This window comes from Pseudomonas koreensis, from assembly GCF_036668835.1.
GTDB lineage: Bacteria > Pseudomonadota > Gammaproteobacteria > Pseudomonadales > Pseudomonadaceae > Aquipseudomonas > Aquipseudomonas koreensis_I.
The window spans coordinates 568,991-625,294 of record NZ_JAZEVW010000003.1 but is presented as its reverse complement, the minus strand read 5'-3'; the positions used below and the strand labels follow the sequence as shown (position 1 = coordinate 625,294).

Sequence of the window (56,304 nt, the reverse complement as noted above, 5' to 3'; positions counted from 1 at the left end):
CGCAGGCTCGGCGAAGGTTTGCAACAACTGCGCGAAACCCTGCCGCTGCTGCCGCAGGACCCGTACCTGCTGCTCAACCACAACGGCTGGCAGAGCACGAATGTGCAGGACCATCCCTTGCCGGATACCGAACAGGTTGTCGATGAAATCTGCGCCGCTGCTGAAGGTCTGGATCTCGTCGGTTTTTACGCCGCCGGGCCGATAAGCCGTGGCTTCGCCAGTTCGTCGGGGGCGTTCGGCTGGCATCAGGCGAACAGCTTCAATTTCGATTTCAGCCTGTTCCATGACAACGGCGAAGCGGTGAAGGCCAGCTACGCCGGGCACGACTGGAGCAGCGAAGGTTTCGCCAGACGCTTCGCTCAGGCGCGCGAGCAGCTTGAATTTCTCGGTCGACCGTTACGCACGTTGGCACCGGGGCAATACCGCGCCTATCTGGCACCGGCGGCGCTGGAAGAAATCATGGGCATGCTCAGTTGGGGCGGGTTTTCGGCACAGTCGATTGCCAGTAAAAGCAGCCCGTTGCAGAAGTTGTATGTCGGCGATCAGGCGTTCAGCCCGCTGGTGTCGCTGGAGGAAAAAGTCAGCACCTCGCTGAGCCCGGCGTTTTCCGGTGAAGGTTATCCGCGTAGCGACTTGCGCCTGATTGTCGAGGGCAAGGCTGGCGATCAACTGGTCGGCTCGCGCAGTGCCGCCGAATATGGCCTGGCGGCGAACGGCGCAGGCGGCGGTGAAATGCCCAGTGCGTTGAACATGGCCGCCGGTGACTTGTCGCAGGAACAGATCCTCCAGCAGTTGGGCACCGGGCTGTACATCAGCAACCTGTGGTACCTGAACTACTCGGATCAACCGGCCGCACGCATGACCGGCATGACCCGTTTTGCGACGTTCTGGGTCGAGAACGGCGAGATCCAGGCGCCGGTCAGCACCATGCGTTTCGACGACAGCGCCTACAACCTGCTCGGTTCGCAGCTGGAAGCGTTGACCGCCGAGCGGGAGTTGCTGCTGTCGGCAAGCACCTATAGCCAGCGCAACACCTCGTCATCGCTGTTGCCGGGGGCATTGGTCAGCCGACTGACCCTGACCCTGTAACACCGCAACACCTGTGGGAGCGAGCCTGCTCGCGAAGAGGCCAGATCAGGCAGCATTGACGTCGACTGTGCTGACGCTTTCGCGAGCAGGCTCGCTCCCACACTGACCGCGCTCGACTTTAAATATGCACTGACCACACGAGGTTCCATGCCCAACCGCCCGCCTCTCGACGCCATCACCGCCCGCTGGTTGCCGTGGGTCGTCGCCATTGCGTTTTTCATGCAGTCCCTCGACGGGACCATCCTCAACACCGCCCTGCCAGCGATGGCCCGCGATCTGGCCGAAGACCCGTTGCGCATGCAGGGCGTGATCATTGCCTACATGCTCACCGTGGCCTTGCTGATCCCTGCCTCGGGGTGGATTGCCGACCGTTTCGGCACGAAGAAAATCTTCTTCGGCGCGATCCTGCTGTTCAGCTTCGGCTCGCTGCTTTGCGCCTTGTCCAGCAGCCTGAGCATGCTGATCGGCGCGCGGGTGATTCAAGGCCTCGGCGGTGCGCTGATGCTGCCGGTCGGGCGACTGGTGGTGCTGCGCGCGTACCCGCGTTCGGAACTGGTGCGGATCATGGGTTTCATCACCATTCCCGGCCTGCTCGGCCCGTTGATCGGCCCGACCATGGGCGGCTGGATGGTTGAATACGTGACGTGGCACTGGATCTTCCTGATCAATCTGCCGGTCGGGGTGATCGGTTGTTATGCGGTGTGGAAATTCATTCCCGACCTGCGCGGCACGGAGCGCACGCGCTTCGATAGCTTGGGTTTCCTGCTGTTTGGGGCGGCGATGATCCTGATCACCATCGCCATGGAAGGTCTCGGCGAATTGCACTTGCCGCACCTGCGGGTGATGTTGCTGCTGTTCGCCGGCATGGCCTGTCTGGCGGCGTACTGGTTGCGCGCCGGGCACATCGACAATCCCTTGTTCGCACCGTCGTTGTTCAAGACCCGCACCTTTGCCGTCGGCATTCTCGGCAATCTGTTCGCGCGCCTGGGCAGCGGCGCCCTGCCGTTTCTGGTGCCGTTGTTGCTGCAAGTGGCGCTGGGTTATTCACCCTCGCAAGCGGGGATGAGCATGCTGCCGCTGGCGGCGGCGGCGATGGTCGCCAAATGGGTAGCGCGGCCGCTGATCGAACGCCTCGGTTATCGCATCGTGCTGACCGGCAACACCCTGGCGCTGGGGATCATGCTGGCGAGCATGGCACTGGTCAGCGAGCAGACGCCGTACTGGCTGCTGCTGTGCCTGCTGGCGGTGCTCGGCGCGATCAACTCGTTGCAGTTCACGGCGATGAACACGGTGACGCTGATCGACCTCGATGACGCCAGCGCCAGCAGCGGCAACAGCCTGTTGTCGGTGGTCGCGCAGTTGTCGCTGAGCCTGGGCGTGGCCTGCGCCGGTGCGCTACTCGGCGGATTTACCGCGCAGATCGGCAACGATGGCGTGGACACCGTGCTCGGCGCGTTCCAGCTGACCTTCATCACGGTTGGCATCATGGCGATGCTGGCGGCGACGATTTTCTCGCAACTGTCCAAGGAGGACGGGCGCCGGCCCAAACGTCCGGAACAGCACATCGAACATTGATCGCTGTTCGTCCAGAACTTTCGAAGAAAGTGGCACAGGGCTGCTACACTGCGCGACATTTTGTTTTGCAGGCCCGTCCCGTGACCACCATCGCCACCGCTTTTAATACTCTGCCCCTGTCCGCCGCCATGCTGGCTAACCTCGAATCACTCGGTTATGCCCAGATGACGCCGATCCAGGCGCAGAGCTTGCCGGTGATCCTGAAGGGGATGGACCTGATCGCCCAGGCCAAGACCGGCAGCGGCAAGACCGCCGCGTTCGGCATCGGCCTGCTCAACCCGATCAACCCGCGCTACTTCGGTTGCCAGGCACTGGTGATCTGCCCGACCCGCGAGCTGGCCGACCAGGTCGCCAAGGAAGTCCGTCGTCTGGCCCGCGCCGAAGACAACATCAAGGTCCTGACCCTGTGCGGCGGCGTGTCGTTCGGCCCGCAGATCGCTTCGCTGGAGCACGGCGCGCACATCATCGTCGGCACCCCGGGGCGCATTCAGCAGCACCTGCGCAAGGGTTCGCTGGTGCTTGATGGCCTGAACACGCTGATCCTCGACGAAGCCGACCGCATGCTCGACATGGGTTTCTACGACGCCATCGAAGACATCATCGTCAAGACCCCGGAGCGTCGCCAGACCCTGCTGTTCTCGGCCACGTACCCGGTGGGCATCAAGCAACTGGCATCGAAGTTCATGCGTGATCCGCAAACGGTGAAAGCCGAAGCGTTCCACGATGACACGCAGATCGAGCAGCGCTTCTACGAGATCTCCCCGGAGGACCGCATGAGCGCGGTGACCAAAGTCCTCCACCACTTCCGCCCGGCCTCGTGCGTGGCGTTCTGCTTCACCAAGCAGCAGGTGCAGGAAACCGTCGATCACCTGACCGCCAAGGGCATTTCTGCGGTCGGCCTGCACGGCGATCTGGAGCAGCGTGATCGCGATCAGGTGCTGGCAATGTTCGCCAACCGCAGCACCTCGGTGCTGGTCGCCACCGACGTTGCCGCCCGGGGTCTGGACATCGATGCGCTGGACATGGTGATCAACGTCGAGCTGGCCCGCGATTCGGAAATCCACATTCACCGCGTTGGCCGTACCGGTCGCGCCGGCGAAAAAGGCATTGCCATCAGCCTCGTCGCACCGGGCGAAGCGCACCGCGCGCAAGCCATCGAACAACTGCAGAAATCGCCGCTGAACTGGGACCAGATCGACAACCTCAAGTCCCAGGGCCTGGCACCGCTGCAACCGCCGATGACCACTCTGTGCATCGGCGCCGGGCGCAAAGACAAAGTGCGCCCGGGCGATATTCTGGGTGCGTTGACAGGCGAAGCCGGCATTCCCGGTGCGCAGGTGGGCAAGATTGCGATTTTCGATTTCCAGGCCTACGTCGCCGTGGAACGCACCGTGGCCATGCAGGCCCTGCAGCGTCTGAACGACGGCAAGATCAAAGGCCGTTCGCTGCGCGTGCGTATTTTGTAAACGATCTTCCATTTAACGAAGATCCCCTGTGGGAGCGAGCTTGCTCGCGAATGCAATCTGTCAGTCGACATCACGTTGAATGACACACCGCTTTCGCGAGCAAGCTCGCTCCCACAGTTTGTTTTGTAGCGACCCACCATGAGGACACCGTTTTGCGCTCTACCGAAGTCGTGATCATTGGCGCTGGCGCCGCTGGGTTGATGTGTGCACTGACCGCCGCCGGGCGCGGGCGTCAGGTGTTGCTGCTCGATCACGTGAACAAGGCCGGCAAGAAAATCCTCATGTCGGGCGGTGGCCGCTGTAACTTCACCAATATGTACACCGAGCCAGGCAATTTCCTTTCGCAAAACCCGCATTTCTGCAAATCCGCACTGGCGCGTTACACCCAGTGGGATTTCATCGGCATGGTCGGCAAGCACGGCGTGCCGTACCACGAGAAAAAACTCGGTCAGCTGTTCTGCGATAACAAATCCAGCGACATCCTCGAAATGCTCCTCGACGAGTGCGATCAGGCTGGCGTCGAGTTGCACCTCGACACGTCGATCCAGACCATCGAGAAAGTCGACAGCGGTTACCTGCTCGACACCACGCTGGGCCAGGTGCAGTGCCAGTCGCTGGTGATCGCCACCGGCGGCTTGTCGATCCCGACGCTGGGCGCCACCGGTTTCGGCTATCAGGTAGCGAAACAGTTCGGCCATGAACTGCTGCCGACCCGTGCCGGGCTGGTGCCGTTCACCATCACCGACCAGCTCAAGGAACTGTGCACCGAGCTGTCCGGCACGTCGGTGGATTGTCTGGTCAGCTGCAACGAGCAGAGCTTTCGCGAAAACATCCTGTTCACCCACCGTGGCCTCAGCGGCCCGGCGATTCTGCAGATTTCCTCATTCTGGGAATCCGGCGACACGGTGGAAATCAACCTGCTGCCGGATCACGACGCCGCGAGCTGGCTGCAGCAGCAAGTGGCCGAACGCCCGAACAGCGAGCTGAAAACTTTGCTTGGTGAGATCTTCACCAAGAAGATGGCCAATTTGCTGGCAGACAACTGGTTCGTCTCCAAACCGATGAAACAGTACACCCACGCCGAACTGGCCGAGATCGCCGACAAGCTGGGCAGCTGGAAAGTCGTGCCGGCGGGCACCGAAGGCTATCGCACAGCCGAGGTGACGCTGGGTGGCGTGGATACCCGCGAAGTCTCCTCGAAAACCATGGAATCGCTGAAAAGCCCCGGCCTGTATTTCATCGGCGAAGTGCTGGACGTCACCGGGCATCTGGGCGGGTTCAACTTTCAGTGGGCGTGGGCCTCCGGGTACGCGGCTGCGCAGTACGTCTGATCCAAAGCCAAACACAAAACCCTGTGGGAGCGAGCTTGCTCGCGAAAGCAGTCTTTCAGTCAACATTGCGGTGACTGACACATCGCATTCGCGAGCAAGCTCGCTCCCACAGTGGTTTGTGGTGTAAGTAAAAGGAACACTTTTTGCTGTCAGATGTGCTCGGCGCCATTGCGTCGGCGTCATTACTGGCTCAATTTAGCGGCATCGCCTCGGAAGGCCTTCGCACTTCATGTCCTCAACCTCGTTTCGTCAGTCTTTGCGGCGCCTGTGGGCGCTGGATAAATTCAGTTATAGCGTGCGGGTGTTCATCGCCCTGACCGGCAGCATGGCGCTGTGCTGGTATCAGGATGAAATGGGCCTGTTGATCCCGTTGTTCCTCGGCATCATCGCCAGCGCCCTGGCCGAAACCGACGACAGCTGGCAGGGCCGCCTCAATGCGCTCGCGGTGACGCTGGTGTGTTTCAGCATCGCCGCACTGTCGGTGGAATTGCTGTTTCCCTACCCGATCATTTTCGCCGTGGCTCTGGCGCTGGCCAGTTTCGGTTTGACCATGCTCGGCGCACTCGGCGAGCGTTATGGGGCGATTGCCTCGGCAACGCTGATTCTTTCCGTGTACACCATGATCGGCGTCGATCAGCGCGGCGGCGCAGTCACGGATTTCTGGCATGAGCCGATGCTGCTGGTCGCTGGTGCCGCGTGGTACGGCTTGCTCTCGGTGCTGTGGCAGGCACTGTTTTCCAATCAGCCAGTGCAGCAGAGTCTGGCGCGGTTGTTCCGTGAGCTGGGTTTTTATCTGAAGCTGAAGTCGTCGCTGTTTGAGCCGATTCGGCAGATGGACGTCGAAGCCCGGCGCCTGGAACTGGCGCAGCAGAATGGTCGTGTGGTCGCCGCGCTCAATACGGCCAAGGAAATCATCCTGCACCGGGTCGGCAACGGTCGCCCCGGCTCGAAAGTCAGCCGCTACCTGAAGCTGTACTTTCTCGCGCAGGACATCCACGAGCGCGCCAGCTCTTCGCACTACCCGTACAACGCCCTCGCCGAGGCGTTTTTTCACAGCGACGTGCTGTTTCGCTGCCAGCGTCTGCTGCGCCAGCAAGGCAAGGCCTGTCGCGCCCTGGCCGAATCGATCCAGATGCGCCAGCCCTTCGTTTATGACGCGAGCTTCGCCGAAGCCCTCGGCGATCTGCACGCCTCCCTTGAACACCTGCGCATCCAGAGCAACCCGGCATGGCGCGGGCTGCTCCGTTCGCTGCGCGCACTGGCGGCCAACCTTGGCACCCTCGACCGTCTGCTCAGTGACGCGAGCAACCCGGATGCCCTCGCTGACGCGACCGACAGCAGCCTGCTCGACCGCTCGCCGCGCAATCTCAAAGACGTGTGGATTCGCCTGCGCACACAGCTGACGCCAACCTCGTTGCTGTTCCGCCATGCGCTGCGCCTGCCGTTGGCGCTGAGTATCGGTTACGGCATGGTGCACCTGATTCACCCGTCGCAAGGTTACTGGATCATCCTCACCACGCTGTTCGTCTGCCAGCCGAACTACGGCGCGACGCGGCGCAAACTCGGTCAGCGGATCCTCGGCACAGCGATCGGCCTGACCGTGGCGTGGGCGCTGTTCGACCTCTTCCCCAACCCGCTGGTGCAGTCGTGCTTCGCCATTGCCGCCGGGGTGGTGTTCTTTACCAACCGCACCACGCGCTACACCCTGGCGACAGCGGCGATCACCATCATGGTGCTGTTCTGCTTCAATCAGGTCGGCGATGGCTACGGGCTGTTCCTGCCGCGCCTGTTCGATACCTTGCTCGGCAGCCTGATCGCCGGGCTGGCGGTGTTCCTGTTCCTGCCGGACTGGCAAGGGCGACGCCTGAATAAAGTGCTGGCCAATACGCTGACCTGCAACAGCATCTACCTGCGCCAGATCATGCAGCAATACGCCGCCGGCAAGAGCGACGACCTCGCTTATCGCCTGGCGCGCCGCAACGCGCACAACGCCGACGCGGCGCTGTCAACGACGCTGGCGAACATGCTCATGGAGCCGGGGCATTTTCGTAAGGAAGCGGACGTCGGCTTCCGCTTCCTGGTGCTCTCGCACACCTTGCTGAGTTATCTGTCAGGGCTGGGCGCGCACCGCGAGACGCAATTGCCGGCCGATGTCAGGGAGCATCTGATCGATGGCGCCGGGGTGAAGCTGGCCGCGAGTATCGACGAAATCGCCCAGGGGCTGGCGAGCAAACAGCCGATTGCGATTCAGAGCGATGAGGAAGAAGCGCTGGCCAATGAGCTGGAGCAAATGCCCGATGAAATTGATGAAGGGCAGCGGCTGGTGCAGACACAACTGGCGTTGATCTGCCGGCAACTGGGGCCGTTGCGCACGTTGGCGGCGCACCTGATCAAGGAGGTTTAGCTACAAGCTACAAGCCTGTCCGCTTTTAGCTTGCAGCTTGAGGCTCGAAACTTGAAGCTGCCGTTTACATCCCATGCGCGCGCAGTAGCTTTTCATAGCTCCCATCCGCCTTCATCGCCGCAATCGCCTTGTCGAACCCCGCGATAATCTGTTCATGCTGCGCATTCTTCAGGCTGACCAGTATGTGCAGGCTGTTCTCACTTAGCGGCTTGGGCAGGAATTCCACCGAATTGCGCACCTTGGCTGACTCGCGCGCCAGGTAATACTTGGCCACGTATTCGTCTTCAAGGGTCAACTTGACCCGATCCGCCGCGAGCATGCGCACGCCCATGGCGAAGTTATGCACAGGGACTTTCTGCATCGCCGTATCAGCATCGAATACCGCCGAATAGGCGTAACCGCGCACCACCGCAATCGGATAGGTGTGCAGTTCCTGCAGATTGCTGTAATCGATCGGCGCGTCTTTGCGCTTGAGGAAGCGAATCCGGTTGGTCAGGTATTCGCCGGAGAATTGCCCGTAGCGGGTGCGGTCTTCGTTGTACCAGGCGTTGACCAGCACGTCGTAACGGCCTTCGTCGATGCCGAGCAAGGCCCGCGCCCAAGGCACCTGTTCATAAGTGCTGGCGTACCCGGCCCGGGCCAGCGCCGTGCTGACGATATCGGTGGCGAGCCCGCCGTTGACCAGCGTGTCGTCGGTAAAGGGTGGCCAGTGATCGAATACCAGTCGCAGCTTCTGCGCTGTCGCGTCCTGGCCCAGCAACAGCAGTCCGGTCAAAGCAATGGCTTGAAGCAATCGCGGCATGCTTGAACATCCTCAGCGGGCAACTGCCCGACGTCTTCACGTCAAAAAACCAAGACCCTCTATCGGCAAAACCCAGGCACTAACATTAGCTCATTACAAGCAGTGCACAGCGCTCTTCAGCAGATTACACAAAGTCGGCACGGCTGCGCGAAAGGAATGATGGCATTTTGACCTTTGTCACAGACTCTTACGCCATAAAGACATCTGTGTCGTGTGCGCTTAGTATCGGGCGACACGAACAAGGAATCGGCAAATGACAATCGAGTGGATCTGCAAACATCACAGCGATCTGGGCAAGGAACAGCTGTACGCGCTTCTGAAACTGCGCTCGGAAGTCTTCGTGGTCGAACAGAAATGCGCCTACCCCGATCTCGACGGCCAGGACCTCGACGGCGACACCCACCACCTGATGGGCTGGGAGAACGATCAACTGGTCGCCTATCTGCGCCTGCTGGATCCACAGTCTCAGGGCGGTGACGTGGTGATCGGCCGCGTTGTCACGGCACCGGCCGGTCGCGGCAAAGGGTTGGGGCACAGGATGATGGAGCAGGCGCTGAAACAGGCCGAGAAACATTGGCCGCAGGTGCCGATCTATTTGTCGGCGCAGGCGCACCTGCAGGGATATTACGGCAAGTACGGGTTTGTCGTGGCGGGTGAGGAATATCTCGAGGATGACATTCCACATATCGGCATGCGTCGCGCCTGAACAGCCCTCACCCTAGCCCTCTCCCAGAGGGAGAGGGGACCGACCGGGTTGTCTGCCGCTATCCGCCGACCTGAAAAACTGCGTCGAATGGATTCAAAACAAACTTTCAGGCCGGAGATTTTCTCAAATATCCCCCTATCAGTCCCCTCTCCCTCTGGGAGAGGGTTAGGGTGAGGGGCTCTTAGGGATACTCCAGCACAGCCTTGATCTGCCGCAAATTGCGCTCGATCCAGCCCCGATCAATCGCCCCCCAATCACGAATCCGGTAGCGCCCGGCATGATTGCGCGCGCCCTCTTGCTGCTCGAACTCGCAGACGATATCCAGATCCGCCAGCGCCGCGATCGTATCCTGCGCCGTGCGCCGGGGCATGCCGGTGACTTCGGTCAGCGCCGGCACGCTCGGCGCCAGGCCGCTGTCGATCAGGTACGCCACAAACAGGCGGCGATAGAAACTGCTCTTGGTCTTGCTGACGTCCATTCGCCTCTTCCTGATAGCTGATCAAGCCTGCATGTCGCGCCAGGTCAGGTATACACGCAGATCAAACTCGATCTGGTGATACCCCGGCAGCATGTGCTCGCACAATTTATAGAACGCCTTGTTATGGTCGGACTCCTTGAAGTGCGCCAGTTCGTGCACGACGATCATTTTCAGAAAGTCCGGCGCAGCGTCCTTGAACAACGAGGCGATGCGAATCTCTTTCTTGGCCTTGAGCTTGCCGCCCTGCACCCGCGACACCGTGCTGTGCAGGCCGAGCGCGCGGTGGGTCAGGTCGAGGCGGTTGTCGAACAGCACCTTGTCGATGGCCGGCGCATTGCGCAGGTATTCCTGCTTCAGCTCCAGCGCAAAGCTGTACAACGCCTTGTCGCTCTGCACGTCGTGCCGGCCCGAATAGCGTTGATCGAGGTATTCGCCCAGCCGCCCTTCGGCGATCAACTGGCGCACCTGCTCCTGCAAACGTTCGGGATAGGCCTGGAGGTACTTCAATGCAGTCATGAACGGGTAGCACGGTTGGCAAAAAGGTGCGCCAGTGTAGCGAATTCAACCGGCCAGCGCGCCCCAGTCAAACGGCTCGGCGAAGCTGGCCGCGTCCTCGGCGATCAACGGCCGCGCCACCAGGAAACCCTGCACATACTCGCAGCCATGGGCTTGCAACCACTGATATTGCTCGACGGTTTCCACCCCTTCGGCGATCACCAGCAAACCGTATTGTTTGCACAGACTGATTACCGTACTGACCAGCGAGGCGTCGCGGGGCGAATCAGGCAAACGGGCGATCAAATGGCGATCGAGCTTGAGCGTATCCAGCTCAAGATCGCGCAGATGCGCCAACGAGCAGGGCCCGGAACCGAAATCATCGAGCGCCACGCGCACGCCGAGATTACGCAGCAAGCGCAACTGTTTGCGGGTTTCGTCAGGGTTCTGCATCAAGGCTTCTTCGGTGACCTCGACCTCCAGTTGCCTCGGCTGCAAGGCGTGACGCTCCATCACCTGACGCAACTCGGTAACCAGATTCGGCAGGCTGAACTGGGTGTTGCTCAAACTCACACCCAACACCAGATCATCGGCAAACAGGCTTTCCCAGGCTTTACGCTGCCCGGCGCCGCGATGATAAATCCAGCTGCCGAGGCGACTGATCAGCCGCGCCTCTTCCAGCAGCGGCAGAAACAGCCCCGGCGGAACATCGCCGACGCTTGGGTGCTGCCAGCGCAGCAACGCCTCGAAACCGCGGATCTGGCCGCTGCCGATGGCCACTTGCGGCTGATAGACCAGATTGAAATCACGATTCTCGATGGCGGCGCGCACGCTTTCTTCGAGCATCAGCCGTGAACGCGCACGGCCGTTCATTTCGTGATCGTAGAAGCGATATTGCTGACGCCCGGCGCGCTTGGCTTCGTACATCGCAATATCGGAAGCGCGCAATAAACCGTCGAGGTTCGAGCCGCAGTCCGGGTACGTGGCGATGCCGATGCTCGCGCCCAGGACGATATCCAGACCTTCGATCTGTTGACAGATCGATACACGCTCGATGAGTTTTTCCGCTATCTTCGCCGCCTGCTCGGGAAACTCCAGATCGAGCAGCGCAGTGAACTCATCACCGCCCATGCGCGCCAAAATGTCGAACGGCCGCAGGCAGGCTTTCAATTGTTCGGAAACCCAGCGCAGCACCCGATCGCCGGCATCGTGACCAAGGGAGTCGTTGACCCGTTTGAAGCCGTCGAGATCCAGATACAGCAGCACCCAACTGCTGTCGCTGCGCTCGCCGCGCAACAGCAGGTTTTCCACGGTCTGGTAGAAGCCGCGACGGTTGAGCAGGCCCGTCAGCGGATCGGTCACGGCCTGGAATTCCAGCTGCTGATGCAGGTGGCGCACCACCGACATGTCGAGCACGGTCACCACCATCGCATGCTGCTCGGACGGCAGCGCGGCGCAGGACAACGCAACCGGCACTTGCTGGCCCGGCGCCGTACGCAGCAAGGCATCGTGCAGCCGCAAGGTCTCGCCACGTTTATAGCCGGCATAGAACTCGGAATCAGCCCATACCGGTATGTGCGGCTTCTGCAGGAAATCGAGAAACTCCTTACCTTCCAGTTCCTTCACCGGCGCGTTGAGCAAGCGCGAAATCGCCGGGTTGGCAAAGCGGATCAAACCATCCTCGCCGAGCACCAGAATGCCTTCGGCAGCGTTGTCCAGCACCGAGGCGTTAAATGCCCGCGCTACTTCCAGATCATGACTCAGACGCTGCAACGCACGGCGGTTGCGCTGGTGCTCCAGCAACGCCTGTACCTTGGGCTTGAGGATCTGCGGGTCGAAAGGCTTGAACAGGTAATCCACCGCGCCACTGGCATAGCCCTTGATCACGGCGTCCTGGGATTGCTCGTTGGCGGTGAGGAAGATGATCGGCGTCAGCCGTGTGCGCTGGCTGCCGCGCATCAACCGCGCCACTTCGAAGCCGTCCATGCCCGGCATCTGCACATCCAGCAGCACCAGGTCGACGTCCTGTTCGAGCAGGATATTCAGCGCCTCGAAACCGGAGGCGGCGGTGATCACATACCAATCCTGGCGCTGTAGCAACGCGCGCATGCTGATCAGGTTTTCAGGGTAATCATCAACGATCAAAAGGACAGAGCTGCCTTCACCTGGCTGGGGTTGCGCGCATTCCATGCTGCTTCTCTTTTCGGGACCGTTGCCGGCAAAAACGTAGACGTACTGAGCCTTCACTCTAGACGCGGATCGGTGAAAGCAGAAGCTGTCATCCCGCCATCATCCAAATAATGCTCAACTCAGCCGACTAACGGTCACCGCTACAGCCCCCGAAAACCGGGCGGGATGGCATTTCGACAGGACTTTGACGTCAAGTAATCGCCGGGCGGGCATTAACAAAAAACGCCGCTACGCTTATAAAGACGCCCGAAAACGCACGGGCTAGAGCTTCTGGCACCGACGTTCCGGATGAATTGAGTGGAAGAACCGTCATGATCGATCTCGCAACCTGGAACCTCAGCGTTCCTGTTGGCAGCCCGCCGTACACCGTCGAAACCTCGAAACTGGTGGATGGCTTCAAGGATCAGTACTTCCATTCCGACACCGGCACCTTGTTCTTCTGGTCACCGGTGACCGGCTCGAAAACCGAAAACGCCATCTACCCGCGCACCGAACTGCGCGAAACCTTCAGCAACGGCACCCTGCGCAACTGGTACTACCCGGACGCCGACAACCAGCTGCGCGCGACCCTCACCGTGAACAAAGTGCCGAGCTCCGGCAAGATCGTCATCGGCCAGATCCACGCTTACGAAAGCCAGCGGCCCATGGTCAAACTCGAATATCAGTACAAGACCAAAACCGAAACCGGCAACCTGGTGATCAAAGTGCGCATGCGCCCCGATGACGCCGAAAGCCGCGTTATCACACTCGCTACCGGGATCAAGCTCGACCGCGAATTCAACTACCTCATCCACCTCAGCCCCGGCGGCGCGCTGGGAGTGAGCGCGGCGGGCTATCAGTGGGATTCACAGATCAGCGCGACGTGGCGGGACAAGCCGTTGTACTTCAAGGCTGGGGTGTATGTGCAGGACAACACCGGGTATACGAGTGAGGGTGGGCAGGTGACGTTTTCGAAGCTGGATATTGATCACGATAAATAGCTACCTGGGGCAGATTTCATTCGCTTCACTTGTAGGAGTGAGCCTGCTCGCGATAGCGGTGTGTCATTTAATATTCATGTATCTGAACCAACGCCATCGCGAGCAGGCTCACTCCTACAGGGGATCAGCTGCGTGTCACAGACTGGACCACATTATTTCGATGGCTGAGGTATTGCGAATCCAGTCTGCATGATGATTTTCTGCGTCGCCATCGAGCGATAACGCAAGAGTTACAGGTTGGGTATTCAAGCTCACGCGTCGACGAGAGCGGAGGTCTCGATAGAACCATTCACTCTTAAACATGCATAGAAAAAATATAAAAACTGTCAGATATTACAGCTGACGCCCCGCACTGGTTAAGCCAAGCTATTCAAGCAATAGCTATTTAAGAATTTAATCAAGGATCTACATATATAACTTAATTAGGAGACATACCCAATGTCACACTCAGACATGCTCGGCACCTACAACTCCCGCCCAGATGCGCTTCGACTTGGGATCGCCACGATGGACGAGAAAACCGGGAAATTCACAGGCACATTTATAGCTCCTAACGGTGACAACCTAAATATAAGCGGATGGTTTAATTTCAACGATGAGAAAAAACGCACCGATTTAACATTTAGCACCTCCGCAGCCGAGTGGAAATTCTACGCTAATTATAATTACGACAATCAGAAGTACTTTGAAGAGTGGATCGGTGACGAGTACAGAGACAAAGGCCTAGATGTTACCGGGCATTGGACTTTTTATAAAGATTTGTCAGAACCAAGCAGTGGTACAAACTTTGGATATACCACTGCTGCTAAAAGCCTTTGATAACAAAAAAAAGAGCACAAAGTTATTTAAATCCGATTATGTTCAATGTCTCCTTGAATGACCCTGCTCCAGTGGCGACGGAGCTTGCTCCCGCTGAACCGCGTAGCAAGTCCCGCTTTTTAGGGCCGCTTTGCGCGTCAACAGGAGCAGCTCCCCGCCACAGGTTAAACATCACCAGTCGGACATTTTTAAACGCCGATGTTTAACGACTCCAGCCGTTACTTCCAGATGCCTACAACAGCTTGCGCCGTTGCCTACCACTGCGCCAGAATCCGCCGGCTTGTGCGCTTGGCGGGCTATCGGTAATTTGATTCGCGTCACTGATTTACAGTGATCGGGTTTAGTAGCCCGGGGTTACGCGAAGCGTATGTGCATCCGTTCAGTCAGGTATTTCTACGCCTGCGCTTGATGGTAGCTGTACGCAGGGCGCCTTCGGGTGCGCCGGTCGCGTCTCCCCGGTCTACTAACCTGCGTTCAGCTGCCACCCTCTTCGTTTAGTAGCGATCCGGTGTCGGTTCCTTGCTCGGTGAGTTGGCGGTAAATCAGGCGCTGGATCACGTTGAGTTGAAAGAGTAACAACCGCACAAAAACCGCTTTACGGCGGGTTCTTGATCCAAATGGATTAAATGTTCCGTATACGCGACATTGATCAAACAATGTTTCGGTAGCGCAACATGGACTATGCATTTTTGATCAGCCGCCTCGGCGTGCAAATGCGCGAAAAACGTTTGAATCGAGGCCTGACGCAGGCGCAGCTTGCCGAGCTGGCGGGACTGACACGTTACAAAGTTATCGCGGTGGAGAAAGGTACCCTTTCGGTCGGCATGATCGCTTATGCGCGGCTTTTGGCTGCTCTGGACTGTGAACTCTCGGTTGTTCCAGCAACGATGCCAACCCTTGAAGAGGTTGGTGATTTATTTGAATGAAAACGACCTCTCTTACTTAGCGCAAGAAAATCCCGCCCACAAAAAACCCGCCTCTCGGCGGGTTTCTTTTAAATCAGCTCAACACTCAGGCTCAGTTGACCTTAGCGTTCAACTCACCCTTCAGATAACGCTGGTACATCGCTTCCAGCGAGATCGGTTTGATCTTCGAAGCATTACCGGCGGTACCGAACGCTTCATAACGCGCGATGCACACGTCACGCATTGCAGTCACGGTGGCGCCGAAGAACTTACGTGGATCGAATTCGCTCGGGTTGGTGGCCATCAGGCGACGCATGGCGCCGGTGGACGCCAGGCGCAGGTCGGTGTCGATGTTGACCTTGCGCACGCCGTGCTTGATGCCTTCGACGATTTCTTCAACCGGCACGCCGTAGGTTTCTTTGATGTCGCCGCCGTACTGGTTGATGATCGCCAGCCACTCTTGTGGCACCGAGGACGAACCGTGCATCACCAGGTGGGTGTTCGGGATGCGTTTGTGGATTTCCTTGATGCGGTCGATTGCCAGCACGTCGCCGGTGGGTGGCTTGGTGAACTTGTAGGCGCCGTGGCTGGTGCCGATGGCGATGGCCAGGGCGTCGACCTGAGTGCGCTTGACGAAGTCAGCGGCTTCTTCCGGGTCGGTCAGCATCTGGCTGTGATCCAGAACGCCTTCGGCGCCGATGCCGTCTTCTTCACCGGCCATGCCGGTTTCCAGCGAACCCAGGCAGCCCAGCTCGCCTTCTACCGAAACGCCGCAGGCGTGGGCCATGGCTACGGTTTGTTGGGTAACGCGGACGTTGTAGTCGTAGTCGGTCGGGGTCTTGCCGTCCTCGCCCAGCGAGCCGTCCATCATCACCGAGCTGAAGCCCAGTTGAATCGAACGCTGGCAGACGTCAGGGCTGGTGCCGTGATCCTGGTGCATGCACACCGGAATGTGCGGGAATTCTTCGATCGCCGCCAGGATCAGGTGACGCAGGAAAGGCGCGCCGGCGTATTTGCGGGCGCCGGCCGAAGCCTGAACGATCACCGGGGAGTCAGTCTTGTCAGCGGCTTCCATGATGGCGCGCATCTGCTCAAGGTTGTTGACGTTGAAGGCTGGAACGCCGTAGCCGAATTCGGCTGCGTGGTCCAGCATCTGGCGCATGCTGATAAGTGCCATTGTGTGTGTCTCTCCCGGTTGAGGGTCGTTGATCGTGCCAGCCTGCCGGAGCGGCGGCGGCTATTCAAGTGATTGCAGATCGGGGGTTGAGGCCCGGTCTGGTGATTCGATAAAGCAAATTCTTCGGAACTGCGCAGAACCCTGTGGGAGCGAGCTTGCTCGCGAATGCATTTCAACAGTCAACATTGATGCAAGCTGATCCGCCGCTTTCGCGAGCAAGCTCGCTCCCACAGTTGGATCTGTTTCCACATTGGTCCTGCGGTGTTGCAATTATTCGGCCTTGCAGCCCCGGCCAATCAGGTCATTTGTGGCGACCCAGTACACCAGGCCTTCGTCACCCTTGACGTGAAACGCCAGCATGCCATCGCTGTACAGCGTGCCCGAGGCGCCCGGCTCTTCTTTCAGGCGATAGACCTGATCGCCGCCGCCCAGTCGCACATCGACTTCCTTCTGGCCGGCATCGGCGTAACGCCACAGCACTTTGGCTTGGCTGTCGCAGGTCCAGGTGGTCCAGTTGTCCGCAGGGGCGGATGACTGAAACAGGTTCAACTGCGCGCAACCGCCCAACAATGCCAACGCCGCAATGGCGATCAAGCCTTTCATCCGTGTTCCTCGACTGACGGCGCACGCCGCCAGCCCTGAGTTAAGAGTCAGACCCGTCAAGGACAACCATGTTCCTTGGCCGGGGTTTGCGTCTCGTATTTCTCCAGGCCGTCCGGCCCGGAACGCTTGTTCAGCACCGGATTGGTTTCGGCCTGCCAGTCGGCCTGGTAACAGCCTTTCTGCGGCTCGCTCGGTGCCGGCGTGGCTTCGGCCTTGGGATTGCTCCCGCAGGCTGCCAGCGTAGCGGTCAGCAACAACAGCGCTAACGACTTGACCATGTAAACACTCCTTTGCCTGGCCAAACGGGCGGCCTCAGGCCTTGGCCCGGCTTTCCAGGACTTCAACGGCCGGCAGCACTTTGCCCTCGACGAATTCGAGGAACGCGCCACCACCGGTAGAAATGTAGGAGATCTGTTCAGCCACGCCATATTTATCGATCGCCGCCAACGTGTCGCCACCGCCAGCAATCGAGAACGCCGAGCTTTCGGCGATGGCTTGAGCCAGCACTTTGGTGCCGTTGCCGAACTGGTCGAATTCGAACACGCCGACCGGACCGTTCCACAGAATGGTTTTAGACGATTTCAGCAGTTCGGCGAAGTTGGCCGCGGTTTGCGGGCCGATATCCAGAATCATGTCGTCAGCCGCGACGTCAGCGATCAGTTTGACCGTGGCTTCGGCGGTTTCGGCGAATTCCTTGGCAACCACCACGTCAACCGGCAGCGGCACGCTGACCTTGGCAGCGATGGCGCGCGCGGTGTCGAGCAGATCCGGTTCGTACAGCGATTTGCCTACCGGGTGACCGGCCGCCGCGAGGAAAGTATTGGCGATGCCGCCGCCAACGATCAGTTGATCGCAGATCTGGCTCAGGCTGTTGAGCACGTCGAGTTTTGTCGAGACCTTGGACCCGGCCACGATGGCCGCCATTGGCTTGGCCGGTGCGCCGAGGGCTTTGCCCAGTGCGTCCAGTTCAGCGGCGAGCAACGGGCCAGCGGCTGCGACTTTGGCGAATTTAGCTACGCCGTGGGTCGAACCTTCGGCGCGGTGAGCAGTACCGAAAGCGTCCATCACGAACACGTCGCACAGGGCCGCGTATTGCTGGGCCAGTTCGTCGGCGTTCTTTTTCTCGCCTTTGTTGAAGCGTACGTTTTCGAACAGCACGATGTCGCCGGCCTTGACGTCAACACCGCCCAGGTAATCAGCCACCAGCGGCACTTCGCGGCCCAGGGCCTTGCTCAGGTAGTCGGCGACAGGCTTGAGGCTGTTCTCGGCAGAGAACTCGCCTTCGGTCGGACGGCCCAGGTGCGAGCAGACCATCACGGCCGCGCCTTTTTCCAGGGCCAGCTTGATGGTCGGCAGCGAAGCCAGGATTCGCGCGTCGCTGGTGACCACACCGTCCTTGACTGGGACGTTGAGGTCTTCGCGGATCAATACGCGCTTGCCTTGCAGATCGAGGTCGGACATCTTCAACACGGTCATGGGTCGCACTTCCTACGGTTTTTTTGAAGTTGCTGTTTGCAGATAGTGGTCTGCAACGTCCAGCATTCGGTTGGCAAAACCCCACTCGTTGTCGAACCAGGCCAGGATGTTCACCAGCCTTGGGCCGGAAACACGGGTCTGACTGGCATCGACAATGGCCGAGTGTGGGTCATGGTTGAAATCACAACTGGCGTGCGGCAACTCGGTATAGGCCAAAAGCCCCTTGAGCGGACCGCTGGTGGCGGCGTCGCGCAGGATCCGGTTGATCTCGTTGGCGTCGGTCGCCGTGGCGGTCTGCATCGTGATATCGAGGCAGGACACGTTGACCGTCGGCACGCGTACCGCTTTGGCCTGAATTCGCCCGGCAAGTTCCGGCAGCAGGCGCTCGATACCGCGCGCCAGACCAGTGGACACCGGGATCACCGACTGAAACGCCGAACGGGTGCGGCGCAGGTCTTCGTGATGGTAGGCGTCGATCACTGGCTGATCGTTCATCGCCGAGTGAATGGTGGTGATCGACACGTAATCCAGGCCAATCGCCTTGTCGAGCAGACGCAACAGCGGCACGCCGCAGTTGGTGGTGCAGGACGCGTTGGACACCAGCCGTTCATCACCGGTCAGGCAATCCTGATTGACCCCGTAAACGATAGTGGCGTCGACATCCGCCTCGCTGGCCATCGGCTGCGAGAACAACACGCGTGGCGCGCCAGCATCGAGAAAGCGCTGGCCGTCTTCACGGGTGTTATAGGCACCGGAGCATTCGAGCACCAGATCGACGCCCAGCGACGCCCAATCGATGCCTTCGGGAGTGGCACTGCGCAGGACCTTCACGCAGTCGCCATTAATATGCAGACAATCGCCTTCCACGCGCACTTCGCCGGGAAAACGGCCGTGGGTGGAGTCAAAGCGTGTCAGGTATTCGATGCTGGCCATGTCGGCCAGATCGTTGATCGCGACAATTTCAAACCCGGCTTTCTCGCCTCGCTCGAACAACGCACGCAAAACGCAACGACCAATGCGGCCGTAGCCGTTGAGTGCAACTTTGTAGGGACGCGGTTGAGGCATGGGGTTCTCGATTACCGTGGTGAGTCATGCAGTGCGATGTTGCCCGGGCCACCGCTTTCGCGAGCAAGCTCGCTCCCACATGGGCAGTGTATAACCCTGTGGGAGCGAGCTTGCTCGCGAAGGCGTCAGCTCAGACGACATCTTTTCTGGATCAGTCTTCCAGCAGCTCTTCCGCCTGACCCAGGATGTTTTCCAGGGTGAAGCCGAACTCTTCGAACAGTGCCGAAGCCGGCGCCGATTCGCCGTAGGTGGTCATGCCGATCACGCGGCCTTCCAGACCGACGTACTTGAACCAGAAATCGGCGTGGGCCGCTTCGATGGCGATACGCGCACCCACCTGCAACGGCAGCACCGATTGCTTGTAGCTGGCGTCCTGCGCATCGAACACGCTGGTGCACGGCATCGAAACCACGCGAACCTTGCGGCCCTGCTCGGTCAGTTTGTCGAAGGCCTGAACGGCCAGGCCGACTTCCGAACCGGTGGCGATCAGGATCAGCTCAGGCTCGCCGGCGCAGTCCTTCAACACGTAGCCGCCGCGGCTGATGTCGGCAATCTGGCCGGCATCGCGCTCCTGGTGTTGCAGATTCTGACGCGAGAAGATCAGCGCCGATGGGCCGTCCTTGCGCTCCAGTGCGTTTTTCCACGCGACAGCCGATTCAACAGCATCGGCTGGACGCCAGGTGTCGAGGTTCGGCGTGGTGCGCAGGCTGGTCAGTTGCTCGATCGGCTGGTGTGTCGGGCCGTCTTCGCCCAGACCGATGGAGTCGTGGGTGTAGACGTGGATCACACGCTTCTTCATCAGCGCCGACATGCGCACCGCGTTGCGGGCGTATTCCATGAACATCAGGAAGGTTGCGCCGTACGGCACCAGACCGCCGTGCAGGGTCACACCGTTCATGATCGCGGTCATGCCGAATTCGCGCACGCCGTAGTACATGTAGTTGCCGCTGGCATCTTCAGCGTTGACGCCCTTGCAACCTTTCCACAGGGTCAGGTTGGAACCGGCCAGGTCAGCCGAACCGCCGAGCAGTTCCGGCAGCAGCGGGCCGAACGCGTTCAGGGTGTTCTGGCTGGCTTTACGGCTGGCGATGGTTTCGCCCTTGGCCGCGACTTCGGCAATGTAAGCCGAGGCTTTTTCCGAGAAGTCGGCTGGCAGCTCGCCGCTCAGGCGACGGACCAGCTCGTTGGCTTCGCTCGGGAACGCTGCGGAGTAAGCAGCGAAACGCTGGTCCCACTCGGCTTCGGCGGCGCGGCCTTTTTCCTTGGCGTCCCATTCGGCGTAAATGTCGGCCGGGATTTCGAAAGGACCGTAGTTCCAGTTCAGCGCCTGACGGGTCAGGGCGATTTCCGCGTCACCCAGCGGGGCGCCGTGGCAGTCTTCCTTGCCTTGCTTGTTCGGCGAACCGAAACCGATGGTGGTCTTGCAGCAGATCAGCGTCGGCAGCGGGCTCTTGCGCGCGGTGTCGATGGCAGTCTTGATCTCTTCCGGGTCGTGACCGTCAACGTTGCGGATCACTTGCCAGTTGTAGGCTTCGAAACGCTTTGGCGTGTCGTCGGTGAACCAGCCTTCGACTTCGCCGTCGATGGAGATGCCGTTGTCATCGTAGAAGGCGATCAGCTTGCCCAGACCCAGAGTACCGGCCAGGGACGCGACTTCGTGGGAAATGCCTTCCATCATGCAGCCATCACCGAGGAACACGTAGGTGTGGTGGTCGACAATGTCGTGGCCAGGACGGTTGAACTGCGCACCCAGAACCTTTTCTGCCAAGGCAAAACCGACAGCGTTGGCCAGACCCTGACCCAGCGGGCCGGTGGTGGTTTCAACGCCCGGGGTGTAACCGAATTCCGGGTGGCCAGGGGTGCGGCTGTGCAGTTGACGGAACTGCTTGAGGTCGTCGATCGACAGGTCGTAACCGGTCAGGTGCAGCAGCGAGTAGATCAACATCGAGCCGTGGCCGTTAGACAGCACGAAGCGGTCACGGTCGGCGAACGACGGGTTGCTCGGGTTGTGCTTGAGGTAGTCGCGCCACAGCACTTCGGCGATATCTGCCATACCCATGGGGGCACCGGGATGGCCGCTGTTGGCTTTTTGCACGGCATCCATGCTGAGGGCACGAATGGCGTTGGCACGCTCACGACGGCTAGGCATCGCTGATCTCCTGGGTGTGAATAGATTGAAACGGAAAAAAGGAGGGCATTTTCCCTCACCCATGCGCCTCGGGGCAATGACAGATAGTGATCCGGAGGCGTTTTTCCAATCGATAGCGCCGGTTTCTGCTGGTGAAACCTTTCCGCTGCTGTTTTGTAGAGACCACCGTCCGATGAGAAGTGCCATTTATCGAGCAATATCAAAACTTTTTGATATTGACCTTGCGATGCCCCCTCACCGTCTCTAGACTGCCAGCCCTATGAACCTACGCGTGCCTTCCATTCGCCATGACGATTGCGACGAGCTGGCGGCCCTGTGCAAGGCCGGCGGCGATCCGTTGCGGCTGAATGTCTTGCGCGCGCTGGCCAACGATTCATTCGGCGTGCTGGAGCTGGCGCAGATTTTCGGCATCGGTCAGTCCGGTATGAGCCACCACCTTAAAGTGTTGGCGCAGGCCGATCTGGTGGCGACCCGGCGTGAAGGCAACGCGATTTTCTATCGTCGCGCCCTGCCCCATACCGAATTGCTCGGCGGCAAGCTGCACGCGGCGTTGCTGGAAGAAGTCGACGATCTGGCGCTGCCGGACGACGTGCAAACGCGGATCGAACAGGTCCACGGGCAACGCGCCGCCGCCAGTCAGGATTTTTTCGCCCGGGTTGCGGAGAAGTTTCGCGCCCAGCAGGATTTGATCGCCGGTCTGCCGCAGTACCGCGACAGCGTGCTGGCGCTGCTCGACAAGCTGAACTTCAATGGTGCCGCCACGGCCATCGAAGTCGGCCCCGGCGACGGGGCTTTTCTGCCGGAACTGGCGCGTCGTTTTGCCAGCGTGACTGCGCTGGACAACAGCCCGGCGATGCTCGAACTGGCGCGTCAGGTCTGCGAACGTGAACAGCTGGCTAACGTCAGCCTGCAATTGGCCGATGCATTGAACGGCAGTAGCGTTCAGGCCGATTGCGTGGTGTTGAACATGGTGTTGCACCATTTCGCCGCCCCGGCCGATGCGCTCAGGCACATGGCCGACCTGCTGCAACCGGGCGGTAGCCTGCTCGTGACAGAGTTATGTAGCCACAACCAGAGTTGGGCCAGGGAGGCCTGCGGTGATCTCTGGCTGGGGTTTGAACAGGACGATCTGGCCCGTTGGGCCACCGCTGCGGGACTCGTTCCCGGGGAAAGCCTCTATGTAGGCTTACGTAATGGTTTCCAGATCCAGGTCCGCCATTTTCAGCGACCGGCTGGCGACACTCACCATCGGTAAATTCAGGAAAACATCGAGATGAGCGAATACTCCCTCTTCACCTCCGAGTCCGTGTCCGAAGGGCATCCGGACAAAATCGCCGACCAGATTTCCGATGCGGTGCTGGACGCCATTATTGCCCAGGACAAACACGCCCGCGTGGCCGTGGAGACTCTGGTCAAGACCGGCGTGGCCATCGTTGCCGGTGAAGTGACCACCAGCGCCTGGGTCGACCTGGAGCAGATCGTTCGTGACGTGATTTGCGACATCGGCTACACCAGCTCCGAAGTCGGCTTCGACGGCGCAACCTGCGGCGTGATGAACATCATCGGCAAGCAGTCCCCCGACATCAACCAGGGCGTTGACCGTGCCAAGCCTGAAGATCAGGGCGCCGGCGACCAGGGCCTGATGTTCGGCTACGCCAGCAACGAAACCGACGTTTTGATGCCAGCGCCGATCACCTTTTCGCACCAACTGGTGCAGCGTCAGGCCGAAGCCCGCAAATCGGGCCTGCTGCCTTGGCTGCGTCCGGATGCCAAGTCGCAAGTGACCTGCCGTTACGAAGGCGGCAAGGTGGTGGGTATCGACGCCGTTGTTCTGTCGACCCAGCACAACCCTGAAGTGTCGTACAAAGACCTGCGCGAAGGCGTGATGGAGCTGATCGTCAAGCACGTGCTGCCTGCCGAACTGCTGAGCAAGGACACCCAGTTCCACATCAACCCGACCGGCCAGTTCATCATTGGCGGCCCGGTAGGTGACTGCGGTCTGACCGGTCGCAAGATCATCGTCGACAGCTACGGCGGCATGGCCCGTCACGGCGGTGGCGCGTTCTCCGGCAAGGATCCATCGAAGGTTGACCGTTCGGCTGCCTACGCTGGCCGTTATGTGGCCAAGAACATCGTCGCGGCCGGCCTGGCCGAGCGTTGCGAGATTCAGGTTTCCTACGCCATCGGCGTTGCACAGCCGACCTCGATCTCGCTGAACACCTTCGGCACCGGCAAGATCAGCGATGACAAGATCATCAAACTGGTCCGCGAAGTGTTCGACCTGCGTCCATACGCAATCACCACCATGCTCGACCTGCTGCACCCGATGTACCAGGAAACCGCAGCCTACGGCCACTTCGGCCGCGCGCCGCAGACCAAGACCGTCGGCGAAGACAGCTTCACCACGTTCACCTGGGAAAAAACCGACCGCGCCGACGCCTTGCGTTCTGCTGCCGGCCTGTAAGCCCTTCCCCGGCTACAAAAAAAGCCCCGCACGGTTTGCGCCGTGCGGGGCTTTTTCATGCCGTGAAGTATCTTCACTTGTTCTGCTTGCAAGCCTGAGCTCACCGCGCCGGTTCAGGTCAGCGTACTTCGAAGGGACCGCTCGGTCAGTCCCCTCTCCCTCTGGGAGAGAGCTAGGGCGAGGGGCTTTTTGCCCCATACAGAAACAAGCGGCAAAACACCCACACGCCATCATCAAAATCCCCGCCTACGCTTCAAGCATCACCCCCGAGCAAGGAAGCTCACATGCTGTTCACTCTGCGCCTGCTGTCGATTCTCCTGCTGACACTCATCACCCTCCATGCCCACGCCAACTGCCCAGACTGGCCACCCACCAAAGCTCAACGCGAAATCACCGCCCTGCAAACCCAGATCGACCAATGGGACGATGCCTACCACCGCGAAGGCCGCTCGCTGATCGCCGACGAACTCTACGACCAGTCACGCCTGCGCCTGAAAGCATGGCGACAATGCTTCCTAATACCCTCGCCGCCCGCGCCATTGCGCAGCGCCAGCGGCCCCGTCCAGCATCCCGTCGCCCACACTGGCCTCGACAAGCGTCATCAAGCCGAAGACATCGAACGCTGGCTGCGGTCGCGCAAGAATGTCTGGATTCAACCGAAAATCGACGGCGTAGCGGTCACCCTGATCTATCGCCAAGGGCTGTTGCAGCAAGCCATCAGCCGTGGCGACGGCCTCTCGGGGCAGGACTGGACAACCTCGGCGCGCCAGATCCCCGCGATCCCGCAACGCCTGAGCCAACCGCAAGATCTGCTGGTGCAGGGCGAACTCTATTGGCGTTTGAAAGACCACGTGCAAGCCAACGCCGGCAGCGTCAACGCCCGCGCTACCGTGGCCGGATTGATGGGGCGCAAATCGCTGGATGCGCAACAAGCTGCCGGGATCGGTCTGTTCGTGTGGGACTGGCCGCAGGGCCCCGTGGATTTACCCGATCGAATAACCCTGCTGGCGACACTGGGTTTCGCCATCACAGAACCTTACAGCCACGCGATCAGCGACTTCGCCGAGGCGCAAAAATGGCGCGAGCACTGGTATCGCTCACCGCTGCCGTTTGCCACCGATGGCGTGGTCCTGCGCCAGAGTCAGCGCCCACCTGCCGAGCGCTGGCAGGCTCGCGCACCGTATTGGGCGACCGCCTGGAAATATCCGTTCGCGCAGGCATTGGCTGATGTGCGCAAAGTCAATTTCAAGATCGGGCGCACCGGGCGGATCACCCCGGTGCTGGAACTGACCCCGACGATGCTGGACGACCGCGAGATCAAACGGGTCAGCGTCAGCTCATTGAAGCGCTGGCAGCAGATGGATATCCGCCCCGGCGACCAGGTGGCGATCAGCCTTGCCGGGTTGACGATCCCGCGGCTCGACAGCGTGGTATTACGTGCCACCGAGCGCACAGAGCTATCTGTTCCGAACGCGCAGGACTTTCATGCGCTGAGTTGCTGGCAACCCACCGCCGGCTGCGAAAGCCAGTTTCTCGCGCGTCTGGCCTGGCTCAGTGGCAAGCAAGGGCTGGCGATGGCGCATGTCGGTCGAGGCACCTGGGAGAAACTTTTCGAAACAGGCCGCCTGAACAACCTGCTGGATTGGTTGACCCTCGACGAGCCAGAGCTTGCTAACATCGCCGGCTTCGGCGAACGCAGCAGCGCTCGCCTGATCCACAGTTTTCACAGCGCTCGCCAACAACCTTTTGCGCAGTGGCTCAAAGCCTTGGGCCTGCCGCCGACCGGTCAGGCACAACTGGCTGATACCTGGCAGGCGCTGGCACTACGCGACACCGAACAATGGCAGGCAGAACCCGGTATCGGCCCCGGCCGTGCGGCACAATTGAGCGCCTTCTTTCGCGACCCGCAAGTGTTAGCCTTGAGCGAGACCTTGCAGGCCGCCGGGATCGACGGCTTCTGAACATGCCCTTCCCGCCCGGCGGGAACCCAATGGCCGGCCCGGCGCTCCAACAGCGCAGTGCCCTCCAACCCGACTGTTTATGCACATGGAGCTTTTATGAAATTTCTCGCACCGCTCGCCCTGTTCACCCTGTGCGGCGTACTGGCCGCCCCGGCGATGGCGGAAGAAGAAGGCCCAGGCCTGACCGGTTGCGCTGCCAAGAAGCAGGGCATCATCAACCAGATCGAACAGGCCAAGTCGCGCGGCAACATGGAGCAGCAGGCCGGTCTGGAAACCGCACTGCGCGAAGTCAGTGAACACTGCACCGACGCCGGACTGAAAAAAGAACGCGAGAACAAGGTGCTTGAAGCCAAGCATGAAGTCAGCCAGCGTCAGGCTGACCTCGACAAGGCCATGAAGAAGGGCGATCCGGAAAAAATCAACAAGCGCAAGGAAAAACTGGCCGAATCGCGTAAAGAGCTGCAGGAAGCGCTGGACGAGATCGACAAGTAAGCAATCATGCGGTGAATCTGATGACCTCTTCGCGAGCAAGCTCGCTCCCACATTGGAATACATATCCCATGTGGGAGCGAGCTTGCTCGCGAAGAGGTCAGCTCAAGCGATAGAGATCAATGATCCCGAAACTGCTTATGGCAAGCACTGCAGGCATCTTCGACTTTCTGCACGGCCGGCCCGAGGTTGCTGGCCTTGTACGGCTGAACCTTGCTGGCGATGACCAGTTCACCGGTTGCCGCCTCAAGGTCTCGGGCCATTTGCTGAAACTGTGCCTGCTTCTGCCAGACATCGTCTTTGGCGCTGGTGTGATCTTCTTCGCGAATCTGCGGGAAATGCTGCCACGGCTCATGGGACAAAGCATCGAGCCTGACCGCACCTTGAGTAAATTTCGCCCCGTCGAACGGGATGCGTCCACGCAACATGCCGCCGAGGTCTTCGCTGGTCTTGAGCATCTGTTTGAAGATGGCCTTGCGCTGGCCCAGCGGGGAATTCGGATCGACCCCGCCACAGGCGGACAGGGCCAAACAGGCCAGCAATACAACAGCAATTCGTTTGAGAGTCATGGCGGCTTCAGGTCGCGGAAATCGGCGGCCAGTATCCTCGCGTCACCGTCAAACACCAATAGCCCTATTAAAAATACGGGTTGCTTGAGCGCATGGAGCACTTGGGCGACCGGAACAGGAATCACTCCATGAATCGCCGTTTCCAGGCCTGGCGTCACCCACTGCTTGCCACCCTTCCACTGCTGGCCGCACTCGCTGGCTGCACCGGCGGTGACAGCGACAAGCCAAAAACCCATGCACTGGCCACATATTCGAGCGTCACCTGGGAAGCCCTGCCCGCGGTGTCCGACAGCGATCTGGTCGCCGGTTTCGGCTCGTGGCGCAGCGCCTGCGCCCGACTGAAAGCCGATGCAGTCTGGGGCCCGACCTGCGCAACTGCCGCCAATGTGCCGCAAAGTGCCAGCGACATTCGCGCCTTCCTAAAGCAGAACCTCGATGTGTATGGCTTGCGTGCGGAAAACAACAATCCCAACGGCCTGATCACCGGCTATTACGAACCGGTCTACCCCGGCAGCCTGACGCCCACCGAGACAGCGAACGTGCCGGTGTACGGAGTGCCGGAAGACATGATCATCGTGTCCTTGGACAGCATTTATCCGGAACTCAAAGGCAAGCGCCTGCGCGGCCGGCTCGAAGGGCGGGTGCTCAAGCCATACGACGACGCCGCCACCATCGAATCCAAAGGCGTGAAAGCGCCGGTGGTGGCGTACCTGACCGACCCGATGAACCTGCAATTCCTGCAGATCCAGGGTTCGGGAAGGATTCAGACCGAGGACGGCAAACAGCTGCGCATTGCCTACGCTGATCAGAATGGCCACCCGTACCGGCCGATCGGTCGCTGGCTGGTGGAGCAAGGCGAGCTGAAAAAAGAAGACGTGACCATGAGCGCGATCAGCAACTGGGCGAAGGCCAACCCGACGCGCATTCCGCAACTGCTCGCCAGCAACCCGAGCTACGTGTTCTTCACCCGCAACCCGGACAGTAACGAAGGCCCGCGCGGCTCGCTGAACGTACCGCTGACCGCCGGCTACAGCGCGGCGGTGGATCGCAAGGTGATTCCGCTGGGCAGTCTGTTATGGCTGTCGACCACCAAACCGGACGGCACACCACTGGTGCGCCCGGTCGCGGCACAGGACACCGGCGGCGCGATCGCCGGCGAGGTTCGCGCGGATCTGTTCTGGGGCACCGGTGATGCCGCCGGGCAATTGGCCGGGGACATGAAACAGCAGGGGCAGATCTGGATGCTCTGGCCCAAAGGCGCGCCGTTGCCGCAAGTGCCGCAGGTGGCGGATGCACCGAAGGATAAATCCTGAGATCCATAGCGTCTGACCTATCGCCTTCGCGAGCAGGCTCGCTCCCACATTTGCAATGCATATTCATGTGGGAGCGAGCCTGCTCGCGAAGGGGCCATCAGTAGCGCCGAACAAGTCAGACAGAGACAAAGAAGAACGAAGCAATCAAGCCCATCCCCACAAACCACACCACCGAGCGCAACGCCGCCCAGTCGGCCAGATAGCAAATGATGTAGAGCAGGCGACTGGTGATGAACAGCACCGCCAGCACATTGACCGTTACCAACTGCGCCGTACCGACCAGGTGCGCAACGAGCACCGCGGCGGCAAATGCCGGGGTCACTTCAAAACTGTTCAATTGCGCGGCATGCGCACGTCGCGCCACACCGCCGACGCTGTCGAGAAAATCCCGCGGATCGTAATTGTCCTTCAGCCGGAAACCGCCAGACGCCTTCGCCACGATCGTGCACACGTACGGCAGGAAAATCGCGATCAACACACACCACAGAGCTACCGTCATAACACCATCCTTTTTGATTTTGGAGTTCGCGGGCAGGCAGAACGACATCGCTAGCCCCCAGGGCTAAGAGCCGCCGACGGCCGAAAGGTTCTTGAGGTAGCACATACCGACAAACCACACGGATCACACTGAGCCCGACTGCGTCACCCGCAGGACCAGAGCGTAGCTGACAAGCGGGCATTCCACCCCGGATGCAGCAACGCCGCCAGAGCTGTCGCCCCGCTTGCCGCCCCCTCGGATGTTGAATCAATTAGTCAGATTATTGATTCGCGATGTGTCCATGGCTGTTTATACTGCGCGCGACCACGCCGCATTCAGTTGCGCACAGAAAAATACCAATAATGGCTGCCTGCGCCGCTCTCGCTTGAGATCGGTCGTCGGCCCGCGTATGCCTGATCAAAGCGTCAAGACTATTAACCGAGACCTTGCGCATGCCACTCGCCTTGCTTGCCCTCGCCGTTGCCGCCTTCGGCATCGGCACCACTGAATTCGTGATCATGGGCCTGCTGCCCGATGTCGCCCGCGATCTGGCCGTGAGCATTCCCCATGCCGGCCTGTTGATTACCGGTTATGCGCTGGGCGTGGTGTTCGGCGCACCAATTCTGGCGATCGGCACCGCGAACATGCCGCGTAAAGCGACGTTGCTGGGGATGACGTTGATGTTCATCCTCGGCAACGTGCTGTGCGCCCTGGCGCCAAATTACGCCACGCTGATGGCCGCGCGCGTAGTTACGGCCCTGTGCCACGGTGCGTTCTTCGGCATCGGTTCGGTGGTCGCCGCCGGGCTGGTCGCGCCGAACAAGCGCGCCCAGGCTATCGCCATGATGTTCACCGGTCTGACCCTGGCCAACGTACTCGGCGTTCCGCTGGGCACTGCGCTCGGCCAATACGCCGGTTGGCGCTCGACGTTCTGGGCGGTGTCGGTAATCGGCGTGATCGCCGCACTCGCGCAATGGCTGTGGTTGCCAAAACACATTGCGATGGACAAGGCCAACCTTGCCAGCGAATTCAAAGTGCTCGGCAAGGTCAATGTGCTGCTGGCGCTGGGCATGAGCGTGCTGGCCTCGACCAGTCTGTTCAGTGTGTTCACTTACATTGCGCCGATTCTGCAAGACATCACCGGCGTCAGCCCCCACGGCGTCACGGTGATGTTGCTGCTGTTCGGTGTTGGTTTGACGGGGGGCAGCATGCTCGGCGGACGTCTGGCCGACAGCCGTTTGCTGCCGTCGCTGGTCGGAGTGGCTTTGGCCGTGGTGGTGATTCTGGCGGCGTTCAGCCAGACCAGTCGCTCAGTGGTGCCAGCAGCGATCACGCTGGTGTTGTGGGGGATTTTTGCTTTTGCGCTGTGCCCGATTCTGCAACTGCTGATCATCGATCAGGCCCATGAAGCACCGAACCTCGGCTCGACACTGAACCAGAGCGCTTTCAATCTGGGCAATGCGGCCGGGGCGTGGATTGGCGGGCTGGTGGTGGCCAGTGGCGCGGATCTGGCGGACCTGCCGTGGACCGGGGCGCTGGTCGGTGTGCTGACGGTGCTGGCGGCGCTGTGGTTTATTTATCTGCAACGTCGTCGGGCTGCCGGGGTCAATGTGTCTGGGTGATTGCGGTGTGCCAGATAGCAGCCCTCACCCTAGCCCTCTCCCACAGGGAGAGGGGACTGATCGGGGGATGTTCGATACTCACGCCGACCTGAACGAGCCTCGTCGAATCCATAATCGACCCGGTCGCTCGGATCGATATTCCACGCAAGACACCTCGGTCGGCTCCCTCTCCCTCTGGGAGAGGGCTGGGGTGAGGGGCTGTTGAGCGTGACGCCGAATACGAATGTGCCCTCAGCCAAACCCACCCCATCAAACCCCTGCGTCCAAACTCCGGTCGCGCTCCATTCACTTTTCATCCAAAGGACCCCGGATGCTTGAACTTGTCGCCGCTTTTATCTGTTTGACCACCCTCCTCACCTTCGTCAATTTCCGCTTCATCGGCCTGCCGCCGACCATTGGCGTGATGGTCACCGCCCTGCTGTTTTCGCTGATCCTGCAAGGCCTCAGCGTGCTCGGTTTCCCCGGCCTCGAAGACCGTGTGCAGCAACTGATCGGCCAGATCGACTTCGGCGATCTGTTGATGAACTGGATGCTGTCGTTCCTGCTGTTCGCCGGCGCCCTGCACGTCAATCTGAATGACTTGCGCAGCTACCGCTGGCCCATCGGCCTGCTGGCGACCTTCGGTGTATTGATTGCCACTGCGGTGATCGGCAGCCTCGCCTATTACATTTTTGCCCTGTTCGGCTGGCACGTGAGTTTCCTTTACTGCCTGTTGTTCGGCGCGCTGATCTCACCGACCGATCCGATTGCGGTGCTCGGTGTATTGCGCACCGCCAATGCGTCGAAACCACTGAAAACCACCATCGTCGGCGAATCGCTGTTCAACGATGGCACGGCTGTCGTGGTGTTCACCGTGCTGCTGGGCATCGCACAACTGGGCGAGACCCCGACCATCAGCGCCACGGCGATGCTGTTTGCGCACGAGGCGCTGGGCGGTGTGCTGTTCGGCGGGCTGATCGGTTACCTGGTCTATCGCATGATCAAAAGCGTCGAGCAGCACCAGATCACCGTGATGCTGACCTTGGCACTGGTGATCGGCGGTTCGGCGATGTCCACCGAACTGCACGTCTCGGCGCCGATTGCGATGGTGGTTGCCGGGCTGATCATCGGCAACCTGGGCCGTAACCTGGCGATGAACGACATGACCCGCCGCTACCTCGACGGCTTCTGGGAATTGCTCGATGACATGCTCAACGCGCTGCTCTTTGCGCTGATCGGCATGGAGCTGCTGCTGTTGCCGTTCAACTGGCTGCACATGGCCGCAGCAGGTTTGCTCGCAGTGGCGATTCTGCTGTCGCGCCTGCTCACCGTGGCCCCGGCGATTCTGCTGCTGCGGCGCTGGCGCTCAGTGCCGGCCGGCACTATCCGCATCCTCACCTGGGGCGGTCTGCGCGGCGGCGTCTCGGTAGCGTTGGCGCTGGCCCTGCCGCTGGGCCCGGAGCGCGATTTGCTGCTGAGCATCACCTACATCGTGGTGCTCTCGTCGATCCTTCTTCAGGGCCTGAGCATCGGCAAACTGGTCAAGCACGCGACGCGTAACGAGCCGTCTGTGGCGAGCGAGTCTGCGCACTGACGCATCGCCGCGGCCCACATTGAGTTTCATCATGGCGGGTTGCCGAGTAGATCGAGCAGGTGCCGCATCGCCAACGGGCGGTGCGGCGCCGAGCCGTGCATCACCACCAGCTCCCGTGAGTAAAGGTGTCCCTCCTCCACCGGCAAAACGTACAACCCTTCCAGTGCCGTCCCGGACCATTGCGGTACCAGCGAAACGCCCATACCCTGCGCAACCAGCATCACGATGGTCTCCAGCGCATCCAGTTCACACAGCACTTCGGGCTCGATTGCCTGTTCAGCAAGATATCGCTGAGCAATCTGACCGCCCCAGGAACGCGCGTCGTAACGAATCAAAGGTCCTTCGCGCAGCAACGTATCGAGCGATTTTCCGAAACACGCAGGCGGCGCAACCAGCACCAGCTTCTCGATCCTCAGCACCGTGCAGGCCAAGGCCTTCGGCGGCTGAAATGGCGGCCTCACCAGAATGGCCGCGTCCAGCTCACCATTGAGCAATTTTTCGTAAAGGCTTTTCGAGTCACCCGGCGTGATCCTGAGTTTCAGGTTGGGTGCCGACAGTGTCAGGCGCTCGATCAGGTCTGGCAGTACGCCAGTCAGGGCGGTGGAAATGGCCCCGACTTTCACTTCGCCCGTTAATCCATCCTGGCGCAGGTCATGCTGCAATATCTGCGTCAGCTCAATAATTGCTTTGATCTTCGGCAAAACCATCAGGCATTGATCCGACGGTTGCACCGCATGGGCCGTGCGCAGCAGCAGCGTACAGCCCAGGGTGCGTTCAAGCGTCTGCACACGCTGACTGATTGCCGCCGCCGTACGATTTTCCCGCCGCGCCGCCGCTGCAATCGAGCCGGTTTCAATGACGGCCACCAGACTTCTCAGAAAGCGTACGTCCATAAGTTTTCCTTTCGCTCAGAACAAGGCGAAGCCGTTATGCCTCGCCGTACGGCCTGCTTAACCTGAGTGCTCCTTCACTCAGGGCTACCCCATGAACAGACCTTTTCACGCTGCATACCATGTTTGCGACCTGGACCAGTCGCGGATTTTTTATCGGGATGTGTTGGGCTGCATCGAGGGCCGCAGTACCGAGACATGGGTCGACTTCGATTTTTTCGGCAACCAGATCTCCCTGCATCTGGGCGTTCCGTTTGCCACTACCCGCTCCGGACAAGTAGGCGAGCACAAGGTGTTGATGCCGCACATTGGCGTCGTCCTGCCGCTGGAGGAGTGGCTGGCACTGGCTGAACGCCTGATCCGCCTCGGCACCCTTTTCGAAATTCCACCCGTGATCCGCTTTGCCGGCGAGCCAGGAGAACAACGCACAATGTTTTTCCTCGATCCCAGCGGTAATCCAATCGAAGTCAAAGGCTTCAAGGACTTCAATAACCTCTTCGCGCGCTGATTTCCCCACCAACAAACACAAGAAAAAGGGGCACAACATGAGCAAGAAAAAAACCTCGAGCCTTGTCACCCGCATCATGATCGGGCTGGTCGCCGGGATTGTCGTCGGCATCCTTCTAAACCAGTTTCCGGAGCACAAGGCATGGTTCATCGACAACCTGCTGCAGCCGGCCGGAGATCTGTTTATCCGGCTGATGAAGATGATCGTGGTGCCGCTGGTCTTTGCCTGCATGGTGGTCGGCATTGCTGGCGCCGGCAGCACGAAAGCGCTCGGGCGAGTCGGCATCAAGACGCTGGTCTACTTCTTTACCATCACCAGTATTGCCATCGTCTTCGGGCTGGTCGTCGGTAACATATTTCAACCCGGCGCCGGCGCGGATTTCAGCAGCACCCTGCAAGCACCGGCATCCGCTTTGGCCACTGCCGGGGAAACGCAAAACCTTGGCCGAACGCTGGTCAACATCGTGCCCGATAACATCGTGCTGGCGATGTCCCAGGGCAAACTGCTGTCGGTGCTGTTTTTCGCCATTATGTTCGGCTGCGCCTTGTCAATGCTGCCCGAGCAGCAAAGGGCGCCGTTGATCGCAGTCATGCAAGCCATATCGGACACCATGTTCAAGGTTACGCATCTGGTCATGCACTATTCGCCGATAGGCATCTTCGGCCTGATCGGAGTCACCGTGGCCAGCTTCGGTCTCAGTGCGTTGATGCCGCTGGCCAAGCTGATCGCCATCACTTACCTGGCGGTATTGCTGTTCGCATTCGGCGTACTGGGGCTGGTGGCACGCATCGCCGGCATCGGATTTTTCCACCTGCTCAGGGAAATCCGCAGTGAACTCATACTGGCTTACAGCAGCGCGGCGTCCGCCACGGTGATGCCGCAACTAATTGAAAAAATGCAGCGATATGGCGCGCCGCGCTCAATCACCAGCATGGTCATTCCCTTGGGCTATTCATTCAATCTCGATGGCGCTTCACTGTTTGCAGGGCTGGGTACCCTGTTCATCGCCCAGGCTTACTGCATCGACCTGGGCTGGGCCGATCAAGCCATGCTGGTATTGATCATGGTGCTGACGTCCAAAGGGGCCGCAGGGGTGCCGGGCTTCATGTTCATCATCTTGACCGCGACGCTGACTACTGCAGGATTGCCGGTAGAAGGCGTAGCGATCATTGCTGGCGTCTATCGCCTGATGGACATGCCCGTCACCGCTCTCAATGTGCTGGGCAATGCCTTGGCGCCGTTGGTCATCGCCCGATGGGAGGGCCAACTGAAAGCACCCGACGACGCACCATCTGCGGATCAGCCGACGCTGCAAGCCTGAAGCTATCCGCCTCGGTGATCGGTACCCACCGCGCGTTTATCTGCCGAGCCTGTTTCATCAGGGCTCGGCTTGTCAGCCTGCGGCGCACCGCTTTCGCTGCGAATCTGCGCATGGCTGATCAGCGCGAAGATGAAACTGCCGCCGATGATATTCCCTGCCAGCGTCGGCCCGGCGAACACCATCCAGAAATCACTCCACGGCAGTTCTCCGGCAAACACCAGATACGACACTTCCGCCGATCCGACCACGATGTGGGTGAAGTCGCCTAATGCCATGAAGTAGGTGATGAGGACGATGATCCACATCTTCGCGTTCTCCATGGACGGGATCATCCAGACCATGGTGGCAATCATCCAGCCGGAAATGATGCCCTTGGCGAACATCTGGCTGGCGTGGTTTTCCATGACTTTGCGGCCGATTTCGAGAAAGGCATGGTCAGTCTTGCTGTCGAAGATCGGCAATTCGAGCATGACGTAGGCGACCAGAAGGGTGCCGCAGAGGTTGCCGACCAGCACCACTGTCCACAGACGGATCAGTCGCAGGAAATTCTTCAGCGTCGGCTTGGTCATTACCGGCAACACCGCAGTCAGGGTGTTTTCGGTGAACAGTTGCTGGCGGGCCAGAATCACCGCGAGGAAACCTGCGCAGTAGCCGAAACTGGCGATCACCTTGAACTCGTCACCGTCGGGCAGGCGCGAATTGAGCAGGCCCATGCCCATCAGCGACAACCCCATGGTCAATCCGGCCGCCAACGCCGACCACCAGAGCGCAGCAATGCTGCGCTCCAGTTCCTGATCGCCTTGGGTGCGGATGATCTCGTGCAGAACCGCCGCGCGAGGCGGCTGGCTTTTCTCGACTTCGTGCTGCTCTTTGGCCGAGAGGTCGGGGGTTTTGTCGCTGGTGGGCGTGGTCATGGCGTGGCAACCGTGGGGGGGCGATTTAGCTACGACCGTTGCGCTTCATGGCTGTTCAGTGGCCAGGTGAATCTTCGCAGTCCCGGCATCGCTCCCACAGCGATCACGCTGAACCTGTGGGAGCGAGCCTGCTCGCGAAGGACGCCCCGCCGAAGCTACTGAACGGCCTCGTCATCCTTGAACTGGTCTTTCACATACCGGATCTCGGTCCGCCCATGCGGCGCCGGCAAGCCGTCCTCGCCCAGATTCACAAAGACCATTTTCTCAACGGTCAGAATGCTCTTGCGGGTGATCTTGTTGCGCACCTCGCACGTCAGGGTGATCGAGGTGCGACCGAATTCGGTGGCGGTGATGCCCAGTTCGATGATGTCGCCCTGGCGCGAGGCGCTGACGAAGTTGATTTCGGAAATGTACTTGGTCACCACACGCTGGTTGCCCAACTGGACGATCGCATAGATCGCCGCTTCTTCGTCGATCCAGCGCAGCAGGCTGCCGCCAAACAGGGTGCCGTTGGGGTTGAGGTCTTCGGGTTTTACCCATTTGCGGGTGTGGAAATTCATGGGGGGGGCTCCTGGATCGAGGCGATTGGGCGTTAGGGGTATTGGCCCCCAGCTTCAAGTTTTAAGCTACAAGCTGCAAGTAAAAGCCGATCAGCTTGTCGCTTGCAGCTTGCAACTTGCAGCTCAAAGACAGCTATAATCGCCACCGATTCAAAACGGCTATGCCGTTTTCCCGCCACCTGTCCGAGGGGCGCTGCAGCAGGTTCGACCTGTCAGGCTCGGATGGGGCGTTGACCGGCCACAGGCTGGACACTAAACGCACAACGGCGCCCATTCGCATACATTACGAATGGAGGCTCTTCATGAGCGCTGTTATCACGCCTGCAGATTTTACCGATTACAAAGTCGCCGACATGTCCCTGGCCGCCTGGGGCCGTCGCGAAACCATCATCGCCGAGTCGGAAATGCCGGCCCTGATGGGCCTGCGTCGCAAGTACGCCAGCGAGCAGCCGCTCAAAGGCGCGAAGATCCTTGGCTGCATCCACATGACCATTCAGACCGCCGTGCTGATCGAAACCCTGGTTGCCCTGGGTGCCGAAGTCCGCTGGTCATCGTGCAACATTTTCTCCACCCAGGATCAGGCCGCTGCCGCTATCGCTGCTGCCGGTATCCCGGTGTTCGCCTGGAAAGGCGAAACTGAAGAAGAGTACGAGTGGTGCCTGGAGCAGACCATCCTCAAGGATGGCCAGCCATGGGACGCCAACATGATCCTCGACGACGGCGGCGACCTGACCGAGCTGCTGCACAAGAAATACCCGCAGGTGCTGGACCGCGTTCACGGCGTGACCGAAGAAACCACCACCGGCGTACACCGCCTGCTGGACATGCTGGCCAAGGGCGAGCTGAAAATCCCGGCCATCAACGTCAACGACTCGGTGACCAAGTCCAAGAACGACAACAAGTACGGCTGCCGTCACAGCCTCAACGATGCGATCAAGCGTGGCACCGACCACCTGCTGTCCGGCAAGCAAGCGCTGGTCATCGGTTACGGTGACGTGGGCAAGGGCTCGGCCCAGTCCCTGCGTCAGGAAGGCATGATCGTCAAGGTTTCCGAAGTCGACCCGATCTGCGCCATGCAAGCGTGCATGGACGGTTTCGAACTGGTATCGCCGTTCATCGACGGTATCAACGACGGTTCCGAAGCGAGCATCGACAAAGCGCTGCTGGGCAAGATCGACCTGATCGTGACCACCACCGGTAATGTCAATGTTTGCGACGCGAACATGCTCAAAGCCCTCAAGAAGCGCGCTGTGGTCTGCAACATCGGTCACTTCGACAACGAAATCGACACCGCTTTCATGCGCAAGAACTGGGCATGGGAAGAAGTGAAACCACAGGTGCACAAGGTTCACCGCACCGGTGCCGGCAGCTTCGACCCACAGAACGACGACTACCTGATCCTGCTGGCCGAAGGCCGTCTGGTGAACCTGGGCAACGCCACCGGTCACCCGAGCCGCATCATGGACGGTTCGTTCGCCAACCAGGTTCTGGCGCAGATCTTCCTGTTCGGCCAGAAATACGCCGACCTGTCGCCAGCGCAGAAAGCCGAGCGTCTGACCGTGGAAGTACTGCCGAAGAAACTCGACGAAGAAGTGGCCCTGGAAATGGTTCGCGGCTTCGGCGGCGTGGTCACCCAACTGACCAAGCAACAGGCTGACTATATCGGCGTCACCGTCGAAGGCCCGTTCAAGCCGCACGCCTACCGCTATTAAAAGCAGCTGCGAGCGACAAGCTGCAAGCGGCAAGTAAAAGCGGGTGGTTTACTTGAGGCTTGTAGCTGTCGCTGGCTTCTTCATCGTTATTTCGCAGCCGCTGGTTGCAAGCTCCAGGCACAAGATTTCGGCGCTCCGCCCTCTTGCAGCTTGAAGCTTGCAACTTGCAGCTGGAGGTCCCCTCCATGTCTCAAGACCGTCGCTACAGCTTCGAGTTCTTCCCGACCAAGACCGATGCTGGGCATGAAAAACTGCTCGCCACTGCCCGTCAGTTGGCCACTTACAATCCCGACTTCTTTTCCTGCACCTACGGCGCCGGCGGTTCGACCCGTGACCGCACGCTCAACACCGTGCTGCAGCTGGAAAGCGAAGTCAAAGTACCGGCCGCACCGCATCTGTCGTGCGTCGGCGACAGCAAGGACGACCTGCGCGGGCTGCTGAACGAGTACAAGGCTGCCGGCATCAAGCGCATCGTCGCACTGCGCGGCGACCTGCCATCCGGCATGGGCATGACCAGCGGTGAGCTGCGTCACGCCAATGAACTGGTCGAATTCATTCGTGAAGAGACCGGCGACCATTTCCACATCGAAGTCGCCGCCTACCCGGAGATGCATCCGCAGGCGCGCAACTATGAAGACGATCTCGCCAACTTCGTGCGCAAGGCCCGTGCCGGTGCCGACAGCGCGATCACCCAGTACTTCTTCAACGCCGACAGCTACTTCTACTTCGTCGAGCGTTTGCAGGCACAGGGTGTTGATTTGCCGATCGTGCCCGGGATCATGCCGATCACCAACTACAGCAAACTCGCGCGCTTCTCCGACGCCTGCGGTGCGGAAATTCCGCGCTGGATCCGCAAGCAACTGGAAGCCTACGGCGATGACACGCAAAGCATTCAGCGCTTTGGCGAGCAAGTCGTCAGCGAGATGTGCGAGCGCCTGTTGCAGGGCGGCGCGCCGGGGCTGCACTTCTATTCCATGAACCAGGCCGAGCCTAGCCTGGCGATCTGGAACAACCTGAAGTTACCGCGCTGAAGCAGCTGCAAGCTTCGAGCTGAAAGCTACAAGCAGGATCAAGAGATCGCAGTGTTTGGCAACGCCTTTGTCGGGTTGTCAGGGCTGCGATTTTTTTGTTTGAAGCCGCGAAACAGAGCTTGTGCGGCTGCTTTCTGGCTCTTTCGCGATTCTCGTCGTAATCTCCAGCCATGCCTTTGATCACACAGTTGTTCGCCGTGCTGGTATTTGCTTGCCTGAGCTTCGCTGCTCGGGGCGAGAAGCTGCGTATTGTCACCGAGCCGTGGGCGCCGTACGTGTATGAAGACGGCAGCAAGAAGCTCGGCCTCGACTACGAAACCACGGCCATCGTGTTCCAGCGTCTGGGCATCGAAGTCGAATGGCAGTTCCTGCCGTGGAAGCGCTGCCTGTCGATGCTTGAAACCGGTCAGGCTGACGGCGCGCTGGATATTTTTCACAGCGCCGAGCGCGACAGCACCCTGCTCTATCCGAGTGAGCCACTGTCGGATGTCGAGTTCGTGATGTTCTACGCCAATGACCGGCCGCACCCGTTCAATCGTCTCGAAGAACTCAAAGGCCTGACCATCGGCACCTCGCCCGGCTATCTATACAGCGAAGATTTCAGCCAGTCGGACCAGTTTATTCGCGAACCGGCGCCGACCCATGAAGCCAACTTCGGCAAACTGGTGCGTGGGCGCATCGACCTTCTGATTACCGATCGGCGCGTCGGTCAGCATTTGCTCGATGAATTGAATATACGCAGCCTGATCACCGAAAATCCCACGGTTATTAGTCGCCAGAGCCAGTTTCTGGCCGTTCGGCGCAATGCTGGCATGGATCTGCTGGTGCAGCGATTCGGCGCTGAACTCAAGCGTTTCAAGCGTGAACCGGCCTACGCCGAGCTGAGCGCGCGCTACGGGGCCGCCCCCGTTGGCAGTGTTTTGTTGAACTCGGCGACGGTGAGCGGTAAAACCGTTGAGCAGCAGGAAAGCGGCGCGCGGTGATTGCTCTGTTATACTCCGGCGTTCCCGCCAGGCTCACGCCCGGACGCCCGGAACCGTAACAGGCCTCCCGACCCGCTACAGCGCAGCTTTGCAGCCCGCGCGAGCGCTCCCGACGTGCCTTCGGAACCGCAGCAGGACCGGACGGGATTGCGTCCTCTTAAACGCCATTCGCGCCAGGCAAGACTCCCATTGGGCCAAGCCCTAACTAAAACAGGATTACTCATGTCCTTTGCTTCCCTCGGTCTCTCCGAGGCTTTAGTCCGCGCCATCGAAGATGCGGGCTATACCGAGCCTACTCCGGTGCAACAGCGGGCCATTCCCGCCGTGTTGCAAGGTCGCGACCTGATGGTTGCGGCACAGACAGGTACCGGTAAAACCGGCGGTTTCGCCCTTCCGATCCTGGAGCGGTTGTTTCCCAACGGTCACCCGGACAAATCCCAGCGTCACGGCCCGCGCCAACCGCGCGTCCTGGTCCTGACCCCGACCCGCGAACTCGCGGCCCAGGTCCACGAGAGCTTCAAGATCTACGCCCGTGACCTGAAATTCGTCAGCGCCTGCATCTTTGGCGGCGTCGGCATGAACCCGCAGGTTCAGGCCATGTCCCGCGGTGTCGACGTGCTCGTCGCCTGCCCGGGTCGTCTGCTCGACCTCTGCGGCCAGGGCAGCGTTGATCTGTCCCACGTTGAAATCCTCGTCCTCGACGAAGCCGACCGCATGCTCGACATGGGTTTTGTGCACGACGTGAAGAAAGTTCTCGCGCGCCTGCCGGCCAAACGCCAGAACCTGCTGTTCTCGGCAACCTTCTCCAAGGACATCACCGACCTCGCGGGCAAGCTGCTGCACAACCCGGAACGCATCGAAGTGACGCCGCCGAACACCACGGTCGAGCGCATCGAACAACGCGTATTCCGCCTGCCGGCCAGCCACAAGCGAGCCTTGCTGGCGCATCTGATCACCGCTGGCGCGTGGGAACAGGTACTGGTTTTCACCCGCACCAAGCACGGCGCCAACCGTCTCGCTGAATACCTGGACAAGCATGGCCTGCCGGCTGTGGCGATCCACGGCAACAAGAGCCAGAACGCGCGCACCAAAGCGCTGGCTGATTTCAAGGCCAACCAGGTCCGCATTCTGGTTGCCACTGACATCGCCGCCCGTGGTCTGGACATCGACCAGTTGCCACACGTGGTCAACTTCGAGCTGCCGAACGTCGATGAAGATTACGTGCACCGGATCGGCCGCACGGGCCGTGCCGGTCGTTCGGGCGAAGCGATCTCGCTGGTCGCACCGGACGAAGAAAAACTGCTGAAAAGCATCGAGCGTATGACCAAGCAGAAGATCGCCGACGGCGATCTGATGGGCTTCGATTCGAGCACCATTGAAGCCGAGAAGCCAGAAGTGCGTGAGCGTCCGGACATCCGCAATCCGCGTAACCCTCGCGGCCCGCGCGGCGATGGCCCGAATGGCGGCGGCGGTGGCGGCGGTCGTAAAGACAAGGGCAAGGACAAGGGCAAGGAAAAACCCGCCGGCGAACGTGGCGAGCGCCCTGCCCGTCAGCAGAAGCCGCGTGAAGGGACGCCGAGCCGCGAACAGCGTCCGAGCCAGCCACCACGCGCAGCATCTGATCGTGCGCCGGACGAGTTCCTCGACGACGATATCGATAACTTCGGTAACCGCGTCGACTACGTGCCGAAAGCCCCACCGGCTGGCGGCCGTGGTCGTCGCCCTGGCGCACCGGCTCAAGGCGCAGGTGCCGGCGCACCACGCGGCGGCCAGTCGCAGGGTCGCCAGAACGGCCCGCGCAACAGCAACGGCTCGAGCACTGGCACCCCTCCGGCCAAACGCAGCGGCCCGCGCAACGGTGCACCGCGTGACGGTCAGGGCCGTCGTGACGAGTCTTCGTCGTCATCGCGCAACCGCCGTCCAGCCCGTGACGATCAGCCACGGAGCGAGCCAGCCGTGCAAAATCCGCGCAGCACCGGGCCGAAGATCATGCACAAGGAATCGAAAGCCGACCGCTTTCCGACCCCTGAGCAGCTCGATCAACTGCCAAGCCGCCCGCGTGGCGAAAAACCAGCACTGCTGACCCGCAATCGCTGAGTTGACGCCGCAATAAAAAATGCCCCGAATCGCAAGAGCCGGGGCATTTTTTTGCTGGGGCGAATCCCTGCATCACCACAATCCCCCTGTGGGAGCGAGCTTGCTCGCGAAAGCGTCGGATCAGTCGAGACCTCTGGTGAATGACACACCGCATTCGTCGGATCGCCGCCCGGAGCAAGCTCGCTCCCACAGTGCATATGCGGTGGTCTCAAGTCATGAGACGGGCAATAAAAAACGCCCCCGGCCTTTCGACCGGGGGCGTTTTTGTGTGGCGAGCGAAAGTTATTTAACTTTCACGCCTTCCAGCGAGATATCCAGATCCGCAGTTTGCGAGGTAGGACCTGGGCCCTTGATCCCGAAATCGTTCAGGTTCAGGGTGGTCTTGGCGTTGAAGCCAGCACGCTCGCCGCCCCATGGATCCTTGCCTTCGCCATTGAACGTGGCCTTGAAGGTCACAGGCTTGGTCACGCCGTGCAGGGTCAGGTCGCCGGTCACGTCAGCAGTCTTTTCGCCGGTCGATTTAACGGCGGTGGAGACAAACTTGGCATCCGCAAACTTGCCCACGTCCAGGAAGTCTTTGCTGGCGATGTGCTTGTCACGTTCAGCGTGGTTCGACCACAGGCTGGCGGTTTTCACGTCGACAGCGATCTTGCTGGCTTCAGGCTTGGCCGAATCCCACGAGAACGTACCGTCGAAATCCTTGAAAGTACCGTGGATGAAGCTGTAGCCCAGGTGGCTGATTTTCCAGTCAACGAAGGCGTGCTGACCTTCCTTGTCGATTTTGTAATCCGCTGCCATGGCCTGGGCCGAGAGCAGTGCAGAACCGATTGCCAGAGCGGCCAGAGTCTTTTTCAACATGCTTTCTTTTCCTTTGAGTCGAGGTTGAATTTCAGGCTTTGCGACCGAGCATTCGGGTAAGGGTCGCATCACGATCGATAAAGTGGTGCTTCAATGCTGCCAACGCATGAAGGCCGGAGAAAATTACCAGCGCCCACGCCAGCCAGAGATGAATCACCCCAGCGGTATCTGCCTGATCCGGTAGCCCGGAGAGCAGTGCAGGAACTTCAAACAGGCCAAACACCGGGATCCCGACACCGTCTGCGGTGGAAATCAGGTAACCGGCAATCATCACAGCGAACAGCGCGAGGTACAGAAACCCGTGGCCGAATTTAGCGCCAATGCGAGTCATGCGGCTGTAGCTTTGCAGCGTCGACGGCGGTGGACTGATAAAGCGCCACAGCACCCGCAACACCATCACACCCAGCAACACCAGACCGATACTCTTGTGCAGGTCCGGCGCGTCTTTGCGCCAGGTGCTGTAGTAATCCAGCCCAACCATCCACAAGCCCAGAGCAAACAGCCCGAAGACCGCGAGCGCCACGCCCCAGTGCATGAAGATGCTGACCCAACCATAGCGCGAAGAAGAGTTACGTAGCTGCATTGCCCAAATCCTGTGAGAACTGCGAACCAAGACTAGCGAGTTATCTATCGAATTAAAGCGGAAAATTTCGCTCTGAAATATCGAGAAATACGATCAAGAGTCTGCAAGAGAGGTGTTAAGAAAGGATTAAAGGCGATTTCGACGCGGGGCGCTTGGATGGATGATCGGTGTTGTGTCTTCGGGCAACACCCACAGTAGGCAGACCTGAACATTCGAAGCCGATAAGCATGTACCGCAGATGCGACCTTCAGGCCTGTTCGGCTGGTTGAGAAAGCTGCCAAACGGCACGGAGTTCTTCAAGTGGGATTTTTAACCGCCGTAAACGTGTGGCGTATCAGTTATGCAATACCGCCGGAGGTTGCAGGCAATCGGCACTGTACGGATCAATCTTGCACTCGTGCGCCAGTTCAGAACCGTAACCGCCGGGAAAGAAATGCCCATTGGTGCAGCCGGGAAGAGCCATCAGTAAAAGCATGAGCGTGAGCGTTTTCATCCAGAGTCTCCGGTTTTTCACAGCATAGAGTTGTCGGTCTGGCAGCCGCCATCCCCTCATTCCGAGTGTCTTGTGGGAAGCCTCCGGTACGCCGGTAAGCTGCGTGACCGTACGGCGAAGGATAAAAATCCAGGCAAAAAAAACGCGACCCGAGGGCCGCGTTTTTCATGGGAGCAAAGCCTTACTGCGCTTTGGTCTCGGTGGTTGCCGCAGGCGTGGCTGCTGGCTTGGCCGCTGGCTTCTTCGCCGGTTCAGCCTTTTTTGCTGGCGCTTTGGCCGCGGGCTTTTTCGTTTCGGTTTTCGCAGCAGGCTTCTTCGCAGCAGGCTTGGCCGCGGCTTTCTTCGCCGGCTCGGCTTTCGCCGGGGTAGCTGGCTTCGGTGCTTCCACCGGAGCTGGCGCAGGTGCTGGAGTCGGTGCAGGCGCTGGGGCGACTGGAGCAGGTGCCGGTTCTGGAGCCTTCACCGGTTCTGCTTTCTTCTCATCATCCGAGCCACCGAACAGGTTGCTGAAGAAGTTGCCCTTCTTCGCCGCCACGGCACCCGCCGCGCCTGCCGCTGCGGCGGCTGGCACCACTTTGACCGGTTCAAACGACTTGCCTGCCGCCAGATCTTCAACCTGGCTGGCCGCGCGCTGGCCGGTGCGCAGTGCACCTTCCAGGGTGCCTGGGTACAAGGTGTCGGTGTGTTCGCCAGCGAACGCTACGCGTTGCAGCGGACGTTCCCACAGACGCCAGAACTTGCTGATTTGCCCCGGGCCGTAAGCCAGGTAGGCGCCGCCCATCGACGGGTCGGTGCTGTAGCGGCGGATTTCATAACCGGTGAACGAGCCACGGGCCTGTGGATAAAACGCGTGCAGACGGATCAGCACCTGATCGACCATCTGCTTGTCGCCAAAGGCCTGCATCACGCGGGCATTGTCGCCGGACAGGTTGATCACCACATTGGCGCCACCTTTCAGCGCTGGCTCGATCCAGAGCATGCCCAGACCTGCGTTGCTGTAGATCTCGCCGGACATGCGCGCCTTGCTTTCCCACACTGGCGTCTTGAACTTCAGCATGATCTGGTCGCGCCAGCCGTAGTTGGTGCCTTTGATCGCCGCCAGATGCTGGGCATCCAGCGCCGGCGTCAGGGCAATCTTGTTCAGTGCGCGCAATGGCACCGCGAGCACCACGTAGTCAGCCTGGTAACCGACACCGCCAACCTTGACGGTGACGCCGTCCTTGTCCTGGGTGATGGCCGAGACCGGGGAATTGGTCTTGATGGTCTTGATCTGTTTGACGAACGCCTGCGCCAGCACCTGGCTGCCGCCGACCAGCCGTGAAGCGCGCAGGTCACGGTCGGAAACGCCGCGATAGACGCGGTTCTGCTGGGCGAAGTACAGCAGCGACAGCCGCGAAGGCTCGTCGTAATGGGTGCGAATGTCCTGATTGATCAACTGACGCGCCGTCGCCGGCAGGTTCTGCTTGTCGAGCCAGCTCGACACGGTGATCTGGTCCAGCGCGTGCAGGGTGCTGGTCGCCGCCGGGTTTTGCGGATCGTCGATCGAGCGCGCCAGATCGTCGAGGGTTTTCTGATAGCGCTTCAAGGCATCGGCAGTGGCAGGTTGCTTGGTCGCCAGGTCAGTTGCGGAGAAATAGTCGCCGTCGATCAAGTAACCCGGCGTGCGCACGAATTCCGGTGCCGGGGTGGTGCCGAGCTTGAAGGTCGACACGTACTTGTTCAGCACCGGCTGGGTCTTGTCGTTGCCGATCCACTCGCTGGTGGCCATGCCCGAGCGTCCGCCCAGGCTCGGCTTGGCTTCGAGCAAGGTCACCTGCCAGCCCTTGTTTTGCAGCTCGTAAGCGGCGGTCAAGCCCGACAGGCCGCCGCCAATCACGATTGCAGTTTTATCCTTGGCCAGCGCTGTAACGCTGAACAGCCCCAACATCACCAGCGCACAGGCGCGCAGCCAACCGACAGACATTCAGCGAACTCCGGAAAAACATGTGGGAAAAAGCAGTTTGGCGGGTCAGACGACCCAAAGAACCGCGAAGAATACGTTAGCCATCAAAACGCCGCCAGCGACGTCTATCGGCTCAGACAAAGTAGCTCAATCGACACAATGGGTTGTCCCCGCGCGACGCATTGCATAGGCTTGCGCGATTGTTTGCCCGCGCCTGTCGCGAGCCGCCTCGAGGAGACTGTAAATGGGCCTGAATAACCAGTGGATGCAACGCGATCTCGCGGTGTTGTGGCATCCCTGCACCCAGATGAAAGACCACGAACAATTGCCGCTGATCCCGATCAAGCGCGGCGAAGGCGTCTGGCTCGAAGACTTCGAAGGCAAGCGTTACCTCGACGCGGTCAGCTCGTGGTGGGTCAACGTGTTCGGCCACGCCAACCCGCGGATCAACCAGCGCATCAAGGACCAGGTCGACCAGCTCGAGCACGTGATTCTCGCCGGCTTCAGCCATCAACCGGTGATCGAGCTGTCCGAGCGCCTGGTGAAGATGACGCCGGAAGGTCTGAACCGGGTGTTCTACGCTGACAACGGCTCGTCGTGCATCGAAGTCGCGCTGAAGATGAGCTTCCACTACTGGCTCAATCGCGGCCAACCGAACAAAAAGCGCTTCGTCACCCTGACCAACAGCTACCACGGCGAAACCATGGCGGCGATGGCGGTCGGCGACGTGCCGCTGTTCACCGAGACCTACAAAGCCCTGCTGATGGACACCATCAAGGTGCCGAGCCCGGATTGCTATCTGCGCCCCGACGGCATGAGCTGGGAAGAACACTCGCGCAACCTGTTCGCTGCCATGGAACAAACTCTGGCGGAAAATCATGACAGCGTTGCGGCGGTGATCGTCGAGCCGCTGATTCAGGGCGCCGGCGGCATGCGCATGTATCACCCGGTTTATCTGAAACTGCTGCGCGAAGCCTGCGACCGTTACGGCGTGCACCTGATTCATGACGAAATCGCTGTCGGCTTCGGTCGCACCGGGACGATGTTCGCCTGTGAACAGGCCGGCATCCGTCCGGACTTCCTCTGCCTGTCGAAGGCGCTGACTGGCGGCTACCTGCCGCTCGCGGCATGCCTGACTACCGACGACGTCTACAGCGCGTTCTACGACGATTACCCGACCCTGCGCGCCTTCCTGCATTCGCACAGCTACACCGGCAACCCGCTCGCTTGTGCAGCGGCGCTGGCGACGCTGGATATTTTCGAACAGGACAACGTGATCGCGAACAATCAGGCACTGGCCAAGCGCATGGCCTCGTCGACCGCGCATCTGGTCGATCACCCGAACGTCTGCGAAGTGCGCCAGACCGGCATGGTTCTGGCGATCGAAATGGTCAAGGATAAAGCCAGCAAAGAGGCCTACCCTTGGCAGGAACGCCGTGGCTTGAAGGTGTTCCAGCATGCACTGGAGCGTGGCGCGTTGCTGCGGCCGCTGGGCAGTGTGGTGTATTTCCTGCCGCCGTATGTGATTACCCCGGAGCAGATCGATTTTCTTGCCGAAGTGGCGAGTGAAGGCATTGATATCGCCACGCGTGACAGCGTCAGCGTGGCGGTGCCAAAAGACTTCCACCCCGGCTTCCGTGATCCGGGCTGATTCAGACTTTGTGCTGCCTGCACTGCCGCTTTCGCGAGCAGGCTCGCTCCCACAGGGGAATGCATTTCAAAGGTGGGAGCGAGCCTGCTCGCGAATGCAGTCGACACCAATCCACCTGATTCACATCTTTCCAGAGACCCGAAATGAGACTGTCCCGCTTCTTTATCGACGCCCCGCTGGGCACCGGCGAACACGAACTGCCGGAAGCCCAGGCGCATTACATCAGCCGCGTGCTGCGCATGGCCGAGGGCGATGCGGTGCAGATGTTCGACGGTTCCGGCCATGAGTTTCGCGGATCGCTGGTTGAGGTCGGCAAGAAGCGCGTCGTCGTGCAGATCGATGAACAACTGCCGGGTCAGGTCGAGTCGCCGCTGCACATCCACCTCGGCCAGGGCTTGTCCCGGGGCGAGCGCATGGACTGGGCGATTCAGAAAGCCACCGAATTGGGCGTGAATGAAATCACGCCGATCTTCAGCGACCGCTGCGAAGTCCGTCTCAAGGATGAACGCGCCGACAAACGCCTGCTGCACTGGCGCCAGGTGGCGATCAGCGCCTGCGAACAATGCGGGCGCTCGCGAGTCCCTGTGATTCATCCGCCGGTGCTGTTGGCGGACTGGATCAAGCACACTGAAGCCGAGTTGAAACTGGTTCTGCATCCGGTGGCTGAGCCAATGGTCAGCCATGCCCGACCGGCGACGCTGGCGTTCCTGATCGGCCCGGAAGGTGGCCTGTCCGATGCCGAAGTCGAGCAGGCCAAAGGCAACGGTTTCCACGCCGCCCGCCTCGGCCCGCGCGTGCTGCGCACCGAAACCGCGCCGGTTGTGGCGCTGGCGGTGGCGCAGCAGCTTTGGGGGGATTTCTAGGACGCCATCGCTGGCAAGCCAGCTCCCACAAGAGAGCCTGGGTTCGCACAAATGTTGTGCTCACTGGATATCTACTGTGGGAGCGAGCCTGCTCGCGAAAGCGGTGTATCAGCCGACACCAGCATCGGCTGGACTGACGCCCTCGCGAGCAGGCTCGCTCCCACAAGGGATTGGGGATGATTCGGTTTAGAGGACATAAAACAGAATCGCGACAAAGTGCAGCAAGCTCCCGGCAATCACGAACAGATGCCAGATCCCATGGGCGTGCCGCAGCCGGTGATCGAGGGCAAAAAAGATAATCCCCACCGTATACAAAACCCCGCCCGACGCCAGCCAGGCAAAACCCGCCGTACCCAGCGCCGCGATCAGCGGCTTGACCGCGACCAGCACGATCCAGCCCATCACCGCGTAAATCACGATCGACAGAATCCGTGCCTCGGAGCGCGGTTTGATTTCCTGCAGGATGCCGATCAGCGCCAGCCCCCAGACGATTCCGAACAGCGTCCAGCCCCATGGCCCGCGTAGGGTCACCAGACAAAACGGTGTGTAGCTGCCGGCGATCAGCAGGTAGATCGAAAAATGATCGACCTTCTTCATGATCGCTTTCTTGCGCCCGCGCACGCTGTGGTACACGGTCGATGCGCTGTAGAGCACCAGCAGGGTGAACGCGTAGATCGCCACGCTGACAATCTTCCACGGACTGCCGTCGAGACTGGCGATCACCAGCATCCACACGCCGCCGATAAACGCCGCCACCGCTCCAACCAGGTGGGTCCAGGCGTTGAGTTTTTCCCCGTGATACATGTGTTTCACACCTCGTCTTCATGACCGCAGCGCGCAAGGCTCGGGCCTTGAGCGTAAAAGCGCAATGTTTCTGTTCAACCTCGCCTGCGCGGCACGCGGGAATTGGGCACAATCGGTCGATACCAAAAAGAGTCCGCGCCATGCTGATCGACGAAGAATTGACCCTGAAAAAACTCGAGGTGTTCCTCGCCTTCATGCGCACCGGCAACCTCGCCCGCGCCGCCGCCGAGCTGCAGACCAGCAACGTCAGCGTGCACCGCGCGATTCACTCGCTCGAAAGCGCCCTGCGCTGCCCGCTGTTCAAACACGAAGGGCGCAACCTGACCCCGCTGGAAAGTGCTTATGTGCTGGAAGAACGTGCGCAGAAGCTGATCAACGACGTGGTCGAAAGCGTGCGCCTGACCCGCGAAGCCGCCGGTTTCTCGGCCGAGCGTTTCAAGCTCGGCTCGCTGTATTCGCTGACGGTGAAGACCGTGCCGCAACTGATCATGGGCCTGAAAATCCGCCGCAGCGAACTCAACATCGACCTGATCCTGGGCTCGAACATCGACCTGCTCTACAAGCTGAAGAACATGGAGGTCGACGCGATTCTGGTGTCACTCGACGACAGCATCAACGACCCGGACTGCGAGCAGATTGCGCTGTTCTCCGATGACATATTCCTCGCCACCCCGGCGGATTCGAAGTTCGCCCAGCGCAGTGAAGTCGATCTGGCCGAGGTGCGCGATGAAACCTTCATCACCCTGACCCAGGGCTTCGCCACGCATCAGGATGGCAACCGGGTGTTCAAGCAGGCGGGATTCGAGCCGAAAGTCGCGATGCAGGTGAACGACATTTTCACCCTGTTGAGCATGGTCAGTTCCGGGGTCGGTTATGCGTTGTTGCCGGGGCGGATTGCGGCGGTGTACGAGAATCGGGTGAAGCTGATTCCATTGCAGGAAAAGTATCGGTTGCAGCAGCACATCGGGGTGGTGTTCTTGAAGGCCAAGGAAAGGGACCCGAATCTGCTGGCGTTGCTGGCGGAGTGTCGGATGTATGCCAATCGGCAGACTGGGGTTTAGATCAAGATCAAGATCAAGAGCTACCCCCTCACCCCAGCCCTCTCCCCCAAGGGGGCGAGGGGAAAGGGAGCAGATCGGGGGCTTTTCAGAACCTGAGTTCGACACAGACATTTCAGATCTATGAAACTCCTACATCCACCTCGGTCAGTCCCCTCTCCCTCCGGGCGGTCCGACGTTTCGGGAGGGCTAGGGTGAGGGGCTTCTGGAGGTGACTAGCTAGCCCATCAAGCCTCGCATCGCCAGAAACAACACCGAAGGCCCAAGCAAACACCCAAGGGCCGTATAAAACGCCGCCGTCAGGCAACCATAAGGCACCAGCTTCGGATCTGTCGCCGCCAACCCACCAGCGACGCCACTTGAGGTGCCCATCAAACCGCCGAAAATCACTGCACTGCGCGGGTTGTTCAAGCCGATCATCGGCGCCACGAACGGCGTCATCACCATCACAAGGATCGCCTTGATCAACCCCGCCGCAATCGACAGCGCCATCACCTCGGAACTGGCACCGATTGCCGCGCCCGTCACCGGTCCGACAATGTAGGTCACGGCGCCAGCGCCAATTGTGGTCAGGCTCACCGCATCGGTATACCCGAACGCCATCGCCACACCCACGCCCGCAACAAACGAGGTGCCGACGCCAACGAACAACGCCAGCACGCCGACAAACCCGGCGCGTTTAAGCTCGTCGACACTCACGCCAAACGCTGTGGCGACAATCGCGAAGTCACGCAACATCGCACCGCCAAGCAGTCCGATACCCGACAACAAGGGAATATCCACCACGCCTTTTTGCCCACCGGTCAGCGCGCCGCCGACATACGACAGCAGCAGGCCGAGCAGAATGGCAATCGCCGAGCCGTGCAAGCGGCCCTTGGTGAAGGTGTTGGACATCCAGTAGGACACCCACATGGTCAGGCCGACAATCAAAAAGCCGCTGATCAGGCCGTAGCCGGTGATCACTTTCATCATCGATTCGTACATGGCGCTTACCCCGCAGTCTTGGCTGGAGCAATCGGCGTCTGTTGCTTGTTGCCCATGCGCGTCAGCACCGGCACCAGAGCAAAGGCGATGACCACGGCCAGCGTGCCGGCGAGAATCGCCATCGGCCCGCCCTTCAGCGCGCCGTAGACGTTCTGCTGCGCCGCCATGGCGACCACGATAGGAATGTAGATAGCACTCCAGAACTCCACGCCCTGCTCGGTCTTGCCCTTGAGCCAGCCGCTTTTGTACAGATAACTGCCGAGGCCGATCAGCAGCAGCATCGCAATGCCGACACCGCCGACGTTGGCCGGCACGCCGATCAGCTTGCCGAGCAGTTCACCGACCCAGATACCGACCAGCGTACAAAAGGCGAGAAACGCCACACCGTAAATAATCATTGTTGTAGTCCTCAAAGTGCATCGTCGAATGTTGTTTTTGTTGTTCGAAGCTTGAGTCGCGGCGGTTTAGAGTCGGCGGTTTCCCTCCTCTCGCAACAGCGCTTGCAAGGTGTCGAGGCGGGCACTGTCGAAGGCCGTGACGGTGCCCTGCTCAAATACCCGGCGCGCCAGCCCGGTCAGCACCGCACCGGGCGGCAGTTCGATCTGTAAGCGCACGCCGCGCTCGTAGGCGCTTTGCACGGTGCCGCGCCAGTCCACCACGCGGCACATATTGAAGGCGAGGTCGTCGCGCAGCGCTTCTACCTTGGTCACAGGCCGCGCACGACTGCCACTCAGGTAAGCGATCTTCGGGGTTCTCAGTCCAACCTTCGCAAAGGCTTCGGCGAGGGTTCGCGCCGGTTCGTCCAGCAGGGGACAGTGCGACGGCACACTCACCGCCAGACGTTTCGCCAGACCGGCGCCACGACTTCGCGCCAGTTCGGCCACCGCTTGCATGCCGTCGTCACTGCCAGCGATGACCACCTGATTATCGGCATTGATATTTGCCAGATACACCGGCGAATCCTCGCTGTGCACCTGCGCCAGCAGCGTTTCGACTGTGGATAATTGCAGGCCGATGATCGCGGTCATGCCGTAGCCCTGTGGATAAGCCTGCTGCATCAGCTCACCGCGCAGGCTGACCAGATGCAACGCGTCACTGAAGCTCAAAGCCCCGGCGACCACCGCAGCCGGATAGGCACCGATGGACAGACCGGCGACGTAATCCGCCGCCAGCCCGTCCTGCAGCAGTTGCCGTGAAGCCGCGACACCGGCGATCAACAGGCACAGCTGAACCGCACGCGTCGTGCGCAACGCTTCGGCACAATCCAGCCGCGAGACATCTTCACCGAGCACATCGCTGGCCTCGGTCAACGTTTCCCCAGGCAAGCGCTGGAGCATGCCCACTTGCTGCGCGCCCTGGCCGGGAAACACCAGCAGACTGCTCACGCTGCTTGCTCCTGCGGGTTCCACGGATCAATCACCAGGCAAGCCTGATCAGCTTTTTTCAGCAGCACTCGGGACGAACCGCCAGCCCATTCACGCAGCGCCAAAGCGCCGAATGGCGTCTGCAATTGCATGTCGACCCGGCACACAGCCTGATCGAATAGCGCCACAAGTTTGCATGCCTGATTGCGTGTGATCATCTGCGGCGCACGCAGAATCAGATCGAGATCACTGGCCGTATGCATCGCTTTAAAACCGCTGGCCAGCTCAAAGCCGACACTGCCGCTGACACCCCAGACCCAACCACAGTCATCGAGCCTCGGACGCAATTGCCTGAGCGCCTGCATGACCGGCAGATCACGTGCGCTGTCGACATGACACAACGCTTCAGGACTGACCCGCCGCGCAATCGAATCGACGCGCATGAACGCCGCCAGCCGCTGCTCACGCAGCAACCCGCGCACGCCCACCGCGATCAGTCCTTCATCACTCAGCGCGCGCCGCACCACCACCGGCTGCCCGGCGACCAGCGAAACAACTGCCCAGTGCGGCGCATCCGCCGGCAACTGCGCAGGCGCCATGCCCCAGAGCAGATCATGGGCCAGTGGCATGTTCACCACTGCGCCCTCAACAGCTCGCGTACTTTGCTCGACGCCGCGCGGTTGCTGGCGCCGAGGCGATTACTCAGGTCGGTGCTGGCGATATCGCCGATGGCTTGCTTGAGGCATTCAGTGACCCGCGCCAGATCCTCCGCCGTCGGTTGTTCGATCTGCTGCACCGAGAGAGTTTCCCAGAGCAGGCCGAGGCTGGCGTAGCTGTCGATGTCGTAGGCCATCGGCGGCACGCTGGCGGCCAGTGCTTCCAGTTCTTCAACGCTGCGCAAGGTTACCCGCGCCGCCGAGGCCTTGCCCATTGCATGCACCATGACCCCGGGATCGCGCAGGGCGATCAGGCGGTTGGCCTGATAACCGTGAGCCAGAAATGCGCCAGACATGGCCTTGCCCACCAGCAGCGCAATCAGCGGATGCCCGGCCAATCGTGCACGAGCATAACTGTCCGCCGCGCCGGCCAGCGCCTGATGAATGCCCAGTGCTTCTTCGCGACGACCGTAGGCCTGGCTCGGCACATCGACGATGGCGATGATCGGGCGTTTCTGTGTCTTGTCGCGGTCGGCTGCGATTGCATCGTCTACAGCCTTGGCCAGCCCCCAGCCTTCGAGCAAGCCGACTTCGCCGTTGCGAGCGCGTGGGAAACGGTTGTCCGGATCAGCGACCACGGCGATAAAACGTCCGAGTTCAGCGTCAGCGACTTTCAACGACGGAGGCAGGCCTTCGACGCTTTTAGCGCCCGCGATCAAGGCGTTGAACCAGTGCAAACCGCGCAATGAATAACCGCTCATGAACGCTCTCCTTGATACAGATCGCGAACCACCTGGGGCTCGATTTGCTGTTCAGTGTTCAGACTGCCCAGACGCTGCAGAAACCATTCGGCGCTCTGGCTGCGTGGCTGAGCCGGCAAACCTTGCTGGAGCAATTCGCCGACCTGCTGACGAATCTGCGCCACGTCATCGCCAACGTAACGATCCACCAGACCGCTGTTGAAGCGTTGCTCGCCCCCGGTCAGGCTCCAGATGAACGGCCGGTCGCGCGAGTCGTATTCCTCGATCCCGGCTTCCTGCTCGATGACTTGCGGGCCGTTCAGGCCAAGACGTGCTTCCTGGGTCACCAGCAGATAGCTGCACAGCGCCGCGGCAATCGACATGCCGCCGAAGCAACCGACGCTGCCGGCGACCACGCCGACCACCGGTTGGTATTGCTGCAAATCGACAATCGCCGCGTGAATATCAGCAATCGCCGCGAGGCCGAGATTGGCTTCCTGCAAGCGCACGCCACCGGTTTCCAGCAGCAACACCGCGCGGGTGGGGATACCTTTGCGGTTGTCCTCGGCGGCCAGTTCCAGCGCGCCGGCAATCTTTGCCCCGCCGACTTCACCGAGGCTGCCGCCCTGAAACGCGCCTTCGATCGCGGCAATCACCACCGGCAAACCGTCGAGGCTGCCCTTGGCGATGATCACGCCGTCGTCGGCCTGCGGCACCACGCCCTGGCGTTCCAGCCACGGCGACATCACCCGTTGAAACGGGTCGAGCAGTTCACGAAAGGTCCCGGCGTCGAGCAAGGCTTTCGCCCGTTGCCGGGCGCCGAGTTCGACGAAGCTGTGTTTGTTGAGCAACGCGGCGCTGTCAGTCATGGCCGATCTCCTCGAAACCCTGTTCCAGACGCAAGCGCACCACTCCCGGCGTCGCGCCGAAATCGTGGATGTCGATGGCCATCGCCGGTGGCGTGGTGCCGTCGAACATCCGCGCAAACAGATGCTGCCAGCGCTGTTGCGCGCCGTTGACCGAGGTCTGCACGTTGATCGTCAACTTGCCGGCCAGGCCCGGTTCGATCAGCACTTCCAGGTCCCCCGAGCCAACACAACCGACCAGCGCACGCCCGCGTGGCGGCTGCCCGGCGGGGAATTCAAACGATAGGCTTTCCATCAAAACGCTCCCTGAAAGATGCCGTCGCGCTCGATTCGATCGAGCAGCAGCGTGGCGGCGAGCAAGTCGGCGGCGCCACCGGGCGAGGCATTCAATGCGATGAGTTGTTGATCCAGTTCGTGCAGGCGACGGCGGCCTGTAAGGCTGGCACTGCCGCCGGCGTCGAGCACCGCTCGCGCGCCGCTTTGCATGGCGTGCAGGCCTTGTTCGCCGGCGCGATAGAGCACGCAGGTGTCGGCCAGTTCGGTCATGATCGCCAGCAAGGCGTCGAGCCGGGCGTTCTGTTCGCCGACGCCGTTGGCGCGGCTGTTCTGCAATTGCGGCAGGCCGCGTTGCAGCACCGAGGGGAAGCCGAGTTGCGCTTCCTCGCGAGCACCGCGTGCGCCGTAACGCTGGGCCACTTGTGCGCCGTGGCTGAGCGGTTTCGGTGCGTAGCGGTCGTCGAGCAGCGCCAGGCGTGCCGCACACAGAGCGATGGAGTTCGGTTGCAGAGCGGCGGCGGTGACCAGCAGACCCAGCGCCCAGATCGCGCCGCGATGGGTATTCACACCGTTAGTCGTCGCAAGCATCGCTTGCTCACCTTCGCGACCGATCCGGCCAATCGCTTCGCGCAACGGCAGACCGACTTCGCCGATGTGCAGCGCGGCCTCGGCCATTTCCTTGTACGCCGGCCACAACGCCAACGCCGAAGCATGCATCAGGCCCAGGTGCAGATCGGTGTGCGCGCCGTTGCCGCGACGGTCGACCAGCGCCGGTTTCGGCGACAGGTCGGCTTCGTCGATCAACGCGTCCACCGCCAGATCGGCCAAGCGGTCAGCCAGCGACAGCGGTTGTGCTTGCAGGTTGAATGCGTGCATTACCAGCTCCTGAATTTGGCGGGCGGGTTGTACAGGCCGCCGGACCACTCGACCAGATCCGCCACGCTTTTCGCCGCGAGCAGTTCCCGGGTGGC

54 protein-coding genes and 1 riboswitch (2 of these 55 only partly in view) are annotated in these 56,304 nt (G+C 60.5%); of the genes, 25 read left to right on the top strand and 29 right to left on the bottom strand.

The features are described from left to right. The 5 genes from V6F91_RS12100 to yccS all read left to right on the top strand — a co-directional run. A protein-coding gene (locus tag V6F91_RS12100; protein ID WP_332764645.1) for a TldD/PmbA family protein crosses the window boundary here: on the top strand, nt 1–1,089 show its 3' portion. It extends 249 nt beyond the left edge of the window; the window shows 1,089 of its 1,338 coding nt (coding positions 250–1,338); the start codon falls outside the window, past its left edge; the stop codon is at nt 1,087–1,089. A 147-nt stretch (nt 1,090–1,236) separates the two neighbouring features. After that, complete coding sequence (gene mdtD, locus V6F91_RS12095) at nt 1,237–2,664, top strand: multidrug transporter subunit MdtD (RefSeq protein ID WP_332764643.1); 1,428 nt, start codon at nt 1,237–1,239, stop codon at nt 2,662–2,664. A gap of 80 nt (nt 2,665–2,744) precedes the next feature. Beyond that, complete coding sequence (gene dbpA, locus V6F91_RS12090) at nt 2,745–4,130, top strand: ATP-dependent RNA helicase DbpA (RefSeq protein ID WP_090287027.1); 1,386 nt, start codon at nt 2,745–2,747, stop codon at nt 4,128–4,130. A gap of 152 nt (nt 4,131–4,282) precedes the next feature. Next, nucleotides 4,283–5,461, top strand: a complete 1,179-nt coding sequence (locus tag V6F91_RS12085; RefSeq protein WP_332764641.1) for an NAD(P)/FAD-dependent oxidoreductase — start codon at nt 4,283–4,285, stop codon at nt 5,459–5,461. A 229-nt stretch (nt 5,462–5,690) separates the two neighbouring features. Further along, a complete protein-coding gene (gene yccS, locus V6F91_RS12080; RefSeq protein WP_332764639.1) occupies nt 5,691–7,865 on the top strand; it encodes a YccS family putative transporter in 2,175 nt (724 codons plus the stop codon). 64 nt (nt 7,866–7,929) lie between these two features. On the opposite strand, the gene V6F91_RS12075 is transcribed toward yccS, so the two are convergent. Beyond that, nucleotides 7,930–8,667, bottom strand: coding sequence for a substrate-binding periplasmic protein (locus tag V6F91_RS12075; RefSeq protein WP_332764638.1), 738 nt, complete (start codon nt 8,665–8,667; stop codon nt 7,930–7,932). 253 nt (nt 8,668–8,920) lie between these two features. On the opposite strand from V6F91_RS12075, the gene V6F91_RS12070 reads away from it, so the two are divergent. Beyond that, on the top strand, nt 8,921–9,373 hold the full coding sequence (locus V6F91_RS12070; protein ID WP_332764636.1) for a GNAT family N-acetyltransferase: 453 nt from the start codon (nt 8,921–8,923) through the stop codon (nt 9,371–9,373). 181 nt (nt 9,374–9,554) lie between these two features. Here V6F91_RS12070 and V6F91_RS12065 read toward each other — a convergent pair whose 3' ends face one another. From V6F91_RS12065 to V6F91_RS12055, 3 genes are read right to left on the bottom strand one after another with little or no spacing between them, the layout of a single operon-like run. Next, on the bottom strand, nt 9,555–9,851 hold the full coding sequence (locus V6F91_RS12065) for a winged helix-turn-helix domain-containing protein (protein ID WP_332764634.1): 297 nt from the start codon (nt 9,849–9,851) through the stop codon (nt 9,555–9,557). 21 nt (nt 9,852–9,872) lie between these two features. Beyond that, nucleotides 9,873–10,367 (bottom strand): M48 family metallopeptidase, encoded by a 495-nt coding sequence (locus V6F91_RS12060; RefSeq protein WP_332764632.1) that lies wholly within the window; start codon nt 10,365–10,367, stop codon nt 9,873–9,875. A 45-nt stretch (nt 10,368–10,412) separates the two neighbouring features. Then, nucleotides 10,413–12,536 carry a putative bifunctional diguanylate cyclase/phosphodiesterase gene (locus tag V6F91_RS12055; protein ID WP_332764630.1) on the bottom strand — a complete coding sequence of 708 codons (2,124 nt, stop codon included), beginning with the start codon at nt 12,534–12,536 and terminating at the stop codon, nt 10,413–10,415. A 311-nt stretch (nt 12,537–12,847) separates the two neighbouring features. On the opposite strand from V6F91_RS12055, the gene V6F91_RS12050 reads away from it, so the two are divergent. The 3 genes from V6F91_RS12050 to V6F91_RS12040 all read left to right on the top strand — a co-directional run bounded on the left by V6F91_RS12050 (nt 12,848) and on the right by V6F91_RS12040 (nt 15,261). After that, nucleotides 12,848–13,516, top strand: a complete 669-nt coding sequence (locus V6F91_RS12050; RefSeq protein ID WP_332764628.1) for a polysaccharide lyase family 7 protein — start codon at nt 12,848–12,850, stop codon at nt 13,514–13,516. Between the two features lie 507 nt (nt 13,517–14,023). Then, complete coding sequence (locus V6F91_RS12045) at nt 14,024–14,335, top strand: hypothetical protein (protein ID WP_332764625.1); 312 nt, start codon at nt 14,024–14,026, stop codon at nt 14,333–14,335. 674 nt (nt 14,336–15,009) lie between these two features. Beyond that, nucleotides 15,010–15,261: a helix-turn-helix domain-containing protein gene (locus tag V6F91_RS12040; protein WP_332764623.1), complete on the top strand. Its 252-nt coding sequence runs from the start codon at nt 15,010–15,012 to the stop codon at nt 15,259–15,261. Between the two features lie 91 nt (nt 15,262–15,352). Here V6F91_RS12040 and fba read toward each other — a convergent pair whose 3' ends face one another. The 6 genes from fba to tkt all read right to left on the bottom strand — a co-directional run bounded on the left by fba (nt 15,353) and on the right by tkt (nt 21,710). Continuing rightward, entirely contained in the window at nt 15,353–16,417 is a 1,065-nt protein-coding gene (gene fba / locus V6F91_RS12035) for a class II fructose-bisphosphate aldolase (RefSeq protein ID WP_008081027.1), read from the bottom strand. A gap of 270 nt (nt 16,418–16,687) precedes the next feature. After that, entirely contained in the window at nt 16,688–17,020 is a 333-nt protein-coding gene (locus V6F91_RS12030; RefSeq protein WP_093097536.1) for an MliC family protein, read from the bottom strand. Between the two features lie 56 nt (nt 17,021–17,076). Continuing rightward, nucleotides 17,077–17,298: a hypothetical protein gene (locus tag V6F91_RS12025; protein WP_208939443.1), complete on the bottom strand. Its 222-nt coding sequence runs from the start codon at nt 17,296–17,298 to the stop codon at nt 17,077–17,079. A 34-nt stretch (nt 17,299–17,332) separates the two neighbouring features. Then, nucleotides 17,333–18,496, bottom strand: coding sequence for a phosphoglycerate kinase (locus V6F91_RS12020; RefSeq protein WP_090287056.1), 1,164 nt, complete (start codon nt 18,494–18,496; stop codon nt 17,333–17,335). Nucleotides 18,497–18,508: 12 nt separating this feature from the next. Beyond that, on the bottom strand, nt 18,509–19,561 hold the full coding sequence (gene epd, locus V6F91_RS12015) for an erythrose-4-phosphate dehydrogenase (protein ID WP_093097532.1): 1,053 nt from the start codon (nt 19,559–19,561) through the stop codon (nt 18,509–18,511). 151 nt (nt 19,562–19,712) lie between these two features. Then, nucleotides 19,713–21,710: a transketolase gene (gene tkt / locus V6F91_RS12010; RefSeq protein WP_332764614.1), complete on the bottom strand. Its 1,998-nt coding sequence runs from the start codon at nt 21,708–21,710 to the stop codon at nt 19,713–19,715. Nucleotides 21,711–21,969: 259 nt separating this feature from the next. Here tkt and V6F91_RS12005 point away from each other — a divergent pair, with 259 nt between their 5' ends. From V6F91_RS12005 to V6F91_RS11990, 4 genes are all read left to right on the top strand, one after another. Beyond that, nucleotides 21,970–22,965: an ArsR/SmtB family transcription factor gene (locus V6F91_RS12005; RefSeq protein WP_203419812.1), complete on the top strand. Its 996-nt coding sequence runs from the start codon at nt 21,970–21,972 to the stop codon at nt 22,963–22,965. Nucleotides 22,966–22,983: 18 nt separating this feature from the next. Beyond that, on the top strand, nt 22,984–24,174 hold the full coding sequence (metK, locus tag V6F91_RS12000; RefSeq protein WP_024014624.1) for a methionine adenosyltransferase: 1,191 nt from the start codon (nt 22,984–22,986) through the stop codon (nt 24,172–24,174). A 284-nt stretch (nt 24,175–24,458) separates the two neighbouring features. Beyond that, on the top strand, nt 24,459–26,135 hold the full coding sequence (ligB, locus tag V6F91_RS11995) for an NAD-dependent DNA ligase LigB (protein ID WP_332764608.1): 1,677 nt from the start codon (nt 24,459–24,461) through the stop codon (nt 26,133–26,135). Between the two features lie 96 nt (nt 26,136–26,231). Then, nucleotides 26,232–26,627 (top strand): DUF1090 domain-containing protein, encoded by a 396-nt coding sequence (locus V6F91_RS11990; protein ID WP_332764605.1) that lies wholly within the window; start codon nt 26,232–26,234, stop codon nt 26,625–26,627. Between the two features lie 116 nt (nt 26,628–26,743). On the opposite strand, the gene V6F91_RS11985 is transcribed toward V6F91_RS11990, so the two are convergent. After that, nucleotides 26,744–27,193 carry a c-type cytochrome gene (locus V6F91_RS11985; RefSeq protein WP_332764603.1) on the bottom strand — a complete coding sequence of 150 codons (450 nt, stop codon included), beginning with the start codon at nt 27,191–27,193 and terminating at the stop codon, nt 26,744–26,746. A gap of 128 nt (nt 27,194–27,321) precedes the next feature. Between V6F91_RS11985 and V6F91_RS11980 the strand changes: the two genes are divergently transcribed. Next, nucleotides 27,322–28,506 (top strand): murein transglycosylase A, encoded by a 1,185-nt coding sequence (locus tag V6F91_RS11980; RefSeq protein ID WP_332764601.1) that lies wholly within the window; start codon nt 27,322–27,324, stop codon nt 28,504–28,506. A gap of 115 nt (nt 28,507–28,621) precedes the next feature. Here V6F91_RS11980 and V6F91_RS11975 read toward each other — a convergent pair whose 3' ends face one another. Then, on the bottom strand, nt 28,622–29,005 hold the full coding sequence (locus V6F91_RS11975; protein WP_332764599.1) for an MAPEG family protein: 384 nt from the start codon (nt 29,003–29,005) through the stop codon (nt 28,622–28,624). A 431-nt stretch (nt 29,006–29,436) separates the two neighbouring features. Here V6F91_RS11975 and V6F91_RS11970 point away from each other — a divergent pair, with 431 nt between their 5' ends. Continuing rightward, on the top strand, nt 29,437–30,606 hold the full coding sequence (locus V6F91_RS11970; protein WP_332764597.1) for an MFS transporter: 1,170 nt from the start codon (nt 29,437–29,439) through the stop codon (nt 30,604–30,606). Between the two features lie 310 nt (nt 30,607–30,916). Further along, nucleotides 30,917–32,179 carry a sodium:proton antiporter gene (locus V6F91_RS11965; protein WP_332764595.1) on the top strand — a complete coding sequence of 421 codons (1,263 nt, stop codon included), beginning with the start codon at nt 30,917–30,919 and terminating at the stop codon, nt 32,177–32,179. A 29-nt stretch (nt 32,180–32,208) separates the two neighbouring features. Here the strand turns inward: V6F91_RS11965 and V6F91_RS11960 are convergent, their stop codons facing one another. Further along, a complete protein-coding gene (locus tag V6F91_RS11960) occupies nt 32,209–33,072 on the bottom strand; it encodes a LysR substrate-binding domain-containing protein (protein ID WP_332764593.1) in 864 nt (287 codons plus the stop codon). Nucleotides 33,073–33,163: 91 nt separating this feature from the next. Between V6F91_RS11960 and V6F91_RS11955 the strand changes: the two genes are divergently transcribed. Beyond that, on the top strand, nt 33,164–33,577 hold the full coding sequence (locus V6F91_RS11955; protein WP_332764590.1) for a VOC family protein: 414 nt from the start codon (nt 33,164–33,166) through the stop codon (nt 33,575–33,577). Nucleotides 33,578–33,653: 76 nt separating this feature from the next. After that, nucleotides 33,654–34,898: a cation:dicarboxylate symporter family transporter gene (locus tag V6F91_RS11950; protein ID WP_423815328.1), complete on the top strand. Its 1,245-nt coding sequence runs from the start codon at nt 33,654–33,656 to the stop codon at nt 34,896–34,898. 2 nt (nt 34,899–34,900) lie between these two features. Here the strand turns inward: V6F91_RS11950 and V6F91_RS11945 are convergent, their stop codons facing one another. Together V6F91_RS11945 and V6F91_RS11940 are read right to left on the bottom strand one after the other, a co-directional pair. Continuing rightward, a complete protein-coding gene (locus V6F91_RS11945; RefSeq protein WP_332764586.1) occupies nt 34,901–35,812 on the bottom strand; it encodes a formate/nitrite transporter family protein in 912 nt (303 codons plus the stop codon). 155 nt (nt 35,813–35,967) lie between these two features. Continuing rightward, nucleotides 35,968–36,372 (bottom strand): acyl-CoA thioesterase, encoded by a 405-nt coding sequence (locus tag V6F91_RS11940; protein ID WP_042561508.1) that lies wholly within the window; start codon nt 36,370–36,372, stop codon nt 35,968–35,970. 179 nt (nt 36,373–36,551) lie between these two features. Beyond that, a riboswitch (S-adenosyl-L-homocysteine riboswitch) is annotated at nt 36,552–36,651 on the top strand. Nucleotides 36,652–36,674: 23 nt separating this feature from the next. Here V6F91_RS11940 and ahcY point away from each other — a divergent pair. The 4 genes from ahcY to V6F91_RS11920 all read left to right on the top strand — a co-directional run bounded on the left by ahcY (nt 36,675) and on the right by V6F91_RS11920 (nt 42,195). Then, nucleotides 36,675–38,084, top strand: a complete 1,410-nt coding sequence (gene ahcY / locus V6F91_RS11935) for an adenosylhomocysteinase (protein ID WP_203419822.1) — start codon at nt 36,675–36,677, stop codon at nt 38,082–38,084. Between the two features lie 185 nt (nt 38,085–38,269). After that, the gene (metF, locus tag V6F91_RS11930) at nt 38,270–39,115 is read left to right on the top strand and encodes a methylenetetrahydrofolate reductase [NAD(P)H] (RefSeq protein ID WP_090287084.1); all 846 of its coding nucleotides are present in this window, start codon (nt 38,270–38,272) and stop codon (nt 39,113–39,115) included. Nucleotides 39,116–39,285: 170 nt separating this feature from the next. Next, entirely contained in the window at nt 39,286–40,098 is an 813-nt protein-coding gene (locus V6F91_RS11925) for a substrate-binding periplasmic protein (protein ID WP_332764582.1), read from the top strand. Between the two features lie 222 nt (nt 40,099–40,320). Beyond that, complete coding sequence (locus tag V6F91_RS11920) at nt 40,321–42,195, top strand: DEAD/DEAH box helicase (protein ID WP_332764580.1); 1,875 nt, start codon at nt 40,321–40,323, stop codon at nt 42,193–42,195. Between the two features lie 282 nt (nt 42,196–42,477). Here V6F91_RS11920 and V6F91_RS11915 read toward each other — a convergent pair whose 3' ends face one another. The 4 genes from V6F91_RS11915 to V6F91_RS11900 all read right to left on the bottom strand — a co-directional run bounded on the left by V6F91_RS11915 (nt 42,478) and on the right by V6F91_RS11900 (nt 46,092). Continuing rightward, a complete protein-coding gene (locus V6F91_RS11915) occupies nt 42,478–43,053 on the bottom strand; it encodes a YceI family protein (RefSeq protein ID WP_008083105.1) in 576 nt (191 codons plus the stop codon). Nucleotides 43,054–43,084: 31 nt separating this feature from the next. Then, nucleotides 43,085–43,636: a cytochrome b gene (locus V6F91_RS11910; protein WP_208939430.1), complete on the bottom strand. Its 552-nt coding sequence runs from the start codon at nt 43,634–43,636 to the stop codon at nt 43,085–43,087. 334 nt (nt 43,637–43,970) lie between these two features. Continuing rightward, on the bottom strand, nt 43,971–44,129 hold the full coding sequence (locus V6F91_RS11905; RefSeq protein ID WP_332764574.1) for a hypothetical protein: 159 nt from the start codon (nt 44,127–44,129) through the stop codon (nt 43,971–43,973). A gap of 181 nt (nt 44,130–44,310) precedes the next feature. Beyond that, entirely contained in the window at nt 44,311–46,092 is a 1,782-nt protein-coding gene (locus tag V6F91_RS11900; RefSeq protein ID WP_332764572.1) for a flavin monoamine oxidase family protein, read from the bottom strand. Nucleotides 46,093–46,315: 223 nt separating this feature from the next. On the opposite strand from V6F91_RS11900, the gene V6F91_RS11895 reads away from it, so the two are divergent. Then, entirely contained in the window at nt 46,316–47,722 is a 1,407-nt protein-coding gene (locus V6F91_RS11895) for an adenosylmethionine--8-amino-7-oxononanoate transaminase (protein ID WP_332764570.1), read from the top strand. Between the two features lie 143 nt (nt 47,723–47,865). Beyond that, entirely contained in the window at nt 47,866–48,585 is a 720-nt protein-coding gene (locus tag V6F91_RS11890) for a 16S rRNA (uracil(1498)-N(3))-methyltransferase (RefSeq protein WP_332764568.1), read from the top strand. Between the two features lie 186 nt (nt 48,586–48,771). Here the strand turns inward: V6F91_RS11890 and trhA are convergent, their stop codons facing one another. Further along, nucleotides 48,772–49,389: a PAQR family membrane homeostasis protein TrhA gene (gene trhA / locus V6F91_RS11885; protein WP_007964065.1), complete on the bottom strand. Its 618-nt coding sequence runs from the start codon at nt 49,387–49,389 to the stop codon at nt 48,772–48,774. A gap of 140 nt (nt 49,390–49,529) precedes the next feature. Between trhA and V6F91_RS11880 the strand changes: the two genes are divergently transcribed. Beyond that, the gene (locus tag V6F91_RS11880; protein WP_116028388.1) at nt 49,530–50,450 is read left to right on the top strand and encodes a LysR family transcriptional regulator; all 921 of its coding nucleotides are present in this window, start codon (nt 49,530–49,532) and stop codon (nt 50,448–50,450) included. Nucleotides 50,451–50,666: 216 nt separating this feature from the next. Here V6F91_RS11880 and madM read toward each other — a convergent pair whose 3' ends face one another. The 9 genes from madM to mdcA all read right to left on the bottom strand — a co-directional run. Then, nucleotides 50,667–51,431: a malonate transporter subunit MadM gene (madM, locus tag V6F91_RS11875; RefSeq protein WP_332764564.1), complete on the bottom strand. Its 765-nt coding sequence runs from the start codon at nt 51,429–51,431 to the stop codon at nt 50,667–50,669. A 5-nt stretch (nt 51,432–51,436) separates the two neighbouring features. Beyond that, complete coding sequence (madL, locus tag V6F91_RS11870) at nt 51,437–51,829, bottom strand: malonate transporter subunit MadL (RefSeq protein WP_101161179.1); 393 nt, start codon at nt 51,827–51,829, stop codon at nt 51,437–51,439. A gap of 66 nt (nt 51,830–51,895) precedes the next feature. Further along, the gene (gene mdcH, locus V6F91_RS11865) at nt 51,896–52,816 is read right to left on the bottom strand and encodes a malonate decarboxylase subunit epsilon (RefSeq protein ID WP_332764559.1); all 921 of its coding nucleotides are present in this window, start codon (nt 52,814–52,816) and stop codon (nt 51,896–51,898) included. Continuing rightward, nucleotides 52,813–53,433: a malonate decarboxylase holo-ACP synthase gene (locus V6F91_RS11860; RefSeq protein WP_332764557.1), complete on the bottom strand. Its 621-nt coding sequence runs from the start codon at nt 53,431–53,433 to the stop codon at nt 52,813–52,815. Before V6F91_RS11860 ends, mdcH begins: the two co-directional genes overlap by 4 nt. Next, nucleotides 53,427–54,212 (bottom strand): biotin-independent malonate decarboxylase subunit gamma, encoded by a 786-nt coding sequence (mdcE, locus tag V6F91_RS11855; RefSeq protein ID WP_332764555.1) that lies wholly within the window; start codon nt 54,210–54,212, stop codon nt 53,427–53,429. The genes V6F91_RS11860 and mdcE overlap by 7 nt, the downstream gene beginning before the upstream one ends. Next, complete coding sequence (locus V6F91_RS11850; RefSeq protein ID WP_332764553.1) at nt 54,209–55,060, bottom strand: biotin-independent malonate decarboxylase subunit beta; 852 nt, start codon at nt 55,058–55,060, stop codon at nt 54,209–54,211. Before V6F91_RS11850 ends, mdcE begins: the two co-directional genes overlap by 4 nt. Continuing rightward, a complete protein-coding gene (locus V6F91_RS11845; RefSeq protein ID WP_056786420.1) occupies nt 55,053–55,352 on the bottom strand; it encodes a malonate decarboxylase subunit delta in 300 nt (99 codons plus the stop codon). The genes V6F91_RS11850 and V6F91_RS11845 overlap by 8 nt, the downstream gene beginning before the upstream one ends. Next, nucleotides 55,352–56,209, bottom strand: coding sequence for a triphosphoribosyl-dephospho-CoA synthase (locus tag V6F91_RS11840; protein WP_332764549.1), 858 nt, complete (start codon nt 56,207–56,209; stop codon nt 55,352–55,354). Before V6F91_RS11840 ends, V6F91_RS11845 begins: the two co-directional genes overlap by 1 nt. Beyond that, nucleotides 56,209–56,304: the 3' end of a malonate decarboxylase subunit alpha gene (mdcA, locus tag V6F91_RS11835; RefSeq protein ID WP_332764547.1), read on the bottom strand. The gene runs 1,575 nt beyond the window's last position; 96 of the gene's 1,671 nt are visible here — the last part of the coding sequence; its start codon lies off the right edge, out of view; the stop codon is at nt 56,209–56,211. Before mdcA ends, V6F91_RS11840 begins: the two co-directional genes overlap by 1 nt.

What these genes read in the sequence shown, in the direction of transcription:
- V6F91_RS11985 (WP_332764603.1), bottom strand. Translation starts at nt 27,193, where the DNA reads ATGACTCTCAAACGAATTGCTGTTGTATTGCTGGCCTGTTTGGCCCTG.
- ahcY (WP_203419822.1), top strand. Translation starts at nt 36,675, where the DNA reads ATGAGCGCTGTTATCACGCCTGCAGATTTTACCGATTACAAAGTCGCC.
- mdtD (WP_332764643.1), top strand. Translation starts at nt 1,237, where the DNA reads ATGCCCAACCGCCCGCCTCTCGACGCCATCACCGCCCGCTGGTTGCCG.
- ligB (WP_332764608.1), top strand. Translation starts at nt 24,459, where the DNA reads ATGCTGTTCACTCTGCGCCTGCTGTCGATTCTCCTGCTGACACTCATC.
- madM (WP_332764564.1), bottom strand. Translation starts at nt 51,431, where the DNA reads ATGTACGAATCGATGATGAAAGTGATCACCGGCTACGGCCTGATCAGC.
- metF (WP_090287084.1), top strand. Translation starts at nt 38,270, where the DNA reads ATGTCTCAAGACCGTCGCTACAGCTTCGAGTTCTTCCCGACCAAGACC.
- V6F91_RS11960 (WP_332764593.1), bottom strand. Translation starts at nt 33,072, where the DNA reads ATGGACGTACGCTTTCTGAGAAGTCTGGTGGCCGTCATTGAAACCGGC.
- V6F91_RS11970 (WP_332764597.1), top strand. Translation starts at nt 29,437, where the DNA reads ATGCCACTCGCCTTGCTTGCCCTCGCCGTTGCCGCCTTCGGCATCGGC.
- V6F91_RS12070 (WP_332764636.1), top strand. Translation starts at nt 8,921, where the DNA reads ATGACAATCGAGTGGATCTGCAAACATCACAGCGATCTGGGCAAGGAA.
- trhA (WP_007964065.1), bottom strand. Translation starts at nt 49,389, where the DNA reads ATGTATCACGGGGAAAAACTCAACGCCTGGACCCACCTGGTTGGAGCG.
- V6F91_RS11925 (WP_332764582.1), top strand. Translation starts at nt 39,286, where the DNA reads ATGCCTTTGATCACACAGTTGTTCGCCGTGCTGGTATTTGCTTGCCTG.
- V6F91_RS11840 (WP_332764549.1), bottom strand. Translation starts at nt 56,209, where the DNA reads ATGCACGCATTCAACCTGCAAGCACAACCGCTGTCGCTGGCTGACCGC.
- V6F91_RS11915 (WP_008083105.1), bottom strand. Translation starts at nt 43,053, where the DNA reads ATGTTGAAAAAGACTCTGGCCGCTCTGGCAATCGGTTCTGCACTGCTC.
- V6F91_RS11850 (WP_332764553.1), bottom strand. Translation starts at nt 55,060, where the DNA reads ATGACTGACAGCGCCGCGTTGCTCAACAAACACAGCTTCGTCGAACTC.
- madL (WP_101161179.1), bottom strand. Translation starts at nt 51,829, where the DNA reads ATGATTATTTACGGTGTGGCGTTTCTCGCCTTTTGTACGCTGGTCGGT.
- mdcE (WP_332764555.1), bottom strand. Translation starts at nt 54,212, where the DNA reads ATGAGCGGTTATTCATTGCGCGGTTTGCACTGGTTCAACGCCTTGATC.
- V6F91_RS12040 (WP_332764623.1), top strand. Translation starts at nt 15,010, where the DNA reads ATGGACTATGCATTTTTGATCAGCCGCCTCGGCGTGCAAATGCGCGAA.
- V6F91_RS12055 (WP_332764630.1), bottom strand. Translation starts at nt 12,536, where the DNA reads ATGGAATGCGCGCAACCCCAGCCAGGTGAAGGCAGCTCTGTCCTTTTG.
- V6F91_RS12045 (WP_332764625.1), top strand. Translation starts at nt 14,024, where the DNA reads ATGGACGAGAAAACCGGGAAATTCACAGGCACATTTATAGCTCCTAAC.
- V6F91_RS12060 (WP_332764632.1), bottom strand. Translation starts at nt 10,367, where the DNA reads ATGACTGCATTGAAGTACCTCCAGGCCTATCCCGAACGTTTGCAGGAG.
- metK (WP_024014624.1), top strand. Translation starts at nt 22,984, where the DNA reads ATGAGCGAATACTCCCTCTTCACCTCCGAGTCCGTGTCCGAAGGGCAT.
- V6F91_RS12075 (WP_332764638.1), bottom strand. Translation starts at nt 8,667, where the DNA reads ATGCCGCGATTGCTTCAAGCCATTGCTTTGACCGGACTGCTGTTGCTG.
- V6F91_RS11945 (WP_332764586.1), bottom strand. Translation starts at nt 35,812, where the DNA reads ATGACCACGCCCACCAGCGACAAAACCCCCGACCTCTCGGCCAAAGAG.
- V6F91_RS11895 (WP_332764570.1), top strand. Translation starts at nt 46,316, where the DNA reads ATGGGCCTGAATAACCAGTGGATGCAACGCGATCTCGCGGTGTTGTGG.
- fba (WP_008081027.1), bottom strand. Translation starts at nt 16,417, where the DNA reads ATGGCACTTATCAGCATGCGCCAGATGCTGGACCACGCAGCCGAATTC.
- epd (WP_093097532.1), bottom strand. Translation starts at nt 19,561, where the DNA reads ATGCCTCAACCGCGTCCCTACAAAGTTGCACTCAACGGCTACGGCCGC.
- V6F91_RS12005 (WP_203419812.1), top strand. Translation starts at nt 21,970, where the DNA reads ATGAACCTACGCGTGCCTTCCATTCGCCATGACGATTGCGACGAGCTG.
- yccS (WP_332764639.1), top strand. Translation starts at nt 5,691, where the DNA reads ATGTCCTCAACCTCGTTTCGTCAGTCTTTGCGGCGCCTGTGGGCGCTG.
- V6F91_RS12020 (WP_090287056.1), bottom strand. Translation starts at nt 18,496, where the DNA reads ATGACCGTGTTGAAGATGTCCGACCTCGATCTGCAAGGCAAGCGCGTA.
- V6F91_RS12065 (WP_332764634.1), bottom strand. Translation starts at nt 9,851, where the DNA reads ATGGACGTCAGCAAGACCAAGAGCAGTTTCTATCGCCGCCTGTTTGTG.
- V6F91_RS11890 (WP_332764568.1), top strand. Translation starts at nt 47,866, where the DNA reads ATGAGACTGTCCCGCTTCTTTATCGACGCCCCGCTGGGCACCGGCGAA.
- V6F91_RS11940 (WP_042561508.1), bottom strand. Translation starts at nt 36,372, where the DNA reads ATGAATTTCCACACCCGCAAATGGGTAAAACCCGAAGACCTCAACCCC.
- V6F91_RS11845 (WP_056786420.1), bottom strand. Translation starts at nt 55,352, where the DNA reads ATGGAAAGCCTATCGTTTGAATTCCCCGCCGGGCAGCCGCCACGCGGG.
- V6F91_RS11950 (WP_423815328.1), top strand. Translation starts at nt 33,654, where the DNA reads ATGATCGGGCTGGTCGCCGGGATTGTCGTCGGCATCCTTCTAAACCAG.
- V6F91_RS11905 (WP_332764574.1), bottom strand. Translation starts at nt 44,129, where the DNA reads ATGAAAACGCTCACGCTCATGCTTTTACTGATGGCTCTTCCCGGCTGC.
- V6F91_RS12050 (WP_332764628.1), top strand. Translation starts at nt 12,848, where the DNA reads ATGATCGATCTCGCAACCTGGAACCTCAGCGTTCCTGTTGGCAGCCCG.
- V6F91_RS11990 (WP_332764605.1), top strand. Translation starts at nt 26,232, where the DNA reads ATGAAATTTCTCGCACCGCTCGCCCTGTTCACCCTGTGCGGCGTACTG.
- V6F91_RS11880 (WP_116028388.1), top strand. Translation starts at nt 49,530, where the DNA reads ATGCTGATCGACGAAGAATTGACCCTGAAAAAACTCGAGGTGTTCCTC.
- V6F91_RS11965 (WP_332764595.1), top strand. Translation starts at nt 30,917, where the DNA reads ATGCTTGAACTTGTCGCCGCTTTTATCTGTTTGACCACCCTCCTCACC.
- tkt (WP_332764614.1), bottom strand. Translation starts at nt 21,710, where the DNA reads ATGCCTAGCCGTCGTGAGCGTGCCAACGCCATTCGTGCCCTCAGCATG.
- V6F91_RS11980 (WP_332764601.1), top strand. Translation starts at nt 27,322, where the DNA reads ATGAATCGCCGTTTCCAGGCCTGGCGTCACCCACTGCTTGCCACCCTT.
- V6F91_RS11920 (WP_332764580.1), top strand. Translation starts at nt 40,321, where the DNA reads ATGTCCTTTGCTTCCCTCGGTCTCTCCGAGGCTTTAGTCCGCGCCATC.
- V6F91_RS11900 (WP_332764572.1), bottom strand. Translation starts at nt 46,092, where the DNA reads ATGTCTGTCGGTTGGCTGCGCGCCTGTGCGCTGGTGATGTTGGGGCTG.
- V6F91_RS11975 (WP_332764599.1), bottom strand. Translation starts at nt 29,005, where the DNA reads ATGACGGTAGCTCTGTGGTGTGTGTTGATCGCGATTTTCCTGCCGTAC.
- V6F91_RS12030 (WP_093097536.1), bottom strand. Translation starts at nt 17,020, where the DNA reads ATGAAAGGCTTGATCGCCATTGCGGCGTTGGCATTGTTGGGCGGTTGC.
- V6F91_RS11910 (WP_208939430.1), bottom strand. Translation starts at nt 43,636, where the DNA reads ATGCAGCTACGTAACTCTTCTTCGCGCTATGGTTGGGTCAGCATCTTC.
- V6F91_RS12025 (WP_208939443.1), bottom strand. Translation starts at nt 17,298, where the DNA reads ATGGTCAAGTCGTTAGCGCTGTTGTTGCTGACCGCTACGCTGGCAGCC.
- V6F91_RS11955 (WP_332764590.1), top strand. Translation starts at nt 33,164, where the DNA reads ATGAACAGACCTTTTCACGCTGCATACCATGTTTGCGACCTGGACCAG.